Below are 57187 nucleotides of genomic sequence, written 5' to 3' on the forward strand. Positions count from 1 at the left end.
GAGCAATTAGGATATCAGGGAACTGTTAACCGATAATTTTGGTGACGGATGGCCGTCGAGTTAGCGGCCGGCGCAGCCGGCGTCAGCCCTCAGCCACGCACGCAACACCAACTATGCCGCGCGCCGCTTCTTCTGAGAGCGCTTCGCCTTGGGCTTGGGTGACTTGGCGGGCTCGCTACCCGCGACGCGACCGATTTCGCCAAGCGACGCGCTCAAAACCTCTCGCTGGGCAGCCAGCCAATGAGTGTCTGCGTTTCCATCCTCACAATCGCTTTCGATCCACAGGTGGTAGGCGCGCTCACGGATTGCTTGTTCTATGTTCTGCATCTCGGGTTTCTCCTGTTCGTTGTTTTGTCGGAGCCTACCTCGCATGTTTCCTCACGGGAGAAAGCCGGCGGGCGCTACGCCGCCGGCTGTCCCGAGCTGGCTGCCGGCTCTCGCGCCCGGTTCCGCCGCTTCGTGAGCGAAAGCATCAACTTAGATGTTTAACAAATGGTTAAACTAGATAGTCGCGCCGCGGTTGTTTCTTCGATCACACGGCGCACGAAACAAACCCCCGCCGGACGAAGTCATTCTGTGGATTTGAAGACATATTCTGGCAACGCACGCGCGCCACTATTGCTGCCAAGGGTTTAGCTGGTGGAGGCGATCGTGAAAAATGCACTTTTCTCGTATGAATTCCTAGCCATCGCCTATGTGGGCGTCTTGCTGTTCGGCTATGGCGTCGTCGGACACGTTCTCGGTTGAAACGCTTGCATCAGTTTCATCTTGACGACCGGAGGCATCGATCAGCTTGACGATCTTCACCTCGCCGTAGAATTCAACGTCATTACCCGCGACGTTGTATGCCGCCTTCTCGGACGCGCGCGCCAATCGCACTTTGATGATAGGTGGCAGCGCAACTCCGCTGCGCGGACCTTTCGACGATATCTCGTCCCAATGCAAATTGGGCCAGCCTCGGCAGATATCGTCAGCTTCCACGTGCCATCTTGCCTGAAACGCAATTGTCGGAGTCCCATTGATCTCGACCGTGAAGGTGGAAAGAGAAAAGCTCATCGTAAATTAGCGCCACCAAAGTCGGAACTTTCCAACCATCGGGCGCCCTCTCTGAGTTCATCCGGTAGACCCACTATTTGCTCCAGACCAACCTCAATTTTGGTTTGACTGTCTCGTCTAATTCAGCCCGCAGGCGATGCACGCGAGGGTCAGCGGACCTGTCCGCGCAAAGTCCGTACTGGCGAACCGACTGAGCAAGTGCCCTGCGCTCCGCCGCGGTCCGCGTCACCTTGGGGTCGGCAAGCCGAAGTACGATCGCACCCAGGCTGACCAACGCCTCGTCCAGCGCTCGATCGTGCTTTGCGACACCGTTCATAGTCCGCGCGCGCTCCTTCGAGCAGCTAATGAGCGGCGGGAGAAGTGGTTCCGGTCGCGGAGCTGGTTTGGCTAACAGACCGTGACGAGGACCGCGCGGACAACCATTTCGCCGGCTGTGATCGGGCTTCCTACCAAAAGGTCGATGCCATCATTTTTCCCTTCCGCGACTTCGACGGCCCCGGATCAAAAGTTTCGGATATAGACGCACCAAGCGCATCGGAAGGTTTTCAACACCTACGACGGGATGTAGCTCCTTGCGGCTCAGTTCCCAAGGGATTGATAATTTGCGCGATCACGCCGATGCCGGTTTGATGCGGCGCTATGAGCACCAAATCTCGGCAGAGCATCTACGGCGCCTCTATTCGAGCATCGGCCGAACGCGCGCGAGAAGCGCGCAAGGAGGCCGACCGGCTTGCCTGCGAGGCATGGAACCAACGGATGCTCGGTTACAAAGGGCCCGCCCAACCTTCGCCTGCGCTGGGTGACGCGCTCAACGCAGGCTATCGCTATCTGGAAGTTCGCTGTCTGGGTTGCGATACCCACCAAACTGTCGCGCTAGATATCGTGCGGCGGCCGAAGACGACACCGATCCACGAACTGGAACGCTACATGCGTTGCAAGGATTGTTCGCAGGTTCGTGGATACCCCTACAAACGCAGCCATCTGGTGGCGCTTCGCCAGACCAAGATATCGGCGAGCGATCCGCCGTCGACGTGGTGGCCGGGCGAACGATAAGCCGGGGGCTAGAGAGCAAAAAAGCCCCGGACGATGCCGGGGCTTTCACGCTCATTTTCAGATCAAATTAGTATCTGGCGACCACCGGTCCCCCGAACTTGTAGTTCAGGCGCACGGTGAAGAGATCGACATCCTCTTTGATATGGTCGGCGATAAGGAAGCCGGTGGCCGAATTTACGTCCCGGTTGCCCATGAAAAGGTGATCGTACTCGAAGCCGAGCGACCAACTCGGAGCGAAGGCGTATTCGATGCCGGCGCCAACTGCGGCACCCCACCGGGTTTCGCTCGCAGTATCGATCCCGACAAGCGGCGGGAGGGTTGAAATCGCCGTGTACTTGTTGTCTGTGACCGCGGCACCACCCTTCACATAAAACAGCGTACGGTCCCAAGCGTAGCCGATCTGGCCGGTGAACAGGCCGAAGGCATCAATCTTGGTTTGGTTGGTTTGGCCGGCAAATTGCTGGCTGAGATTGCTACCCTTGAAATCAGCCCAGTTGCCCTGCGCTTCGAGACCGAAGACCCACGACGCCGTCTGCCAGCGATAGCCGATCTGTCCACCGACCGTTCCGCCCGACGCATCGTGGCTGCCTTCGTTGCCAAAGCCGTCCGCGTTCCAATTGATGCGGCTAGTGGCGCCGCCGCCGTTGATACCGATGTAGAAGCCACTCCAGTCGTAAGCGGCCTGGACGAAGGCTGGTGCCTTTGTATAGGTCCGAGCTGGCAGATCCGCGGCGGAGGCGATGTTGGACAGGCCGATCGAGACGATGGCAGTTGTTAGAAGAAGCTTTGTGTAGCGCATTGGATTTCCCCAGCTGATAGTTGAGGACCGTACAACTAGCCGACTTAAAAAAAGGTCACCCACGCACTGCGAGCCCTGTACGTTTCTTGTTGAGAGTTGCAAGAAAGGCACAGTTTTCAGGGCGCACCGGTATTCAGCAACTGTTCCTTGAAAATACGGGGGCATGTGCATGTGCAATCTCTACAGCATCACCACGAACCAGGCCGCCATCGCTGCGCTGTTTCGAGTGCTGAATAGCTATGTCGGCAACCTCCCGCCGATGCACGGGGTGTTCCCGGATTATCCGGCCCCGGTGGTGCGCAACGACGATACCTTTCGCGAAATGGTAATGATGCGGTGGGGGATGCCACCGCCGCCGAAATTCGGCGGCCCCCCGGTGACCAACATTCGCAACACGTCGTCGCCGCATTGGCGTGGCTGGCTGAAGGCGGAGAGCCGGTGTCTAGTCCCGGCGAACAGTTTCTCCGAATATGCGCCGGAACCGAACCCGGAGACAGGCAAAAAGGACGTGGTTTGGTTCGCCCTTAACGAGAACAGGCCGCTATTCGCCTTTGCGGGCATCTGGACCGAATTCAAAGGTGACCGCGGCACGAAGTCTAAGCCGATCCCCGGACCGCACCTCGTTTACGGCTTCCTGACAACCGAACCGAACGGCGTTGTGGCTCCGATCCATCCAAAGGCGATGCCGGTGATCCTAACGACGGACGAAGAGCGCGACGTCTGGATGCGGGCGCCGTGGGACGAGGCTAAGGCGCTGCAACGACCGCTGCCGGATGACGCGCTCAAGATCGTTGCGCGGGGAGCGGACAAAGAGGACCGTGTTGCGGCATAGGCTGCTTATACGCAGTTGAAAATTTGGTGGCGTCTCAGTTTGACGTTTTCCTACTGGCTATCGCCTTCTCAACTTCATCGGCAAGTCCGTCCAAATGTTGCGCCAGCTTGGAGAACATTTCCCGCTTGGCCTTGTCTGTAGCGAGATCGGCGGTATGCCTAGAACGGGCTGGACGCCGAGGATCGTGCCCTACGGGGCGGATCAAACGGTTTACCTAGTGATCGACCGCTTTGGCGGCCGTGGCACCGTTTACCGAAAGACCGAAGTCGAGCGGACTGACCTCGAAACCATCATCGCCGACCTGATGTCAGGCCAATTCAACGACCCGATCCGCGTCGTCGCCAATAACCACTGAGCGGATCGTGCATCCATCAAAGGGACAGCAAGTTCGTCTCGCTGGCCCCTTTGTCTTTCAACCCTTATTTCTCCGAGGGCAGCGGCGGCGCGCTCTCCGGCGAGCGGCGGAAATGCGTCGCCTGCTCGAACGAATAGGCCAGCGACAGCAGTTTTGCCTCGCTCCACGGCTTGCCGAGGATGTCCATGCCGACGGGGACGCCAAGCGGGGCGGTCTTGGTCGGCGCGGAGAACCCGGCCGGGACCGTGATCGCCGGGAAGCCGGTCACCGATGCCAGGATGCCGTTCCGGTCCGCCTGGTTGAGTTCGGTGACAGGTACCACGAGCCGCTTCTGCAAGGGATAGACCACGGCATCAATGTGGTTGTCGTCCATCACCTTGTCGAGGAGGGCGCGGGTCTTGGCGTCGCGATCGAGCCGGACCTCGTAGTCGGCCTCGGACAGGCCGTCCTTGAAGGAGACGGCGGATTTAAGGAAGCCTTCGAGGGTCGGGTGGTTGTAGTGTCCGCCCGCATAGATGGCGTCAACGGTCTTGGCAGGCGCGTTCGGGATGGTGGCAAGATAGCGGTCCATCACCGCCTTGAACTCGTACTTCTGCACGTCGTTCTGGGCGATGAGCTGGTCCGCGCCCAGCTCCGGCGCGTCAATGTCGATGAGGACGGCGCCAGCCTGCCTCATGGCCGAGATGGCGCGCTCCATCACCTCGTTGACTTCACTGTGCTCAGGCTTCGATCCGAACAACACGCGCAGCACCCCGATCCGCTTGCCTTTGAGCGCGTCAGCATCCAGTGCGGCGAGGTAGTCCTGGTGCGGGTGTTCCGCGGTCTGCGGATCGGCGGGATCGGCCGCCGCCATCGCCTGCAACATGGCGGCGGCATCGACGACGTGGCGGGCAAGAGGCCCGATGGCGTCCTGCGTGCTGGAAACCGGCATGATGCCGTTGAGGCTGAGGAGCCCGTGGGTTGGCCGCACGCCGACCAGCGCACTGGCCGAGGCGGGCGAGCGGATGGAGTTGACCGTGTCGGAGCCGGTCCCGGCCATCGCCAGGTTGCTGGTCACAGCCACGGCGGTGCCGCCGCTCGAGCCGCCCGGGGTGCGCGTCAGGTCGTAGGCGTTCAGCGTCTGGCCGCCGAGCGAGCTCACCGTAGTGCCCGCCAGCGCGAACTCGTGCATGTTGGTTTTGGCCAGGATGATGGCGCCAGCCGAGCGCAGTAGCGCGACGACGAAGGCGTCCTTGCCAGGCTGCGCGAACTCCAGCGACAGGGAGCCGCCTGTGGTCGGCAGGTCGGTGGTATTGTAGTTGTCCTTGAGAACGACGGGCACGCAGTGCAGCGGGCCGAGCTTTCCGCCATGGGCGAAGCTGGTATCCAGGAGGTCGGCCGTGGCCAGCGCACTTCCGTTCAGGGTCAGGATGGCATTGAGCTTCGGTCCCTGTTTGTCATAGGCCGCGATGCGGTCGAAGTAAGTCTGGACGAGTTGGTGGCAGGTCAGGCGATGATCGCGGAACGCCTGCTCGATCTCCGGAATCGTCGCCTCCTCAACCTTGAAGTCGGTGGCGAGGACGGGCGTGGCCACGGCTGCAAGGCAAGCGGCCATGGCAAGGATGTACTTTTTCATCATGTGTCTTTCGTAGAAAGCGTAACGGCACGACTGGAAAGGAGGTCCGGTGCGCCTCCCGAAGGGGTCTGGACGACGTGTCGGCATATGCAATCGCCGCGTGAACTGCAACAGTTGAAGCGCAAGGCCCAACTCGAAGAGGATAGGCGTAACCGTCAATTGCATATCGGGCGCGAAGAGCAGGAACGTCAGCAACAGATCGAACAGGCCAGAATTGATCGACTGCTCGGTGACGCAGAATCGTTGCGACAGGCGACGAATATCCGTGCCTATGTTGCTGCCGTGCAGGCGATTGTCGCAAACGAGACTGCGTCAATTTCGGCGGAAAAAATGGCAGGTTGGTCGGAAAGGGCGCTCGCTCAGGCCGACCGCATCGATCCCGTGAGAAGTCCCGTTTTATCGATACTTTTGACGAAAAAGACGACGCAAATTAAATGTGGGGCAAAATGTGGGGTGCCAGCGATACGATTAAGATAGCATTGTAATATCAACAACTTATATCAATAAATGGCGGAAGGGGTGGGATTCGAACCCACGGTACCCTTGCAGGCACGCCGGTTTTCAAGACCGGTGCCTTAAACCACTCGGCCACCCTTCCGTGGTGCCCCTCATGAGCGAACGCGTGGCGGATTGCAAGGGAAGGCTGGAGGTGCCCCGCGCCCGGCGGGGGATCGACACCTCGCAAAAACGCAACGATTCGTTTACCACCCCGGCGCTGTCCCCATTTCCGCCGTGTTCAGGCTGCGGTATATTCATACATTGATGTGGAAGTGGGCTGCATCGGGGACGCGTGGCCGCCAAACGCATAAAATACCGCGTGGCCGGTGTGGAATGGTAATTGGGGCAGATGGGGATTCGGCGGTCAAATCCGGTTTTCGGCGCGGCGCGCGGGGTTGCTGCCATGGCAGCATGCCTGGTTCTCGCCAATTGCGCCTCGTCGGGTATCGCCAGCCGGGTCGATCCCAAATATGGCGTTTCCTCAAGCCCGCGCGTGGTTGCCTTCGGTGAACCCGTGCCGAAAGGCGGGGGCACCTACCGCGTCGGCAAGCCCTACACCGTCGCAGGGCGGGTCTATGTCCCCGAGGAGGATGTCAATTATCGCGAGGAGGGTTTGGCCTCCTGGTATGGTGACGATTTCCACGGCCGGCTGACCGCCAATGGCGAAGTGTTCGACATGGCCTCGCTGAGTGCCGCGCACCCCACGCTTCCCATGCCCTGCTATGCGCGCGTGACCAATCTCAGCAATGGCAAATCGCTGATCGTCCGCGTCAATGATCGCGGGCCCTATCACGGCAACCGGTTGATGGACGTCTCCAGCAGGGCCGCCGAACTGCTCGAATTCAAGGGCAATGGCGTCGCGCGGGTGCGGGTCGAATATGTGGGCCGCGCGCCGCTCGAAGGTTCCGACGACCGCCAGCTCGTTGCAACGTTGCGCACCGGCGCGCCCGCGCCGTCGCCGTCACTGGTCCGGGTAGCGTCCGCCCGTCCGTTCGTTCCGGAAATCTCCTCGTCGGGGCGTCCGATCCGCGGCGAGGTTCCGCTGCCCGAGGGGAGACCCTATAGCCTCGGCAATACCTCGGCAGATCAGGCGTCGATCTCGGCGACCTCCGAGATGTCCGCATCCGCGCGCCCGCGTTCGAGCGGGCGGGTCTTGGAAAATTCGCGCGCGGTATCGTATGAGCCTGATGACCGCTATTCCTCCGGTGTCGGAGCTGTCTCCGCCTATGCCCCGATCGAGCCCCAGGGGCCGCGCGAATTGCTGGCCGGCCGCGGGCTCTATTGAACCACTCCGGCTGCCCGTCGGTTTCGATCGCGGAACAAGCCGCGAGGATCGCATCGCTTTTCCGCCTCGTTTGCCCGATTTTGTCGGGGGGATCCGCATCAGAGCGCGATCGGACCGTCTGGCCGGCCCCGTGCTCTGATCGGGCGGCCGCGGCGTGAAAAACCCGTGTTGTTCGTGGTACTTCCAACTGTTAGAACGCCGGTTCAGGGCACCCGATGACAGTCAAGCTATCCCGCAAATCAAGGTCCGCGACCGGAACCCGCAGCCTGATCGCGGCCGTCATCGCTCTGGCTGTCGGGTGGGGCGGCATCGTTTACGCCGCCAACAACAGCGTGCAGGGCGCCAAGAAGGAGGAGGGCGGCTTCGACGGCGATGCACCGACCGCGATCCTGATCGAAGCCTCAAGCGGCAGCGTGCTGTTCGAGAAGAACGCCGATGAGCTGAGGGCGCCGTCCAGCATGATGAAGCTGATGACCGCCGAGGTGGTCTTCCACGCCATCAAGCAGGGCGACGTCAAATTGACCGATGAATATCGTGTCAGCGAAAACGCCTGGCGCAAGGGCGGCGCGCCGGCGGGCGGCTCGACCATGTTTGCCGCCATTAACAGCAAAATTCCCGTGGACGATCTGCTGCACGGCGCGATCATTCAGAGCGGCAACGACGCCTGCATGGTGCTGGCGGAGGGAATCGCCGGCAACGAGCGCGCTTTTGCCGAGATCATGACCAAGCGTGCGCGCGAGCTCGGGTTGACGCGGTCGACCTTCGCCAATTCCAACGGCCTGCCGGATCCCGGCAACAAGATGACCGTGCGCGAGCTTGCCAAACTCGCGCGTTACATCATTCAGACCTATCCCGATTTCTACAAACTGTTTGGCGAGAAGGAATTCACCTGGAACAAGATCCGGCAGCAGAACCGCAATCCATTGCTGAATTCGCTCGAGGGCGCTGACGGCCTCAAGACCGGATATACCAAGGAGAGCGGCTACGGCATGGTCGGCTCCGCCGTACAGAACGGTATCCGGCTGCTCGTCGTCATCAACGGCCTCGACGATCCCGATGACCGCGCCGCCGAGGCGAAGAAGATGCTGGAATGGGGATTCCGCAATTTCGAAGTGCGGACCTTGTTCGCGGCTGAGCAGCCGGTCGGCTACGCCAAGGTGTTCGGCGGCGAGACCCGCTCGGTGAAGCTCACCAGCCGTGAGCCGATCAAGGTGATGGTGCAGAAAAACGGCTCCGACAAATTGATTGCGCGTGTTGTTTACACGGGACCGATACGTGCGCCGATCGAGTCGGGCCAGCTGGTCGGCCTGGTCAAGGTCTGGCGCGGCAGCAACATCGCGGTGGAAGCGCCGGTCTATGCGGGGGAATCAGTCGACCGGGGATCGACCATGCGACGGGCCATCGACGGCGCGAGCGAATTGGTGATCGGGGTGTTTCGCGCGGGCGCCGAGAAGCTCTGACGATGGCCGAGGCAACGGTCAAACGAATTTCCGGGCGTGGACGATTCATCTCCTTTGAGGGCGGCGAGGGATCCGGCAAATCCACGCAGATCAAGACGCTGGCCGAGCGCCTGTCCGCCGCAAAGTTGCGCGCCATTGTCACGCGTGAGCCCGGAGGATCGCCGGGCGCCGAAATCATCAGACATCTGGTATTGTCCGGAATGGGCAAGCTTTTGGGTCCGGACGCGGAAACGCTGTTATTTGCGGCCGCGCGCGACGACCACGTGCACACCGTGATCGAGCCCGCTCTCAAGCAGGGAATATGGGTGCTCTGCGACCGCTTCTCGGATTCCACGCGGGTGTATCAGGGCAGTGTGGGGCAGGTTGCGCCCGCCGTTCTCAACGCCATGCAGCGGGTCACTATCGGCGATCTCAAGCCGGATTTGACCGTTATTCTCGATGTCCCCGTGGAGGTCGGAATGCAGCGCGCGGCCGCCCGTCGCGGCGCCGGCGCTCCCGACCGGTTCGAAGCCGAAGACATCAGGTTTCATCAGGAATTGCGCGACGCGTACCGGCAGATTGCCGCCGCCGAGCCGCAACGATGCGTGTTGATCGATGCAACCGCCGAGCCCGGTATGGTTGCCGCCAAGATATGGTCGGCCCTGCGCGACCGCTTCTTCGCAACCGGCGCCGGCAATCTGGCGAGTTCCGCATGAGTGCCCGGCAGGTCGAAACTCAGATATCGGTTGCGCATCCACGCGAAACCGCTGTCCTGTTCGGGCATCGCGAAGCCGAGGCGGCTTTGCTGAATGCCTATCGCAGCGGACGCATACCACACGCCTGGTTGATCGGGGGCGCCCAAGGCATCGGCAAGGCGACGCTGGCCTATCGAATGGCGCGGTTCGTACTTGCCCACCGCGATCCACTCGCGCCCGAGGTGCAGCGTGTCGAGACGCTGCAGGTTGATCCGTCCGATCCCGTCGCGCGCCATATCGCGGCGGGCGCGCATGGCGGACTGCTCACGCTCGAACGCAAGCCGAACGACAAGGGTGTGTTGCGGACGGTGATCACGGTCGACGAGACCCGGGAGACGATCTCGTTCTTCGGCTCGACCGCCGCGGTTGAAGGTTGGCGGGTCTGCATCGTCGATACCGTCGATGAACTCAACCCGAACGCCGCCAACGCGCTGCTCAAGATTCTCGAGGAACCGCCGCGCCAATCTCTGTTCCTTCTGGTCAGCCATGCGCCCGGAAGGGTGTTGCCGACGATCCTGTCGCGCTGCCGCCGGTTAAGTTTGCGCCCGCTCTCCACCCCCGACGTCATCCAGGCGGCGACGCACGCCGCAAACATCGCGATCGACGATCCCGCACTGTCGGAGGCGGCGGATGCGGCGGAGGGAAGCGTCGCGCGCGCGCTGACGCTGCTTGGCGGGGATGCCGTGAAACTTCACAAGCGGACTGCGGCGTTGCTCGCTACCCTGCCGCAGGTCGATCCGCGCGAACTGCATGCCCTCGGCGACGCGCTTGGCGGCAGTGACCGGGTCGCGCTGGCGGCCTTCGTCGACAGCGTCGATCGCTGGCTGAGCGAGCGCCTCCACGCCGACGGCGCCAGCGCCAACCTGCCGCGCCTTGCACGGCTGGCGGAGGTGTGGGAAAAGATCAACCGCGCCGCGCGCGACACCGCAGAATACAATCTTGAGCGAAAACCGCTGGTTTTCTCGGTGTTCGGGATGCTTGCGGAGGCGATCGGCTGACCGGCCGGGCTAAACCAGTCCGCATCAACGCGCGTTGATTGAAAAGTGATGAAAGGCCTTCGCAACGATGGCGAACGCGACCAATTTGCCCCGTGAGTCCTTCTACATCACGACCGCAATTGCCTACCCGAACGGCGTGCCGCATATCGGACATGCCTATGAGGCGATTGCGACCGATGCCCTGGCGCGCTTTCAGCGGCTCGACGGCAAGGATGTGTTCTTTCTGACCGGGACCGACGAGCACGGCCTGAAGATGATCCAGACCGCGGAAGCCGAAAAGCTGCCGACGATGGAGGTGGCGACGCGCAACGCGCAGCGCTTCAAGGAGATGGACCAGCGCCTGAACATCTCGTTCGACCGCTTCATCCGCACCACGGAAGAGCAGCATCACCGTTCCAGCCAGGAAATCTGGAAGCGGATGGCCGATAACGGCGACATCTATCTCGACAGCTATGCCGGCTGGTACTCGGTGCGCGACGAAGCCTATTACGCCGAAGACGAAACCATCGTCGGCGACGATAATGTGCGGCGGGGTCCGCAGGGCACCCCGGTCGAATGGGTCGAGGAGAAAAGCTATTTCTTTAAACTGTCCGCTTACCAGGACAGGTTATTGGCGCTTTACGATAATCAGCCGGATTTCATCGGCCCGGACTCGCGCAAGAACGAAGTCATCAGCTTTGTCAAAAGCGGATTGCGGGATCTGTCGATTTCGCGAACCACCTTCGACTGGGGCGTCAAGGTTCCCGGCGCCCCCGAGCACGTGATGTATGTCTGGGTCGACGCCTTGACCAACTACATCACCGGCGTCGGCTTTCCCGATGAGAGCGATCCAAACTGGCATTATTGGCCGGCCGACGTTCATATCATCGGCAAGGACATTATCCGCTTTCACGCGGTGTATTGGCCGGCCTTCCTGATGTCGGCGGGCATTCCCGTGCAGAAGCGGGTCTATGCCCACGGTTTCCTGTTCAACCGGGGCGAGAAGATGTCGAAATCGGTCGGCAACGTCGTCGACCCGTTCAATCTTGCCGATCAGTACGGCGTCGACCAGGTTCGCTATTTCTTCCTGCGCGAGGTGCCGTTCGGGCAGGATGGCAGCTACAATCATGAAGCCATCGTCGCGCGCATCAATGCCGATCTCGCCAATGATCTTGGCAATCTGGCGCAGCGTTCGCTGTCGATGATCGCGAAGCAATATCAGGGCGTGCTGCCCGAGCCCGGGGAATTCAGCGACGCCGACAAGGTGATCCTGACGCAGGCCGACGGCATGATCGCGCTGGCGCGGACGGCGATGGCGACCCAGCAGATTCATCAGGCGCTCAACGCGGTCTGGGCCGTGGTGGCGGAAGCCAATCGTTATTTCGCGGGCGAAGCGCCGTGGGCGCTGGCGAAGACCGATCCCGCGCGTCAAGGCACCGTGCTGTACGTAACCGCGGAAGTGGTGCGCCAGATCGCGATTTTGGCGCAGCCGGCGATGCCGGAAGCCGCGGCGAAACTGCTGGATAGTCTCGCTATCCCGCAAGCTGAGCGCGACTTTGCCAGCCTGGACGGAGCAACTCGCATTAAGCCGGGCAGCAAACTTCCCGCGCCCGTCGGCGTTTTTCCACGTTACGTCGAGCCGCCGGCGACTTGAAACGGATCAGGTTTGATGCTCGTCGACAGCCATTGCCATCTGGACTTCCCCGATTTCGCCGACGATCTCGACGGCATCGTGGCGCGGGCCGCCGCCGCGGGCGTTGGGCGCATCGTCACCATCTCGACGCGGGTGAGGCGTCTCGGCGCGCTGCTGGCGATCGCGGAGCGATTTCCAGATGTCTATTGCTCGGTCGGCACCCATCCGCATCAGGCCGATGAAGAGGACGGGATTCTTCCGAGCGAATTGGTCGAACTGGCACGGCATCCCAAAGTCGTGGCATTCGGCGAAGCGGGCCTGGATTATTTCTATCAGCATGGCTCGCGGCAAGCCCAGGAGCGCGGCTTCCGGGCGCATATTGCCGCTGCCCGCGCAACGGGCCTGCCGCTGGTCATTCACACCCGCGAGGCCGACGGCGACTGCGGCCGCATCCTCGAAGACGAGATGGCAAAGGGACCGTTTCGCGCGGTGCTGCATTGTTACACCGGCGGGCGGGAACTTGCGATGCAGGCGATCTCGTTGGGACTATCGATTTCATTCACGGGTATTCTGACTTTCAAGAAATCGCAGACGCTGCGCGACCTCGCCGCCGAACTGCCCGCCGATCGCATCATGGTCGAAACCGACGCGCCTTATCTGGCGCCCGGAAAGTTTCGCGGCAAGCGAAACGAGCCCTCCTATGTGGTTGAAATTGCCAAGGTGCTGGCAGAGACGCGCGGGGTATCGCTGGAAGAGATTTCGCGGCAGACCACGGACAATTTCTTCCGCCTGTTCAGTAAGGTGCCAGCCCCGAAAGAGCTGGCATGACGCTGAGCCTGACGATCCTCGGCTGTGGATCCTCCGCCGGTGTTCCGCGTCCCGCGCTCGGCTGGGGCGCGTGCGATCCCCAAAATCCGAAGAACCGCCGCCGCCGTTGTTCGCTGCTGGCCGAGCGGACTTCCGATCACGGCGTCACGCGGATCGTGATCGATACCTCACCCGACCTGCGCGACCAGCTGATCGACGCCAAGGTCGACCATATCGACGCGGTATTCCTGACCCATGAGCACGCCGACCAAACCCACGGCATCGATGACCTGCGCTCCGTGGTGCTGCACCAGCGCAGGCGGATTCCGGTCTATCTGAACCAATCGACCGCGAAAGACATCGTGCATCGGTTTTCGTACTGCTTCATGGCGCCGCCGGGCAGTGACTATCCGCCTATCCTCACCCAGCACTCAATCGAAGCGGGGGAGAGCAAGACGATCGAAGGCAAGGGCGGTCCGGTGACGCTCTCGGCCTTCATCCTGGAGCACGGTAATATTTCAGCGCTGGGCTATCGGATCGACGATGCCGCCTATACGCCCGACGTCAGCGATATTCCGCCCGCGAGCTGGCCTTTACTGGAAAATCTCGATCTGTGGATCATCGACGGGCTGCGCTACACTGGGCATCCCAGCCATTTCAGCGTCAACGACGCGCTGTCGTGGATCGATCGGTTCAAGCCGCGCCGCGCCGTCATCACCAACATGCACGCCGATCTGGATTACGAAGTACTGCGTCAGAGTCTGCCGTCTCACGTTGTTCCCGCCTACGATGGCATGCGGCTGACCTTGGAGCGGGCGGACTGACAGGTCCGGTGAGATTTTGCGGCCACGGCTGGCAAAAAGCACAGCCAGCGCCGGTCGGCGCTGGCTGGCCCATGGCATCAAGATCTAGTGGTGATCGTGGTCGCCGTCGCCACGATGGTCGTCAGCGTCGGCAAACCGGTCGCGATCGGTTCCAGGCGTAAACGACACGCCACGAAGCACTTCGCCAAACCCGGCGGTCCGGACGACCTTGAAGCTTTCACCCGCTGGAACGCTGGTGGCCGCCAGCTGATCGGTGATCATGACCAACTGGTTCGGATCGGCGCCCTGGTCACCGCCTCCACTGACGGTCGAGGTGATCGCCCAGATCGTGGCGGTGCCATCGCGATTGACGCGACCGGTGAGGTTACGAAGGCCATCCGCGGCGGGCGCCCAAGGCAGGCTGGTTTTGGGATTTTGCCCGGTGGGATAGTGCGCGACGGTATAGGGGATGCCGAGATTGAGGCCAGCCTCCAACACGTAAGCCAGCTTCCAGGCGCCAAGACCGGAGTCGAACACCCACTTCTGCAGGCCCGCGGTGGTCTGCGCGGCCGCCGCGGTGAACTTGCCCGACGCCGGATCGAACGTGGTGGTGCCGTTGCCTTCGTCGGCGACATAGAGCGTCGTAGCGTTGGCAAACCAGACCCCGAACGGGAACGAAGTCGTGGTGGTCTTGGCCAGTGTCGTCGTGAAGCCCTTCAGGATGCACATGTTGTAGGGCGTGACACCCAGCGTCTGCAGCTTGGTGGCGTCGTAGACGATCGGCGCGGTCGGAAGCGTTGCGTTTGCTCCCGGCAGGCCAACGCCGTTCGGGCAGGCCAGCGGCTTGCCAGTGGAATCGAAGCCGGTCGTATCGATGAAGTAGACGGTGTTGACGCCGTTACCGCCGCTACCCTTGGTCAGATAAACCACGTTGTTGGAAACGGTGAGACCGCGAAAGTTAGTGTCCTTGCCGATCTTGTCCGCCTTCAGCCCCAGTTGCGTAAGGTTGAAGCTACCTACCGGTGTGGGCTGGCCTGGATCCGGCTGCGCGTCGAGCGGTGCGTGCGCGGGGGTCAAAATCTGCGCGCCGGCGCCGATGATGATGCCGTTCGGCTGAGGATTAGCGCCGTTGCCGGCATTGCCGGACATGTACACAACGTTGGCGCCGTCCTTGTTATTCAGGATCGCGGCGCGGCCGTTGTTGCCACTGTAGGCGTTGGTCTTGGTGAAACGAAAGCGGCCATGCGCGTCAACTTCCGCGACCACGCGGTAAAAACTCGCGGGAACCGGATTGGTGGGGTCGAGCACGGCCGGCGTGTTGGAATTCGAGACGTCCAGCGCATTGAGCGGCGCGAGATAGCCCATGAACGTCACGACCCGGCCATCGGTTGAAAGATTGAGGGCGATCTCTGATTTGGACGGAAAGCTCGTAACTATCCGATTTCCGGTCGGTTGCTCCCGGCGGTCGGAAGTGTGGGGCAGTTCGACCTCGAGCGAATTGATGAATTTGCCTGACGGCTCGATCTGATCCAGCAGGATCTTCGAGGTGATGCCAAAACTGCCGTCGACGATGTCATTATTGAAGACAAACGGATAGGCGCCGCTGTCGGTCGCGGTCACGCAATTGGGAGCCACGCAATTGGGCGGCAGCAAGGTCGTGCCGGCAACCACATTCCCCGGATTGTTGTCATACACCGAGCGGCTGACCAGCAGATTCCCCGGTCGGAAGTTACTGTCATCGTCGTCGGCAAGGACTCCCGTGGCGCCCACGACCCCCGACAGGAAAAATGTGATGGCCATGCCCGTACGAAAAGCCGGTAGCCGAGCCGACAAGCGCGATCCCGCAACCTTCATTGCAACTGCCTCCCTGTGTTTCGCCCGCGGCAACATGCAATGCGCGGCGATCGCGGGAGATTTGCCCTCGTTCTGTTACAACTATAAGAACCAGATGCGACAGCGCGCCATCATCAACAGCAGGCATTCCGATATAGAGACGGCGAAATGTCCCAATCTCATACCTTGTGCAGTTCCAGCGACGCCGGATGGAACAGTTCTTCCGGAGCGAGCAGGCGGGCGGACAACCCCTCCGCGTGGTGGCGTTGCAGGAAACGGCTCAGCACGTGACGGTTCGGCTCCAATCCATAAGACCAGAAATCGTCGCCCATCAGGAGGCGGGCCGCCCGCAATTGCTCCTCGACAAAGGGCAGCGTTACCTTGGTGGCGGAAGTATCGGCGAGCTTCGCGACCGCGATCGTCTTGGAGCGCTCGAACGCCTTGAAGACCGCGACCGGCAACCACGGATGCTTTTCCGCGAGCGAGCGGCGGATTCCAAGCGTGTGCATGATCGGAAACAGATGGGTCCGCCGATACCAGTCGGTGGCGGTCTGCTGCGGATCGGCAAACAGATAACCAACATTGGGATGACCCCTGTCGAAACAGGAGGGGGCGCGCGGGCCAATCACCGCATCCAGCTCTCCGCTCGCCAATAGATCCGAAATGGTGATGTCGGGATCTGCATTCTCGACGACGACGTCGGCTGGCAATTTGAGATTGATCTTCTCGATGCGACCGGGATGCTCATAGCCGCCTCGAACCCAGGTGATGTCGGAGGGACGAATTCCGTAGTCCTCCTCAAGGAACAGGCGGACCCAGATGTTGGCGGTGAGCTGATATTCAGGCACCCCGACGCGGCATCCCCTGAGGTCGGCGGGCGACTTGATCCGGTCGGTGCGGACATAAACCGAAGTGTGCCGGAAGGCGCGGGACGGGAAAACCGGCACGGCGACGTAAGGGCTGGTTCCTGCCGCGGTCTTGACGCTGTAGCTGGAGAGCGACAGTTCGCAAATGTCGAAATCCGCGTGCCTGAAGGCACGAAAGAAGATTTCCTCCGGCTCGAGCAGCATGATTTGCGCATCGACGCCATCGATCTGCACCTGGCCGTCCACCAATGGGCGCATCCGGTCATAGTCGCCGATCGCGACCGAAAGCTGCAGTTTGCTCATACGGGTCTCCTCGGAAATCACGCCTGCACGGAAGTGGTGGTGGCCGCTCCTGGCGCACGCTCGGTACCGGCCCGCGGAAGCAAGCCCATCACCGTGCTTGCCGCGGCGCCGATCAATACCGATCCGCCCGCGACCGCGAAGATCATCGGCACATCCCACTGGGCACCGACCATCTGGCCGACGACCAGCGGTCCCGTGACCGAGCCAAGGCGGCCAATTCCCGTGGCCCAGCCGACGCCGGTGGAGCGGATCGTGACGGGATAGTAGATCGCGGCCAGCGCGATCAGACCTGAACTGGCACACCCCATCAGCAGCCCGAACAGGCCCTGCGCGATCATGACGGCGTCGAGCGAGGGTGCAGACCATCCGACCGTCGCATAAGCCAGGGCGCCCAGCGCCAAGGTCGGCGGCAGCACCCGCAAAACACCAAGGCGATGCAACAGCATTCCGGCGGCTCCGGAGCCAAACAACGACCCGAAATTAAAGAGCGCCAGCGCCAGCGCGGTCTGCTCGGGAGCGATGCCGACGCGACGCAGCAGAATCGGACTCCACGCCGAATTCGTGACCAGAATCATGAAGGCGAAGAAAAAGCTGACCCAGAGCAGAACAGTGCCGGTAGCGCGCCCGGACCGGAACAGCTCAAGCACTGTTGCCTTTGGTGCGACCTCCCTGGCGAATTCGAATTGGACGTCGACCGCAGTCGATAGGTCAGGGAAGATCCGGCGCAGCGTGGCAGCGATCCGCTCTCTCGACTTGCCTGCCGCGACCAGGAAACTCGCCGATTCCGGAAGCGCTATCGCCAGGATACCCGACAACAGGATCGGCAACACGCCGCCCACAAGGAAAATCGATTGCCATCCATGGGCCGGGATGATCCACGATCCGAGCAACCCGCCGATGACACCGCCGAGCGGAAAGCCCGCCCAAAGCAGGCTGACGATCGTGGCGCGGCGCGCTTTCGGCACATATTCCGATGCGAGACTGATGAAACTCGGCATCGCTCCGCCTAACCCGAAACCGGCGAGGAAGCGGACGGCAAGCAGTCCCGTGAGATCGCCGACATAGGCCGTCGTAAGCGTAAAAAGCCCGAAGCAGAAGGTGGCGCCGACAAGGACAGGTTTGCGGCCGACCCGATCGGCGAGGGGCCCGAGCAGAAAGGCGCCGAGCGCAAGGCCCGCCAGCGCCGCACTGAACACGAAGCCGAAGACATGCGGGACGATGTGAAGTTGGCCGATCATCGCGGGCGCCGCCAGGCCGATCGACTGCAGATCCAGGCCATCCAACATTGCCACCAATGCGCAGAGCCCGATCACGATCCATTGCATACGACCGATCGGCCGCGTTTCGATCAACGCACCCATATCCAGAACGCCTGCCGCCATGTTTTCCCCCTTCGCCGGCGGCTGACCGCCATGCTTTTGCTTATTTAATAGAGATCAGCGACCCTCGAGGTTGGCGATCACCTTTTCGAGCAGGAACCCGACCAGCGCCGCATCATCGGGATCGATGCCGGCAACCGCTTCCCGGTTGATGGCAACGCCGATCGGGAGCAATTTCTCCTTCAGCTCTCGTCCACCTTTCGTCAGGAAAAGGTGGTACTTCCTCAGGTCTTCGCCGCGCCGTGTCCGACGCATGAAACCCTTGCGCTCCAGGCTTGCCAGAACCGCGGTCAGCGATGCTTTCCGGACCCGCATGCGGTCGGCGAGGTCAACTTGGGTGAACCCCTCCTGCTGCCAGAGCCTGCGGAGCACGGCCCATTCCGCGACACTGACGCCGTGCGGCACCAGTCTGTCGGCAAGCCTGGCCACGAAAGCTCGGTGGGCTTGCCGCACCAGAAAGCTGAGGCTGCGGTCCGTCAGCGCGTGCGGGTGATGGACGACCCGCGAACGTTGACGAGGGGAGGCCGCTCGCGTGGCAGTGGACGGCATGCGCAGACCCAAGGCTCGACGGAAATTCTTGCGCAGCATCGTATGGGTCCATACTATCTCCCGCAAGAGCGACCTCACCAAAGGCAACGGCCGTCCACCATGTCCGATACTGCATCCGAGACGGTTTCCTCGGCGATCCGCGAATTGGTGGACGCCAACCATGTCCTGTTCGATCAGGGCGTGGTGGATGGGTTCGGCCACGTCAGCCAGCGTCACCCCGTTCGGCCAGATCAATTTCTGCTCGCCAGAAGCATGGCGCCGGCGCTGGTCACCGCGCAGGACGTGCTTGCGTTCGATCTCGACGCGGCCCCGATCGAGGCAGGAGGGCCGGCGGTGTATCTGGAGCGGTTCATCCACAGCGAGATTTACCGCCGTCGGCCGGATGTGGTCGCGGTTGTGCATAGCCACTCGCCCGCGGTCGTCCCGTTCAGCGTGGTGAGCGGCACGAGGCTGCGGCCGGTTTGCCATATGTGCGGCTTTCTTGGCGCGGAGACACCCGTGTTCGAAATCCGCGATGTGGCCGGGCCGGGGAGTGATCTGCTGATCCGCGATGCCCGCCTTGGCGCTGCGCTGGCGCAAAGCCTCGGTCATGGCGCAGCCGTGTTGATGCGTGGTCACGGCTCAACGGTGGTCGGAAGCACCTTGCGCCAGGCGGTGTTCCGGGCGGTGTACACCGAAGTCGGCGCGCGCCTGCAGTCGGAAGCGATGAGGCTGGGACCGGTCACCTATTTGACGGAGGAGGAGGCCGAGGCAACCGCGAAGACCAACGACGGGCAGATCGATCGCGCATGGCTGCTTTGGCTGAAGGCGGCGCGCAGCCGATCGATGGCGGGCTAAACTGCATCTTTTTCGGGTGTGGCTTCCCGGGTACACCAAGCGAGAATTCATGATTGCCGGTTTCACCACGTTGACGATCGCAAAAGTTTGACCGGTAATCAGCCCCAGTTGGGGGCTGCCGTGAACACGCACGCATTTCGTGCGCTCGTTGCCTCACCGAACTTATTGGCTTCGAGCGCTATTTCATTGATTTTCATGAACCTGATCGTCGTCGGGCCGGGCAATTTCGCCTATGCGCAGGACAAGGGCCCGCCGAAAGGCAGCGACACCAACGCCCAGCAGCCCGCGACGAAGTCGCCCGATACCACGCAGACGCCCGCTCCCAAAGACAGTCAGGGGGCCCAGACGCCCGGCCCCGCTCAGCCGTCAAGCGCCGGCGCGACTGCAACGCCAAAGGAACCACCTCTCAGCGAGGCACTCATCAAATCCAAATACGACGAAATGAAGCAGCTCGAAAAGGACGCGATCGAAAAAAAGATCAACCTCGAACTTGTCAGAAACGGCAACAAGCCCGACCCCAAGGAAATCAAGGACGCGCAGATCAGCTCTGACGCGGCGGCAACAGCATACAGCGACGCGAAGAACTCGCTAATCGCAAAAGTGAGCAATTGGGTCAGGTATCACACCCCTGACGGTCTCAAGCGGTTTCAACAATACGACCGCGGCATAAGTGCGGTGCTCCGCCGCAAGGCCGAAACTCCGGAGGAGCGGGCCCTCAACCATGAGGACGAAAAGAAAATCGCCATCGATTACATGAACGCCGAGGCAGCGGCGGTCAATGCTTACATGGATAAGCTCGGCTCCCCCGACAAACCCGCGGAGTCCCCAAAGCCCGGCGATGCATCGCCGGACAAGGACAGCAAGAAGACGTCGATGAGCACGGACGGCGGCGTTCCCGGCCAGCAACTCGCAAACCAGATCCCCAGTGCCGCAAATCCAACTTTTACCGCAACCGGGCAGACCGCCGACCCGGGCGCCGCGATGTCATTTCCGACTCTCGCGGGTACGCCGGCGTTTGGACAACCGGGCGGGACGAACGCAAGTCCATTCGTGCCGAGTTGGCCGGTGTCTTTCGACGGCACGATCCTGTGCAGCTATTTTCACGCCACGCCTTATCCGATGAGTTTTAGCCCCGCCGATAGCACCGGCAATCCGCTCGTGCCGTCGTCCAGTTATGGTGGCGCATCGACCGACTATGGCGGCACGACGACAGGACCATATAATTGGTACGTGAATCGAAACATGCCCGGTTTTTCCTACCCGGAGGTTCCCCCGACACAGTCCAGCTCCACCGTGCCAACGGCGCCGATCAAGGATTACCTGAAACCTGACTACAGCTTTAAGCCTGACTACGGCATCAACAACAACTATCCGCGTCTTTTCCAGGACTCGTCCCGCAACTGGGGGATCAAGTACGACCCGCTGATTGACAATCCAAATTACTTCCAGGACATGGCGGGCGACTACGTCCCCCGGTCGAAGGCCGGCGATGGCGCCAACAATCCGGGCGGCGGCACCGGCGGCGGAAGCGTGCCCATCACCATCGATAATTCGACTATTCCGGACAATTGGGTGCCGAACGCGAAGGGCGATACAAAAACTCCGCCAGCGAATTCGACCACGACGACCGACAATCCAACGCCGCAGACCGGTGGCCTGACGACATATTTCTTCAAGGGCCCCGAGATCAAGAAGGAAACCGGCATCGCCGAGCAGGGGCAATCTGTTTCGTTGAACACGCAGCCGACCCAGCCATTCCGGGTCAAACTGACCGGGCCGAGCTACGAGCTACCTTTTGGTACCTCGTATCAGAACAATCCACAGGCCTGGGAAACGCAGCGCGTAAACTTCTGGAACGGCGGGGTGCCGCTGATGACGATCGTTAGGCTGGGCGAGACGAGCACGATCCAGACTGCGACCAACGACCCAATACTGGGCTTGCCTTCCGCAACCGGAAATTTGAATCTCAATTTTTCCGTCAACGTCGATAATCCGCAAATCAACAGCTACATCGTCACGCCTCAACCCGGTACGGTTCCGGATTTCACCAGTCAGATCGGCGGCAATGTCGTCGGCCTCGGCTATTTCCACCCGGATGGAGGTCCCAGCGTCCTTTGGCGGGGCCCGACCGGCAACCTGAATTCTTGGTCATACCTAACTGCCATGAATTCTTGGGGCTTTACACCCAACTTTACCGGCGGCGCGACGGGCGCAGGTGATTACAAATTCGACGGACGGACCGACGTCATACCCAATAGTGCGCTTGGTTTGAGATACCTCGAACTTGAAGAGCCGCTGACATTCAGCAATCGTTCCTTCCTTCCGCTCTATGGCGCAAATTACGATCCGGGGCCCCCGCTGAAGGAGCAATTCGGCGGCAACGTCACGACGAATTTCTGTTGGGGCACGCTGCCGGGCCCCTGGGAGCCCGCCAACGCCAGCTACGCGCCCGGCAGCGATCTGCCCAGCGCCAGCGTCTCGCTGCGCCGGCTCGCGCGCGCGGGGAGGGCGATCCGATGATGCGCGCGGCAACACATCTCGGCACGGTCTGTGCGCTCGCATTTCTGGTGAGTTCGGCCTCGGCACAGCAGGCCATGCTGTCGCCGCCCGACAATCATTACTTCGTCAGCAAGGGCTCATGGGGCCAGGACCATCCCGACCAATGGGCGCTGCAGCGCATCGGCTTCGACGCCTCACCGCAATCGGCCTGGCGGCTGGTCAAGGCCAACGCCCAGCCCGTCATCGTTGCCGTAATCGATACCGGCCTGGATTGGGCGCATCGCAATATCAGCGTGGATAATCTCTGGCACAACACCGGCGAAATCGACGGCAACCGCAGCGATGACGACAAGAATGGCTTTGTCGACGATATCATTGGTTGGAACTTCCCCGAGCGAACCAACAAACCGTGGGACTTCGACGGCCACGGCACGATGACGGCGGGCATCATCGCCAGCAGCTGGAAGGACAAGGACGGCATCGCCGGCGTCAATCCGTTCACCAAGCTGATGATCCTCAAGGCGGTCAACAATTTCGGTCACACTCGCCTGTTCACAATCGCGCAGGCAATCAAATACGCCGCCGACAACGGCGCCCGCGTCATCAATCTCAGCGTGGGCGGCGAGGGCAAGAATGCGATCATCCAGGCTGCGATCGACTACGCCTACGCCAGGAACGCGGTGATCGTCGCCGCCGCCGGCAATGAAGACAAGGATGTCAGCAAATCGGGTCTCGCCGGATCAGACAAAATTCTCACCGTCGGGGCGACCGGGCTGGATGATCAGAAGGCCGTGTTCTCCAACTGGGGCAACATTTCGGTCGTCGCCCCCGGCGTTGACGTGCTCAGCCTGCGCGCGATGCGCACCGACCTCATTCTCAGCGTCGAGGGCGCGAAATACACCGCCAGCGCGGCCTTCGTTGGTGACGACAAGCGCTACTATCGGGCCAGCGGCACCTCGTTTGCCGCGCCGCTGGTGAGCGGACTCGCCTCGCTGATGATCGCCAACGATCCAAGCCTCACCAATGAGCAGGTGATCGCCATCATCAAGAGCACCGCGCGCGACGTCGGGACACCCGGCGTCGATCAATTTACCGGCTACGGCATCGTCGACGCGCGCGCCGCACTCAGCGCACCCAAGGACTATTTTCTCTATGCGGGGATCAAGCGGGTCGAGGTCGTCCAAAAAGGTGGTGCACAGGCGGTGCGCGTGTTTGGCAGCGCGGACGCGAACGCACTGAAGGCGGCGCGGGTGGAAATCGGAGCTGGCGAAAATCCCACGAGCTGGAAGGCCGTCGGCACGCCAAAAAAGACCGCCGGGCCCGAAGGGGTGCTGGCGGAAATTCCCGCTACAAATTTTGCAGGTTCGCCGGTTTGGCAGATCCGGGTCGTCGCTACGCATAACAGCGGCGCGACCCGCGAGGCGAGGTTTCGATTGAAGTTGGGCTGACGAATTCGTTGGGGGGTAACATGAATAGACTGGGCCTTTTCTTATCTGCAGCTTTTGTCGCCGTCATCGCGTCCACCGCCGCATGGGCCGTTACCGACGGCTCATTCACCGCCAACGACGAGCAGGGAAAGCCGATCGACGGGGCTACGGTTACGGTGAAGATTGAAAAGAAGCCGGATCCGCAGAAGCCCAGGGCAGAAAAGCCGGTGGTGCAGAAAATAGAAACTCGCACCGGCACGACCGGAAAGGTCGATCTGCAATATGACGAGAAGATTACTTCCAAAGATGATTACATCGCCATTATCGAAGCAAAGAGAGGCGGAAAAACCTGGACGACGACAGAGCCATTGTCGTCGCTGGTAGGCGGCGCACCGATCACGCTTAAGCGCGTCGTCCCGACCTCGGTCTCGACCAGAACCCCGACCACTTATACGCCCGTTTCACCGGGGACCGGCCCGGTCCCGTTCTCGGGCTTCGGTTTCAGTGGCTTCATGAGCGTCAATGCCGGTGAGCAAACCAACAAGGAATACTCCATATTTAGCGATATGCTCACGAATACTCTGCAGGATTCCAACATCCGGGTTGGCGGCGGATTTGGCGGTGTTTGGAATATCCCGGTCAGTCCGGGTCTTTTGGTGGGTCCCTACGCCAGCGTCAACTTCCCCCACCAGTCGCTCATTCGAAGATTCCCCGGCGGCGGTTCGATTGGCACGTTCGACTGCGCCGTCGTGGATTTCGGCGCGCAGTTCGGCATTCCCTGGAGGATGACGGACAAGGACGCTCTGCTTTACTTCCAGGTTGGAGCGGCAGAGACCGAACAGCACCTGAAAATCGACTTCATGACGTCCTCAGTCGATAGGCAAAGCATTTGGGGCTGGACCGTGGGAGCCGGGGTCGCGATGCAGCCCCAGGGCTGGCAGATTGCCGACAAGCGCGTATCGGTATTCGCGCAGGCGAACTGGACCAACTGGCAGGACGGCCGGTACGTAAGCCCGCTTGCATCACAGGGCTTCCTCTATAACGTGCAGCGCGATGACCTCACGTTCAGGGGGGGAGCCACGATCTGGTTCAATTCGGGAAACTGAGAGGCAGCGCTTCGGCCACATATTGAATCGGTATCCGCGTTCCGGATGAGGTGACACGCACGGCCTGGCGCCGTGCTATCCCCACCTCAGCCGTTCGAGGATCGACTTGCCCATCACCCAGTCCTTGTCCTGTTCGGACAGGAACGACAACTCCTCGGAGAAGTGGGTGATGCGCTGCTTGTAGGTAGCCTTGTCGAAACCGTTGGTCATGTCACTGCCCCAATAGCAGCGCTTCGGGCCATAGGCATCGAACAGCCGTTTGATATGCGGCGTGAAATCGCGGAACGGATAGGCTTCCGACGAGTAGTTTGGTGCCGCCGACAGCTTGACCGAGACGTTTGGATATTTGGCAAGCGAAACGGTCTGGCTGACCGCGTCAGCGATCCGGCCTTCCCTGGGGGTATTGCCGCCGATGCCCATGTGGTCGGCAATCAGTTGCAGGCGCGGATGGCGCTCCGCAACGTCGGCAAGCCGTACATTTTGGCCGTCCGTCAGGAACATGACCGGAAGGTCGGCTTTCTCAGCCGCCGGCCAGAACCAGTCCGGCGTGCCGTCGGTCAGCCACGCCTGGGCCGGACCTAGAAACGTCAGCCGCACGCCGAGCATGCCCGGCTGCTCCCGCCACTTCGGCAGCAGCGCCGCGGCCTGCGGGTTCTTCAACGGGATGCGCCCCATGACCGCGAAGCGATCCGGATGACGCCTGGCCGCCTCGAGGGCGTAATCGTTGCGATCGCCCGGCCATGATGGCGGCACGACCACGACGCGATCGACGCCGGCCTGATCCATCAGCGGTACGAGCTTCTCGATCGTGAACGGCTCCGGCATCTGCGGCTTCATGCCGGGGACCCATTTCCAATCCTCGGATTCCGCCTTCCACAGATGCACCTGGGCATCAACGATGGTGCGCCTGGCCGACTGGGCCGTTACCGCTTGCGATGCCAGCGCCACGCCAGCGGCGAGCGGGGAGGCGACAAATTGCCGACGCGACAACATGCAAACCCTTCTTTCAAATTAGACCGTTCAGACCGGGGCGCCCTACGCCGAAATCGCCTTTGCCGAATTGACCTGATTGCGCAGCATGAATTTCTGGATCTTGCCGGTTGAGGTCTTCGGAATCGGACCGAACACCACGGATTTCGGCGTCTTGAAGCCGGGCATCTGTGCGCGGCAAAAGGCGATGATCTCGGCTTCGGTGGCCTGTGCGTTCTCTTTCAGTTCGACGAAAGCGCAGGGGACTTCGCCCCATTTGCCGTCCGGTTTCGCGACCACGGCCGCGAACAGCACCGCGGGATGTTTGAAAAGCACGTCCTCGACCTCGACCGAGGAGATGTTTTCGCCGCCGGAAATGATGATGTCCTTCGAGCGATCCTTGATGATGACGTAGCCGTGTTCGTCGAGCACGCCGAGATCGCCGGTGTGAAACCAGCCGCCGGCAAAGGCCTCACTGGTGGCCTTTTCGTTCTTGAGATAGCCCTTCATCACGATGTTGCCGCGGAACATGACCTCGCCAATGGTCTCGCCGTCGCGCGGCACTTCCCGCATGGTCTCGGGATCGATCACGGTGACGGCTTCCTGCAGCGGGTAGGGCACGCCCTGGCGGCGCTTGAGCTGTGCGCGCTGATCGGCGGGCAGCTCGTCCCAGCCCGGCTGCTCCGCGCAGACCGAGGCGGGACCATAAACTTCGGTCAGGCCGTAGACATGCGTCAGCTTGATGCCGATGCTTTCGGCGCCCTCGAGCACGGCAACTGGAGGTGCTGCACCCGCGATCAAACCGACCACGGGGCGCGCGCCCGATTTCTTCGGCGCGTCGGGCGCATTGATCAGGGTGTTGTAAACGATCGGCGCCCCGCACATGTGGGTGACACCGTGCTTTGCAATCAATTCAAAAATCCTGGTGGGATCGACCTTGCGCAGGCAGACATTGACGCCAGCCGCCGCCGCGATGGTCCAGGGGAAACACCAGCCGTTGCAATGGAACATCGGCAGCGTCCAGAGATAGACCGGATGCTGGCCGAGATTGGCGGCGAGGATGTTGCTGACCGCGTTGAGGTAGGCGCCGCGGTGATGGGTGACGACGCCCTTGGGGTTGCCGGTTGTCCCCGAAGTGTAGCTCAGCGCGATGGCGTCCCATTCATCCTGGGGCAGGCGGGTGGCGAAACCTTCGTCGCCCTGCGACAGCGCGTCCTCATATTCGATCTCGCCGATCCGCTTTCCGCCCGCGAAGGCCTTATCGTCAACATCGATGACAAATGGCTTCTCGCCCTTCATCAGCGCCAGCGCCTCGGCGATCACGCTCACAAATTCCGGATCCACCAGGATGATCCTGGCGCCGCCATGATCGAGCTGGAACGCAATCGAGGAGGCGTCAAGCCGGATGTTGAGCGCGTTCAATACCGCGCCGGCCATCGGAACCGCGAAATGGACCTCGTTCATCGCCGGGATATTCGGCAGCATCGCCGCGACCGTGTCGCCGGGACCGATGTTCCGGCGCGCGAGATATGACGCAAAGCGCCGGCAGCGCGCATAGGTCTGCGACCAGGTGAAGACGCGGCCCTCGTAGACGGCGCTGGTGTGATCAGGATAAATCGCCGCCGTGCGCGCCAAAAAGCTCAGCGGCGTCAAGGCCACGAAATTGGCGGGCGTTTTCTCCAAGCCGATACTGTACTGGCTTTGCTGTCCACCCATCGGTCACCTTCCATTCCGCCTTACCTAGAGGAATCCGATCGAGATCCACGGAAAAATCGCCACGATGATCAAGCCGGCCATCAGCGCCAGCAGATAGCCCCAGATCGGACGAATACCCTCGGCGGGGTCGACGCGCCCGATGGCGCAGGCGGCATAATATCCCACTCCGAACGGCGGGGCGAACAGTCCAATGCCCATGGCGAGGATGATAATCATCGCATAATGGACCTCGTGAACGCCAACCGCGCGGGCGATCGGAAACAACAGCGGGCCGAACAGCACGATCGCCGGAATACCTTCGAGCACGCTGCCCAGAATTGTGAACGCCACGATCGATACTGCGATAAACGTGGCGGAACCGCCGGGCAGGCCGGTCATCGCGGTGGCAAGCGCGCGCGAAAATCCGGATTGGGTCAAACCCCAGGCCATGCCGGTGGCGGTGCCGATGATCAACAGGATCGCGCCCGACAGGCAGGCGGTCTCGATCAACATCGGCATCAATCGCCGCCAGTCGAAGCGGCGATAGATCAGCAGGCCGACGATAAAGCCATAAACGATCCCGATCGTGGAAACCTCGGTCGCGGTCGCGATGCCCTCGACGACCGCGGCGCGGATCACGAAGGGCAGCGCGAGCGCGGGAAGGGCGATGACGAAGGACCGGATGATCTCCGCGCCGCTGGCGCGCTTGACATGACTGAGGTCCTCGCCGCGATAGCGCCACCACACCAGCGCCGACAACGTGATGGCCAGCACGACGCCCGGCAGCAGGCCGCCGGTAAACAGTGCCGAAATCGAAACGCCGGTCACCGAGCCGATTGTGATCAGCACAAGGCTAGGCGGGATGGTTTCGGTCTGCGCGCCGGTGGCCGCGAGCAGGGCAACGAGATCGCCCGGCTTGGCGCCGCGCTGCTTCATTTCCGGAAACAGCACCGGCGCCACCGCCGCCATGTCGGCGGCTTTTGAGCCGGAGATGCCCGACACCAGATACATCGCGCCCACCAGCACGTAATTCAGGCCGCCGCGCACATGGCCGAGCAGGCTGGCCAGAAACGCCACCATCGCGCGCGCCATGCCGGCCATCTCGATCAGCAGTCCGAGGAAGATGAACAGCGGCACCGCCAGCAGGATCAGATGGCTCATGCCCTCGTCCATGCGTCCGACCAGCACCATCAGCGGCGTGCGCGTAGTCAGCGCTAGGTAGCCAAAAATCGCAAGTCCGAACGCGAAGGCGATCGGCACGCCGGCGAAGACGCAGAAGCCGACCACGCCAACGAAGAAAATGATCAGATTGAGGTTGCCGAGCGGACGCAGCCACGGCGTCGCCAGCCAGAAAACCGCGATCAGCAAGGCGACCGACAGCACCGCGCGCAGCACGAGCCTGATATCGCCGACCCGCACCAGCCGCAGCAACGCAAACAGCGCCATCAGGCAGACGCCGACCGGCAGCGCCGCCGCCCGCCAGATATTGGGTATCTGTAGCGCCGGCGTGGTGATGAAGCTTTCCTCGTAAGCGTATTGATAGGCCGGCCCGACGATCAAGAGCAGAAAAGCCAGCGCGGCGCTGGTCGCCACGACGTCGAGATAGGCCCGCATGGCGGGCTTCGCATTGGCGACAACTGCCGTCATCCGCATGTGTTCGGAGCGGCGAAAAGCCACCGCGGCCCCGAGCATCGCCAGCCACAGGAACAGGATCGACGCCAGCTCATCCGACCAGATCAAGGGCCGCTGCAGGCCGTACCGCGCAACGACGCCTGCGAACAGCGTGAACACCTCGGCGACAACGAGCAACGCGGCCGGAATCTCGACCAGCATTCCGAGCCAGCTTTCGAGTGTCACCGCCAGCGCACGGCGGCGAGGGGACACCACCCCGCCGGTCGCCGCCTGCGCTGTCTCGGCGTGAGCCATCATCGTCCCTTGATCATCGTCTGGATCGGCCCGCTACGACAGTTTGCCGACGGACTTCTCCAGTATGGCCCACGCCTCGTCGCCGTATTTTCCCTTCCATTCGGAATAGAACCCGGCCGAGCGCAGTTTCTCGCGGAAAGGCGCTACATCCGGCTGATTGAAGATCAACCCCTTGCCCGCCAGGTCCTCGCGCACCGTAGCGTTGAGTTTCTCGGTATCGGTGCGGGCTTTCAGCGCCGCAGCATTGACATTCTTTTCCACGATCGTCCGCACGTCGGCGGGCAGCGCTTCCAAGGCCCGGCGGTTGGCCAGGAACCAGTAGCCGTCCCACATGTGGTTGGTCAGCGAGCAGTACTTCTGGACCTCGTACAGTTTGGCGGTGGAAATCAGCGCCAGCGGATTTTCCTGGCCTTCAACGATCTTGGTCTGCAACGCCGAATAGACTTCGTTGAAGTTGATCGAGGCGGGGGCCGCGTCAAACGCCTTGAACATCGAGGTCCACAACGGCGACACCGGCACCCGGATCTTGAAGCCCTTATAGTCGCCGGGTCCGTTGATGGGCCTGGTCGAAGAGGTGGTCTGGCGAAAGCCGTTGTCCCAGATCTTCTCAAACGCCACGATGTTGGCCTTGGCAACCTCTCGGCGTACAAACGCCCCAAGATCGCCATCCATGGCCTTCCAGACTGTAGGATAATCCGGGAAGGCAAAACCCATCCCGTTGATCGAGGCGGCCGGCACCAGCGTCGCCAGGATCAGGCCGGACATTGTGAAGAATTCGACGCCCCCGGAACGGAGCTGGCTCAACACGTCGGTGTCGGCGCCGAGCTGGTTGTTCGGGAAAATCTGCAGGTCGAAGCGGCCATTGGTCTCGGTCTTGATCGCCGCTGCCATTTCCTTGGAGCGAATGTTCAGGGGGTGCGAATCCGGCAGGTTATTGGCAAATTTGTAGGTAAATTCGGCCTGCTCGGCCCGCGCGACAAACGGCGCGCCCACGCTGCCCATCACAGCCGATGCCGCCGATGCCTTCAATAGCGTCCGCCGCGAAAAGCCCATCTGTTATCTCCCTGAATTATTCTTATGGATGGCATCATACGGGCCCGGCACCGCCGGGTCATCAGCCGTTTCGGTCCGCTTGTTGCCCGCTTTCAACGGAAATACCAAGCCTTTGCAATCATCTCTCTTGGGGCAATTTCTCTGCCGGACCGCGCTCTCGGAACCCACGGCGACGATCCGCTGGAGCGCTCGTCCATGGGGACCTCGCGCCAGGCATCGTTGCCGCCGCCGTCGCGTTCGCTGCGCCGCGCGCCCATCGCCACCAGCTCGCGATCATCTTCGATTGGTCTGGGTCTGTGGCTCATCAAAGGGCGGCGGCAGAACGCGCTGGGGACGCGGCGGTGCTGATCAAGCGCCATGATGCGATCCACGAGGTCACGCAGTGGCGCTCCATTGGAAGCGCGAACATCCGGCTGTAGGAAGGCGGGCGGTTGATGTTGTCCGCCAAGCGCCTGAAAATATCGTGGAAGATCAAAATCCGGCTATAAGCATTTGAAATGACGTGGAATAAAATATTCCATAATATACCTTATGCGAATCCGACGTATTGGGTTCTGTCGCCGGACTTGATCTTCCGCGTTCCACCGAACGCCCTCTCGCCTCGACGCCCCGGGCCAAGACCGGGATTCGGCCATGCGCTTCGCGGGCTACTGCATCACGCAAAGGAGCATTTCTCCAAGAGCGAAGCTAGGATATTGCCCAGTGAAATCCGAAACGATCCGGCATCGCAAATCCGGATTCGATCCAGTTCAAAAGGGGCGCCAGAACGCCTCGGTCTTGGGAAGGAAAGCTCGATGCGCGCAATTTTGATTGTCGCCAGCCTTTGTTCGATCGCCGTTTCCGCCAGCGCGCAAACCCCTCGCCCCGATCCCGGCCCCCTCACCATCGCCCGGCAAGGCAGCTTCTTCATCGGCGGACGCGACGTTAAATCCGAGACGCTGTCGACCCTTCCTGCCTACGCCGCGTCCGGCACCATCACCGTCGACCAGATGTATGTGCGCTACCAGGTTCCCAGCGGTGCGCCGGGCGTCCCGATCATTTTGATCCACGGCTGCTGCCTGACCGGCAAGACCTGGGAAACGACGCCGGACGGTCGCATGGGCTGGGATGAATACTTTCTCCGCCGCGGCCATCCCACCTACGTTATCGATCAGGCTTGGCGCGGCCGTTCCGCCGCCGACCCGTCCGCGATCAACGCGGTTCGCAGCGGCAAGGCCGCAGTGGACCAGCTGCCGACGGTGTTCTCGGCCGGCCGCGAGGGCGCCTGGGCCATCTTTCGGTTCGGCAAGGAATATCCGCAGCTGATGCCGGGCATGCGCTTTCCCGTCGCGGCCCAGGCGGAATTCTGGAAACAGCTGGTCCCGGATAGCCTGAACAGCCTCCCTACCCCCAACCCGACCGTCCCTGCGCTTTCGGAACTGGCGCAGAAGATCGGCGGCACGGTGCTGATGAGCCATTCGCAGTCGGGCATCTACCCGTTTCAAACCGCGGTTCTGAGCCGGAAAGGCATCGCTGGTATTGTTTCCATCGAGCCCGGCGCATGTCCCGCTCCGACCGACGACATGCCCCCCTATGCGGGCCTGCCTATGCTGGTGTTATTCGGCGACTATGTGGACGAATTCCCGCGCTGGGCGCCGCGGTTGAAGAACTGCCGCGCCTTTGTTGCCGCCGCGAACGCGGCCGGCGGCAAGGCAGAGCTGCTGGTGCTGCCCGACATCGGGATCAAGGGCAACACGCACATGCTGATGCAGGACGACAACAATCTCGATATCGCCGATATCCTGCTGGACTGGATCGGCAAGCATGTAACCGCTTCGGCACAGTAGACCGCAAAACAAGCGACAAGAGCCCGGTCTGCATCGGATCAGAACCGGGACTTTAGGGCCAGATCGCGTTCAGGATTTCGGCCAGCCTTGCTCCGCCTTTGGCCAGCTGCTTGCGCTTGATCGCATCTTGCGCGCGCAGATAGGCGACGTGATCGTCAAACGCGACCGACCAGGTGTTGGCTGGCTCGGTCTGGATCAGCTTGAACGTCAAGCCTCTGAAAGCATCGTGCGAAACGAGGATGCTGTCGGAAGCCCACGCGGCCGGCCAGTCTTCGATGCGGCCCTGGCTGGCCGAGACCTCGCGCGCATCCGACAACAATTCCCTGGTTGCGGCATCCCCGATATCGGTCGGAATGTCATCCCACTCGTGATGCAGGTTGACGTTTTGATCCTGGATCGCGTTACCCCCGGAGGTCGCCGTCGCTGGATCGACCGCGTGGGCGATATCCGAATCGACGCGCCTGCCGTTGGCATCGAGATAAACCGAACCGACATGCAGGGGCTGATGCAGGTCGCCCAGGAAATGGGCGAGCATGAACAGCGCCTCCTTCTTGTCCTTGATCGAGAACGGGAACGGTGGCGCCATGGGCTTGTCGGTCAGCACGGCGATCGCTGCGCCGATAACCGCGACCAGGTCATGGGGATTTTGGCCCTGGAAATTTCGATCGAAGCGGGTTCGCTGGACGGCGATGTCGTCGAAATGGAACGTGTTGTGGCAGCCGCGTTCGAAACCGTCCGGTGTATAGGAGCAGGTGTCCCAGTTTCGACGGACATAGTCGACGATCCGGGCCCTCTCCTCCTTCGCGCTAAAGGGGGTGCAGGGAACTTCGAACTCCAGATGGTTGGGGTCCACTTCGTAGCGAAACGTGCCATCGTCATGGCGGACGACGCTCTTCACGCAATCGGCCCAGGGACCTGCGGTTCGCAAATCGAAGCCAAGGATCTGGCGAACCTGCTGTTTGGCGTTCGGTTTCAGTAACTGATCGGCGATCGAGCCGACCACCTTGTGGCCCTGGTAGCCCCAGGCCGACACGGTGGTTGGGTAAACGAGACAGAGTGCACAGGAGAGCGCGAGGACCGCTTTCGACATCGCCTGTCCGATCGGTCATGAAAAACGCCGCTATGAAACTGCTCCTACAGGTTGCATTTGTCAACGAGGCAGCCTGTGCTTCCTTTGGAGGTCCTAGCGCCCCCTGAAGCGCGGCTTGCGCCGCTCCAGAAACGCCGCGACGCCTTCCTTGTGATCGTCGGTCAGGCTCGCCAGCGCGAACTGGTCGACATCCATATGGCTGGCGAGATCGTCGAGCGCGTAGGCCAGGCGGTTGACGGTCAACTTGGTCATGGCGACTGACAACGGCGGCTGCGCGGCCACTTTGGCCGCAAGCGTCATCGCGGCGTCGAATGCCTTGCCGGGATCGGCGACCTCCTCCACCAACCCCCATTCAAGCGCCTCGGTGGCGCTGATGCGCTGGTCCGCCAGGATCACCGCCTGTTTGGTCCGGGCCGGTCCCATCAAATGCAGCATCCTCGGGATGCTCTGCCAACTCATGTTCATGCCGAGCCCGATTTCAGGCACCCGCAGATGGGCATCGCGGCCGATGACACGGAAATCAAGCGCCACGGCGAGCGCTACGCCGCCGCCGATGCAAAATCCCTCGATGGCGCCGATGGTGATCTGCTCCATCTCCTGCCAGGCGCGGCTCAGCCGGGGTCCAAGTTTCAGATGCCGGCGCAGCGAACCGATATCCATGGATTTGCGCAAGCGGCCCTCTGAATCCTTCAGGTCAAAGCCCGCGCTGAACGCCCTGGCGGCCCCGGTGAGCACAACGACCGAGGTGTCGCCGTCATCCTCGAAACTGCGCGCCGCCTGGGTCAGTTGGCGCAGCGCTTCCGGCGACAGCGCATTGATGCCGTCGCCGCGGTCAAAACGCACCACCGCGACGCGGCCTTCCGGACCAAGGCCCTTCTCGATCGTCACAAAATCGGTCACCGATGTGCCTCCCTGCCCGCCATTTTCCGCAACGATAGCGCAAAACAGCGGAAAAAGGGCGGAGAGCCTGCGGCCGCATGCATCGTGTTCGCATTCGATCGGCGACTACGGACGGCGATCCATCACCGCATCGCGCACGGCGCGGGCGACTTCAACGGCATTGGGCGTATCCGAATGGACACAGATTGAATCAGCGCGTACCGGAACATCCCGGCCATGGATGCTCCTGGTCTTGCCTTCGGCGATGGCACGCAGGCAGCGCGACGCGGCCTCGGATGGATCCACGGCTTTATGCTCGCGCGTGATGATCAGACTGCCGTCATCATCATATTCGAGATCGGCGTAATATTCCGCGATGAACCTGTGGCCGCGAGCGCTGTACACGATCTCGTGCTGGGTACCGATCAAACCCATCAGCGGGGTTTTGAAGATATCGGCAGCATCACAGATGCCTTGGGCGACGGCTTCGCTCCGCGCCGCCATGCCGTAGAGCGCGCCATGGGGTTTGATGTGGTTGAGCACCATATCCTCGGCCTCAAGGAAGCCCTTGAGCGCGCCCACCTGATAGATGATGCAGTTGGCCAGTTCGTCGCGCGACATTTTCATTTCGCGGCGGCCGAAGCCCTGAAGGTCGGGGAGCGACGGATGCGCGCCGACCTTGACATGGTGCTGTCTGGCCAGGCGCACCGTGTTGCGCATGTGGTTGAAGTCGGAGGCGTGGAAACCGCACGCGACATTGGCGACCGAAACGAGCGGCATCAGCGCTTCATCGTCACCCATCCGGTAGAGGCCGAACGCCTCGCCCATATCGCAATTGATCGTCGTCACGGTGCTGCTCCCGGCGCGGCTTTCCCGACGCCTATTGGGACTGCGACTTTCGCCGCCACCTCGCATCCAGCGAATATGTGCCGGCGCCAAACACCGCGATCATGGCGAAGGCGCCGATCAGGCCGAGGTTCTTGAGGAAGTTGACGGTCTGCCCCTGGACTTGCGGTGCGGGCGACGCCCAGAAATTATGAAACATCAGCGTTGCTGCGACCGTGAAACCGATCAGTATAACCGCCGCCCACCGTGTCCAGATCCCGAGGACAAGGGCCGATGCACAGCCCAATTCGACCACGATGGATCCTGCCGCCAGCAAACTGCCAAGCCCGCCCTCGCCGCCCGGCAGACGCGACGCCGTCAGGCCGAAGGCGAGGATCTTTCCGATCCCGCTGTAGACGAACAGCGGCGCGAGCAGCAGGCGCGCAAACAGTAGCACCTGCCCCTGCAGCCCCTCGGCTTCCAAACCGGTGTTCAATTCGCTGGCCGTCTTCATCCTGTCGCCCCCTGCTTGTTGAATCGCCCGTAATCCTCGCCGCCCGCTAACCGATGGCCATTGCCGTTCACGGCTACTCTGCGGGCGCCACGCCGACTTCAGTGGTATTTGCCTGCAGCATGAACGATCCGATCGCAAGAGCGGCGACGATCGCCGCGCCGCCGATCGCCCAAAACACCGCTTCCGGCCCTCCGGTCGCCTGCTGCAGCAGGCCGATGACATAGGGTCCGAGAATCGCGCCAACGCGCCCCACTCCCAGCTCCATGCCGACGCCACTGGCGCGAAAGCCTGTCTCGTATGAATTGGCGGTGAAGTTGTTGAGGACGTGCTGGGCGCCAATAATGCAGAAACCGGCGATCGCCACAATCGCCAGATTGAACCCGTGTCCGTTGACGAACACCAGCGCGCCCACGGCAAGGCCACCGACGGCCCACCACCCGCCCAGCAAACGCGGCGTGCTGGCAAATCCCCGGTCCGCCAGCATGGCAAGCGCAAGCCCGCCGAAAAATGAGGTAGCCTGCATCAGGGCGCCGAAGCCAAACGACGCCGCAAAGGTTTCGCCGCGCTTGAGCATGACGGTGGGAATCCACCCCGTGAGCCCGAAGATCGCAAACAGGCTGAGAAACGCGGTAACCCAGATCGTCAGCGAGACACGGCGGTAGCGCGGGGCCAGCAGCGCCGCGATCGTATTCTGCCGCGCGGATTTCCCGGCTACCCGGAATGCGCCGCTCTGGTAGACCGCCCGCCGCTCCGGCCGCAGCCGCGACAGCAGGGATCGCAACTCGTCGATGCGCCCGTGCGCGGCCAGAAATTTGGGGCTTTCCGGCAGCACGGCATGCACGACCAGCGTCAGCGGTATCGACAGTGCACCGACAAAATACAGGATTTGCCAGCCATATTGCGGCGTCAGGAATACCCCGACCAGGCCCGCGGCAACACCACCCAACGACCAGCCCAGCGTCACCCCCCACAGCGAGAAGCGGTTGCTGAGGCGCTGGGGCGCGAGTTCATTGATATAAGTCGTGCCAAGCGGCAGCAGCACGCCGAGGCCGAGGCCGGTGAGAAATCTCAGCGCGCAGAAGCTCAGGAAATCGGTGGCCAACAAGGCGGTCAGCAGCGTCAAGACGTTGACGATCCAAAGCCCGGCCAGCAGCGTGCTTCGCCGCCCAAAACGGTCCGCCACCATTCCGTGACCCATCGCGCCGAACAGAAAGCCGACCAGACCCGAGCTGACCAGGAGTCCCGCCTGACTGGGAGCCAATCCCCAGGGCTGCATCACGTAGTGGATGACATAGGCCGGATTGAACGTGTCGTAGCCGTCGAACAAGGTGATGAGCGTGATCAAGACGCCCAGCGCCTTGTGCAAGGGTGTGACCGCCGCGCCCGCCAGTTCTTCGTGGACGTCGATTTCGGGTTGCGAACTCATGGCATCCTCCCCTGACTGGTTGACGGGCCCGCTCTCCGGCGGATCTATTTGACGGTTTGGTCGAGCTTGAATAGCGCCCTGGCGTTGTCCCGACCGATTTTATGACGATCGCCCTCCGCGATCGGCGCCGCGTCGAACCAGTCTGACGCATGGTCGATGTTCTCGAAAGGCCAATCGGTCGAAAAAAGGATTCGATCGGCGCCTATTTCCAGCATGGCATCGATGAGCGTCTGGGTCCGGAAATTCCCTGAGGTCGTGATGTAGAAATTCTCGCGGAAATAGTCGGCGATCATCCGTTTGGCCGGATAGCGATTTTGTTCGCGCATCCACTTGTTGTGGTTGTCGATCCGCCACATCGAATAGGGCAGCCCCTCGCCCATGTGCCCGATGATGATGTTCAACCGCGGATACGCGTCGAACAATCCCGATCCCATCAGCCTGAGCGCGTGAACCGCCGTTTCCTGCCCAAACGCCCAGGTCGGTCCCATCAGCCAGCGGTGGCCCTCGTAAATGGCAGCGTCTTTTGGCAGTGGATTTCGCGGGTGGAGATAGAACGGCACATCAAGCCGTTCGACCTCGGCCCAAAACGGCCAATAGGCGTTGAGGTCGTAGTAAATGCCGGATTCGTTGCCGCCGATCTGGCTGAAGCCGTTCACGAGGGCGCCGCAGAACCCAAGTTCGCCCACACATCGCTCCAGTTCGCGGGCAGCCAGGTCGGGGCTTTGCATCGGCAGCGCCGCCAGACCCCCAAATCGCTTCGGCTGACGTTGAATTTGCTCGGCGAGAAAGTCGTTCGCCCGACGCGATATCTCGCTGGCCTTGTTTTGATCGGGTATCGCCTGCACGGCCGGAGCATTCAGGGAAAGCAGCATCACCTCGATGCCGTGGGAATCCATCTCCCGCAAGCGACGGTCCTGGATGTCGAGCAGCCGGGCCTTCAGTTCAGGCCAGTCCGCCTCGGGGGAAAACCCGGCGCTGTCCTGGAGCGTCTCGTCGATCGCGAAATGCTCTTCGAGAGCGACTTTTCCATGCATCGCAGAGGCCTCCATCTTGTTCTTTGCCTGACGGGATCAGACAAGACGGCGCCATAACTTGTCAATGGTAATGTTGCAAATGCAAATGATGTCACTACAACTGCCGTCTCGACAAGATTGCGTGACACCTGCGCAGCGATTGGCCGCTGACCCGGATAAACCTCATGTACCGGCTATCAAATTCCCTGCCCTATCTTCTCGCCCGTCTCGGCGTTCGCATGGGGGAGCTCTTTGTCAGGATCGTGCGGAAGCAAGGGCTGACGCTACCGATGTATCGGGTCCTTGCGGCGCTTGCCGAACAGGGCCGTCCGCTTCGACTGAGCGAGCTGGCGGCGCTGACATCGGTGGAAATGTCGACGCTGTCGCGCCTTGTCGCCGACATGCATCGCGACGGCGTTGTCTCCCGCGAGCGACCGCAAAACGATCAGCGCAGTCTGCAGGTCGCATTGACGCCACACGGCTCGGCGCTGGCCGCCCGCTTCATGCCGGTCGCCGCTCATTATGAGAGGGTCGCTACCGGCAATATGTCGGCGAAGGACGCAGCGACACTGAAAGCGACACTTGTTCAACTCTACGAGAATCTTGACCGGTTGGAGCAGGAAGTTGAAGATGGAGAGATCGAGAAGCTGATCGGATCCGGACCGCAGCGGCGCCCGAAGCGATCAGCAAAGCGGCGCACTAAAGCCGCGCGATAGAAGGCGATTTCGAGCCAGCGCCGCAAGGCCGGCGTTGCCGGATTGAATGGGTGCCCGGTACGCACAGGCTATCACCCTCGACACCAACCGAACATTGCGTTTATTCTTGCAGCCATGACCGAACACGATCATCATCACCACGACCACTCGGAACTGTCCGAGACGGAATTGCGCGTGCGGGCGCTCGAAACCATCCTGACCGAAAAAGGCTATGTCGACCCCGCCGCGCTCGATGCCATTATCCAGGCCTACGAAACCAAGATAGGCCCGCACAACGGCGCGCGGGTGGTCGCCAAGGCCTGGTCCGATCCTGCCTTCAGGCAGTTCCTGCTCGAGGACGCCAGCAAGGCCGTGGGCACACTCGGTCACGTGAGCCGCGTCGGCGATCATCTCGTTGCGGTCGAGAACACACCAACGCGCCATAACATGGTCGTGTGCACGCTTTGCTCCTGCTACCCCTGGGAAATGCTGGGGCTGCCGCCGGTCTGGTACAAGGCCGCCCCCTACCGCTCGCGCGCGGTCAAGGACCCGCGCGGCGTCCTCGCCGATTTTGGCGTCAGCCTGCCCAGGGAGACCGAGATAAGGGTCTGGGACTCGACCGCCGAGACGCGCTTTTTGGTGCTGCCGATGCGCCCCGAAGGCACCGATGGCTGGAACGAGCCGCAGCTCGCCGAGCTGGTGACGCGGGACTCGATGATCGGCACCGGGTTTCCCAAAAGGCCGGGAGCGTCGTCGTGAACGGCGTGCATGACATGGGCGGCATGGATGGCTTCGGCAAGGTCGAAGTCGAACCGAACGAGCCGATGTTTCACAGCGAATGGGAAGCTCGTGTGCTGGCGATGGTGCGCGCGATGGGCGCGGCCGGCGCCTTCAATATCGATGCCTCGCGGTTCTATCGGGAGACATTGCCGCCGGATATCTATCTCGCGAGCTCGTACTACCAGAAATGGCTGCTTGGCCTTGAAGACCTGTTGATCGACAAGGGTTACATCGCGGCCTCGGAGATCGCGGCCGGCCACGCGATAGAACCGGCCAAGCCGCTCAAGCGCGGCAAGTTCACGGTCGGCGACGTCGAGCGCGTGATGGTGCGCGGCAAGTTCGGGCGCAACGCTCCCGCCCCGGCCAGGTTCAAGCCGGGCGACCGCGTGCGAGCCAAGAACATGCATCCGGCAACGCACACGCGGCTGCCGCGCTACACCCGCGGCCATGTCGGGGTGGTCGAGCGCAACCTCGGCTGCAACGTTTTTCCGGACTCCGCCGCGATGGAAGCCGGCGAGAACCCGCAATGGCTCTACACCGTTGTGTTCGACGGGGCCGAATTATGGGGCCCGGATGCCGACCCCACCGTCAAGATATCCATCGACGCGTTCGAACCGTATCTGGAGGGGGCATGACGGACGCCGCTGCGGCGCGCGCCACCAGCGCCCTCCCCGATCTCCCCCGCGACGACGTCGGGCCGGTGTTTCGCGAGCCCTGGGAGGCGCAGGCCTTTGCGATAGCGCTCTCACTGCATGAGCGCGGCCTGTTCACCTGGACCGAGTGGGCCGCGGCGCTTGCCGATGAAATCAAGCGCGCGCAGGCGTGCGGCGATCCCGACGATGGCACGACCTATTACCGGCATTGGCTCGCGACACTGGAGAAGCTGGTCGCGGCGAAGGGCGTCGTGACTTTGGAAGACCAGCATCGCTACCGCGACGCCTGGGACCACGCCGCCGACCGAACGCCCCATGGCTCGCCGATCGAATTGAGGCCGGAGGATTTTCGGCCATCATGACGAACATGCGCGGGCAAATCACCCGCGCACGCCAGCTATTTTAAATTAACCCCGCACTGTCTTTAAGTTGTGTTGGCAAAGCATTACGCTGGCTTGGTACACAACCATCCTTACAGGCAGGAATGAGATCATGAACATCGTGCCTCGCCACGTTGTGCAACTGGCAGCAATTTGCGCCCTTGCAATAACCTCCCCACAACTTGTCTCTGCTTCTGGTTCCGAGAATGGCGCTACGTTCTGGCTAGCGATGGGGCCGATGAGCGCCGCGCAAAAGAACCAGGGTACGCCGGGCAAATCCGATGAGGTGGCAGTGGAGCCACGCCATCACGCCAAGCACCATCGCGCCAAGCACTGGCACGCCCACCACGGCATGTGATCGCGGTCATCGCGGATTCACGGATGCGGCATCGGTGATCTCAGCCGGTTTTCTGCCTATCGGTGGAAATCACGGGCTGCTCGATTCGTATTACCGGGATGAGCCGCTCGTGTTGCGGCATTACACGGCCGATGACCTCGTCTGGCCCGGTGCATCATGACCCCTTCCCGCGATATTTCGCGCCTGCTCGACATCATGGCGGCGAGCCGGGCCATGTCGCTTTACGTACCTTTCAGCAAAGGAAGCCTATGCTGCGGAAATAGGCCGTTTGCCAGTTCTGGCCATATTCAGGCCTGACGGGCGCGGCAGGAAATTGCGGAGACGATAGCATGCACTCTGGGCGCCCCTCATCCGCCGGTTTGCCCCGCATAGGCATATTCGTCTCCGCCCGATGGGAAAACGTCGGCATTGCTGCGGCGGCGATGCTCGCCATCGGCATCCCCTTCGTGGCATTCGCAAACCTCGTGCTGTTCCACTTTTATGCACGGGGCAGCTTCGTGCTGGACACTGGCCTGCTTGCATCCCTGATGTGGCACAGCGATGCGGCCCTTACGCAACCGGCGAGCCTTGGCGGAAGCAGCTACTTCGGCACGCACGTGTCGCTGCTATTCCTGCCTGCCTCGGCGCTTAGCCGGTGTCTGCCATTGTCAATGCCGCAGTTTTTCGCCGGCATTGTTGGGTTCAGCCACGCGCTGCTGGCGCTTGCGGTATTTTGGCTGCTGGTGGAGGGCTTCGGCCTGCGGCGCGGCGTGGGACCGTGGATCGCGGCTCTCGCCGCGCTAGGCTTCGCCTTCAGCGGGCTGGCGATCGCAATTGCACGCTACCCGCATTTCGAGACGCTGATCGCGGCCTTCTTCCTGCTGTTCGCCGTGGCACAGGTGCTTGGCCATCCACGCCTCGCCGTCGTCTTTTTCGTCCTGGGGCTGGCGACCCGCGAGGATGCCGGGTTCCACTATGTGGCGATCCTCGGCCTACTGGTCATGCTGAATGCAGCCTGTGGCGTACCGTTGCGGCAGCAACGGACGGAATGCACCTTCGCGCTGGCGGCGTTGTTCTACGCCATCGCCGCGATGGCCGTGCAGCGCCTCATATTCCCGGAGACATCAGCATTCGCGCGGGTATATGTCGGTGACCCGCCCCTCGCGCATCTAGGTGCTGGCCTGATTGCACACCGTATCGGCTTCTTCCTGGTCGGCCGTCCATACATCCTGTATCCTGCTCTTGGTGCCTGCATATGGGCGCTGCGAGCACGGAACCCCTGCGTCGTGCTGGGGTTTGTTGCCGGTATTCCATGGGCGCTACTGCACCTGCTGGCGAAAAGTCCGCTCGCCGGCGCACTCGTGAGTTACTACGCTTTTCCGTTTCTTATCGCTCTGGCCTGGCCGCTGATCGGCGTGATGCGACAGCAGCAACGGACAGGGAACGCGGGCGACCCGACCTCGGTCCTCGCGGGTTTCGCCACGCTGCTGGCGTTGAGCTTCTTCCCTGGTGTCGGGATACACGATCCCGGACAACTGCCGCTTCCTCAGGCGTTCTGGGACCCGCCCTCCCGCGCACAGCAGGCTGCGACCGATCGCGCCGCGGCGGCGTTGAGCGCAGCACGACCGATGCTCGGCCGCTTGCTTGTTGACAACAGCATCGCCGCGCTCGCTCCAAATGGCTTTGCGCAAAAAGAAGTACCGTTTCTGCAAGGCAACGGATCGACGCCAAGCGAGACGACGACCTCCCCGGACACGGTGGCCTTCTTCGCCGAGGGTTACGACGCGCAGCGGTTGCGCGCGATAGCCGACGCTGCGGGCCTCGCTAGGCGTTACGCCATGCCCGGCACGCAAATCCATCTCGCAGCACGGCAGAGGCTTGAAGACGTTCCATTGCTCGCCGGCCTCATGGCCGCCGAGCAAGGCGACGCCCAGAAGTAGGCGAATCCGCTGCGACGACTTTCGGCTCACCAAGCAGCCCGAAGTAGCACCCAACGGGGCGCGCCTATTTCTGAGCCTCGCCTTGGATCTTATGGGTGGAAATCACCGGCGGCTCGATTCGTTTTACTGGGATGAGCGCTCGTGTTGCGGCATACAAGGCCGATGACCTCGTCCAGCCCCGGTGCGCTATGACCTCTTCCCGCGATATTTCACGCCTGCTCGATATCATGGCGGCGTTGCGAACGCCCGGCAGCGGCTGTCCCTGGGATCTCGAACAGAACTTCGCGACCATCGCTCCCTACACCATCGAGGAAGCCTATGAAGTCGTCGACGCCATCGCGCGCGGCGATCTCGATGACCTGCGCGACGAACTCGGCGATCTCCTGCTGCAGGTGGTGTTTCATGCCCGCATGGCGGAAGAACAGAATGCATTCAATTTCGGCGACGTGGTCGACGCGATCTCCCGCAAGATGATTCGAAGGCATCCGCATGTTTTCGCCGACAAGGACGGACGATTGACGCCATCGGACGTCAAGGGCGCCTGGGAGCGCATCAAGGCCGAGGAAAAGGCCGAACGCGCGGCACGGCGGCCATCGGACGAAACCTCTCACAAATCGCTGTTGTCGGATGTCAAAGCGGGTCAGCCGGCGCTGGCGCTCGCCATGGAATTGCAGCGTAAGGCCTCGAGCGTCGGCTTTGACTGGAACGATCCGCGCGCGGTGTTGCGCAAAATTCGCGAAGAGGCCGACGAGATCGAGGTGGCCCTCGACCGCGGCGTGGCCAGCGAGCTGGCGGAAGAAACCGGCGACCTGCTGTTCGCGCTGGTCAATCTGGCGCGACATACCGACGTCGATCCTGAACTCGCGCTACGCGGCACCAACGCCAAATTCGAGCGCCGCTTCGGCTATATCGAGCGGGCGCTGTCGGCACAGGGACGGTCCCTCGAGAGTGCATCGCTTTCGGAAATGGATGCGCTGTGGGACGAGGCGAAGGGCGAAGAGTGACCAACGCCTGAGGCGATGGATCGTGGCCTTGATCGGGATAAAGATGAGTTTATTGAACTGCGTGCGGCACGGCGTCGAAGCGGTTGACCACGATGTCGCGTTTGGTTTGATCCACTCGCACGGTCATGTCGAACCGCCCATCGTGGAATTCCTTGTTGAGGATTTCCGAATTGCGGTGCAGCCAGCTGATGCCGGCGCCATCGGCGGCGTCGATTGACAGATCCAGCGTCATGCGTGTTGCCGCCAGCCTGTCTTCGATCGCGGCGAGCAGCGCGTCGATCCCCTCCCCGGTCTCGGCCGAAACCAGGAAACACGGCCGCTCCGGCGGCCGACGGGCGGCGATATTACGCAGGTTTTCGCGGCTCTCCGGATCAAAGCGATCGATCTTGTTCCAGACCTCGAGAATGCGTATGCCCGCATCGGGGTCGATGCCCAACTGGCGCAGCACGGTTTCGACATCGCGCTGCTGCGCATCGGTATCTTCATGCGAGATGTCGCGGACATGGAGAATGACGTCGGCTTCCAGCACTTCCTCCAGCGTCGCGCGAAACGCGGCAACCAGTTGGGTCGGCAGGTTGGAAATGAAGCCGACCGTGTCCGACAGCATCGCCTTGCCGCCATGCGGCAAACTGAGCGCCCGCAATGTCGGATCGAGCGTTGCAAACAGCATGTCGGCCGCCTGAACGTCGGCGCGGGTCAGACGGTTGAACAGCGTCGACTTTCCGGCATTGGTGTAACCGACCAGCGCCACCACGCGGTATGGCACCCGCTGCCGCCCGGCGCGATGCAGCCGCCGCGTCGCCTGAACCTTCTTGATTTCGTTCTCAAGCCGCGTGATGCGCTCGCCGATCAGGCGGCGGTCGGCCTCGATCTGGGTTTCACCGGGACCACCCATGAACCCGAAACCTCCGCGCTGCCGCTCCAGGTGGGTCCACGACCGCACGAGACGGCTGCGCTGATAATTCAAATGCGCCAGTTCGACCTGAAGCGCCCCCTCCTTGGTCTTGGCGCGGCGGCCGAAGATTTCAAGGATCAGCCCGGTCCGGTCGAGGACCTTGGTATTCCAGGCTTTCTCGAGATTGCGCTGCTGGATCGGCGACAATGCGCAGTCCATGACAACAAGTTCAATCTCGTGACCGGTCACGAGCCCGACGATCTCCTCGACCTTGCCCTTGCCAAGATAGGTCGCGGGCCGGATCTGGCTCACCGATGCGATCAGGGCATCGGCGATGGTCAGGTCGATGGCGCGCGCCAGGCCGACGGCTTCCTCCAGCCTCGCCTCGGAGCCGCGCAGGGCATGCGATTCCGTTTGCGCGTCGGGATCGCCGCGGCGCATGCGCAGATAGGGGCCGATGACGATCACCCGCCCGCTTGGTTTGCCCGCTACCGACCGCGGACGGTCGGCATCCCCGTCAGGATTTCGGGGTTCCAATCAGTTCACTCTCAAGCCGGAGCATCCTCGCCGCCTTCGAACAGCTGGATCGGAGCGCCCGGCATGATGGTCGAAATCGCGTGCTTGTAGACGAGCTGCGAGTGACCGTCGCGCCGCAGCAGCAGGCAAAAATTGTCAAACCAGGTGACAATCCCCTGCAGCTTTACTCCATTGACCAGAAAGATCGTCAGTGGCGTTTTGGTTTTACGAACGTGATTAAGGAAGGTGTCCTGTAGATTTTGTGCGCGGTCTGCCGCCATTGTTTTTATCTCGCAGTCTTGTTTGCTTCTTTTTATTGAACCGATTGCTGCTCTCTATCGGAGCGTCCCCCGGTTGCCTGCACCCCTGAGATCCCCCTCCGGGGAGCGCGGCAGCGTGATTAGAAGGCAGGCTTGGTTTTTAGGCAAGCAAGTTCGCGCGTCAACTGCGCCGAACTGGGGCCCGATTCTCCGTAAAAACCCGGAAAGAGATGAAATTTCTCGTGGCCGATGAACAAACCGGCCAGTCCGGCGCTCAACCTACCCCGAGGGCCTTCAGCTTGCGATGCAGGGCCGACCGCTCCATGCCGACGAATTCCGCTGTGCGAGAGATGTTGCCGGAGAAGCGGCTGATCTGCGCCATCAGGTAATCGCGCTCGAATACTTCCCGCGCCTCGCGGAGCGGCAGGCCCATGATATGTTCGCCGTTATTACTGGTGGGCATGGCCGGCACCATCGAGCCCACGTCCTGCGGCAGCATGTCGGCCGTGATGATGACTTCCGGGCCGCCGCCAGCCAGAATCATCACCCGTTCGACATTGTTGCGAAGCTGCCGGACGTTTCCAGGCCAGACGTGGGACTGCAAGACCGCCATCGCATCCTGGCCGATCTGGCGTTTCGGCAGGCCGGTCGCGACCGAGATCTGATCCATGAAATAGTCGATGAGTTCCGGGATATCCTCTCGGCGCTCCGACAGCGGCGGGACGCGGATCGGGACCACCGACAAGCGGTGATAGAGGTCTTCCCGGAACCGGCCCTCTGCGATCTCCTCTTCCAGATTGCGGGCGGTCGAGGAAATGATGCGGACGTCGACGTTGACCTTGGTGGTGCCCCCCGCCCGCTGGAAAGTCTGGTCCACCAGCACGCGCAAGATCTTGTTCTGGGTTTCGCGCGGCATGTCGCCGACTTCATCGATAAACAGGGTGCCGCCATGGGCTTCCTCCAGCGCACCGGCCTTGCGCGGATGCTCGCCGTTGGATTGCTCGACACCGAACAGTTCGATTTCCATGCGTTCCGGCGTGATCGCCGCCGCGTTGATGACAACGAAGGGTCCGTCGGCACGGCTCGACGCATAGTGCAGCGTGCGCGCCGCCAATTCCTTGCCGGACCCCGAGGGTCCCACGATCAGAATGCGGCTATTGGCCTTGGCGGCCCGGTCGATGGTCTGGCGCAGCTGATTCATGCAGGCCGAGCGGCCGGTCAGGACGCTCGCGGCCGGGGCCAGTTGCTTGAGTTCCTTCACCTCGCGTTTCAGGCGCGAGGTCTCCAGCGCTCGCGTAGCGACCAGGATCAGCCGGTCGGATTTGAACGGTTTCTCGATGAAGTCGTAGGCGCCACGCTTGATGGCGGCGACCGCGGTTTCGATATTGCCGTGACCGGAGATCATCACGACCGGAAGATCGGCATGGTCGCGCTTGATCTGCTCCAGCAATTGCAAGCCGTCGAGTTTGCTGCCCTGCAACCAGATGTCAAGAAACACCAGATTCGGACGGCGATTTGCAATTTCCGCCAGGGCGGAATCGCTGTCGCGCGCGGTCCGGGTGGTGAAACCCTCGTCGTCAAGAATCCCTGCGACCAGGTCACGAATGTCGGCTTCATCATCGACAATCAAAATGTCATTTGCCATGGGGTCGCGCCTGTCTTGTCAGTTGCCTGTTGCGGCTTCGATTTTGGTCTGATGATTGGTCGTGTCAGCGGGCTCGGCGGTTTCAGATGCCGCGGATTTTGCTGCATGGGCCGGCGCCTCGACTGTCGGTGCGTGCCCCGATACCGCAAATCGCAACCTCACCCAGGCTCCTCGAGCACCCGGACGAACGTCCGAGGCATCATTGAGTTCGATCCGGCCGCCGTGATCTTCCAGAACCCGGCCAACGATCGCCAGCCCAAGACCGGTGCCCTTCTCGCGGGTCGTCACATAGGGTTCCAGCAGGCGCGCGCGGCTCACCTTCGGCAGGCCGATTCCGTTGTCGATGACGTCGATCACAATGTCATCGTTTTCGCGCGCGGCGATGACATCAATACGACCCTTGTCCAGCTCGCCCGCAGGCACCGCCTCAATGGCCTCCGTCGCGTTCTTGATGATGTTGGTCAGCGCCTGTGAAATCAGTCGGCGGTCAAACTGCGCCCGCATTGGCTCCCCCCTGATCTGGGCTTCGATTTCGACGTCGGGATGTCCGACCCGCATCAGAAATACGGCCTGACGCACGGTGTCGGCGACGTCCTCGCCTTCGATCACAGGCTTCGGCATTCGCGCAAAGCGCGAGAATTCATCGACCATGCGCCTGATGTCATCCACCTGCCGAACGATCGTATCCGTGCATTGCTCGAATACGGCCCTGTCCTCGGTGATCACCTTGCCGAACTTGCGGCGAATGCGTTCGGCCGAGAGCTGAATCGGGGTCAGCGGATTCTTGATTTCGTGCGCGATCCGGCGCGCGACGTCGGCCCAAGCCGAGGTTCGCTGTGCGGAAACCAGCTCCGTAATGTCGTCAAGCGTGATGATGTAGCTGTCGCGCGTCTGGCTGGTCTGCTCGGCGGTAACGCGAACCGAAAGAATCCGTTCATGGCCCTCGCGATTTATCGTGATCTGGCCCTGCACCAGCCGCTGCGTGCTCTCCCGCGCGGTTTTCATCATTTCATCGAGCTCGGGCAGCACGTCCGACAGTGGATGATCCAGCGTCTCCGATTCCGCGTGACCGATGAGCTTTTCGGCGGAGCGATTGAGAATGCCGACGCTGCCCGAAGCATCGACGCCGATAATGCCGGCGCTCGCCGACGACAATACCGCCTCGATGAACCGGCGCCGGCTGTCGATAAGGTCGCTTGCGCTCACCAATTCGTCGCGCTGGGTGCGCAGCTCCTGCGTCATCTTGTTGAAGGTTTCGCCGAGCCGCGCCAGATCGCCCTCCGAGCGGAGCACCGGTACCTGAACGTGGAGGTCGCCGGTCGAGACCATATTGGCAGCTCCCATCAGCCGGCGTATCGGGGCGACCAGCCAATTGGCGAAATTCAACCCGATGAGAATGGATGCCATCAGGATGGTCAGGGCGATGACCGCAAATATCAGCGCGAAATTCACCTGAATGCCGAGCCGGCGCGATTCGATCTCGGCATATTCGGCGACGCTTGCCTCGGTTTGTTTGAGTTGGGCGACGACGTGGGGATCAAGCAGGCGGGCGACGTAGAGGAAGGTGTCGTTGAAGGCCCGCAGCCGGATCACCGCCGCGACGTAATTCTCTTCGGGTAGCACCGCGATCTCAGGCTCGGTTTCGTTGACGTTCCTGAGGAATTCAGGCGGCGGCGCCGCGAAGGCCAGCTGGATGCCGGTTTGCGCGGTCTCCAGCACATTGCGATCCTTGTCGATCAGCATCGCCCCCGGCAAGTTGCGAGAGGCGGCGCTCGCGGTCAGCAGTTCGCGAAAGGATTTTCGATCCTGGTCATATAATGGCCGCGCGTGAGCAATATCGTTGGCCATTCCCATGATATCGCCGCGAATGAGCTGCGCGTGTCCCTGCATGTAGGCACGCGCAATAATCAGCGAGTTCTGAATCACGTCACGCGCCGGGCCTGAAAACAGGCGGTCGAGACCACGATCGATCGTCACATTGGCGACAACCGCCACCAGCACCGCCGGCAACACCGCGATGACGGAGAAAAGACTGACGATCTGGACGTGCAGCCTGGCCGCCGCCCGGCCCCGGCGCCGGGCCTGCATCACCTGCCAGACTTCGCGGAGGATGATGCCAACCAGCACCAGGATGGTGGCGCCATTCATCAGCATGAAGGAAACGGCGACTTCGCGCGTCGGCTCTATCCGGGTCAGGCCCGTGAGCACCACGAAGGTGAGGAATGCCGATAACAACGCCAGGCCGATCGCAAACGGCGCCAGCAGCCGCCGCAGGGTTAACCCCTTGGGTTCAGCGAGCGACGGGTCGAACTGGGCGGCCGAGGTGTCTACGCTGGTCATTCCGGCAAAAGATGAATTGAAGGCAAAACCGTCCGCAGCGGCGGACTGATGCATTCATATCACAATGTTGCCAAATTGCGACAATTCCGCGGCGCGCGATCCAGCTTGGGGAAGGAAACAGGCCACAAGCTGGCACCCTCCAAGGGGCGAAAGCGCCGTTCCGGTTCTTCAGACCCTCAATTACCGCTGCGGTAGACTTGGATGTCCAGATCGCGAATCTTCTTGCGCAGCGTATTGCGGTTGAGGCCCAGCAGGTCGGCCGCCCGGATTTGATTGCCCCGGGTGGCCGCCAGCGCCGCGGTGAGCAGCGGCACCTCGATTTCCTTGAGGATCCGGTGATAGAGGCCCGGGGGCGGCACGCCGTTGGGGAAACCCGAAAAATGCGACGACAGGTAGGCTTCGACGGCGCCGCCGAGATTGTCAATGCCGTGGTGGGCGTTGCCACCCGATGCCACGGCCGGGGGAGCCAATTCGCCGTCGATCACCGAACCGGTGATCACGTCCTGCGGATACAATGCCGCCAGCCGGCGCGCCAGGTTTTCGAGTTCGCGTACGTTGCCGGGCCAGCGGTGCTGCTTCATCCGTTCCAGCGCCAGCGCATCGAGCTTCTTCGGCGGCAAGCCGTCTTTCTCGGCCAGCGCGAAAAAATGCCGGATCAAATCGGGTAAATCCTCGATGCGCTCGCGCAACGGTGGAAGCCGCAACGGCACGACGTTCAAACGGAAGAACAAGTCCTCGCGGAACAGGCCCTGCTGAATCAGGATGCGCAGATCCTTGTTGCTCGCCGCCACAATCCGCACGTCGGTCTTGATCGGCGTGCGGCCGCCAACGGTCGTGTACTCTCCCTGCTGCAGCACCCGCAACAGCCTGGTCTGCGCTTCCATCGGCATGTCGCCGATTTCGTCAAGAAACAGCGTGCCGCCTTCGGCCTGTTCGAACCGGCCGGAGGCGCGGGTGTTGGCGCCGGTGAATGCGCCGCGTTCGTGACCGAACAGTTCCGACTCGATGAGATCGCGCGGAATGGCCGCCATGTTGACGGCGACGAACGGCCCATTGCGCCGCTTGCCGTAATCGTGCAGCGCGCGCGCCACCAGTTCCTTGCCGGTCCCGGACTCGCCGGAGATCATCACCGTGAGGTCGGTTTGCATCAGCCGCGCCAGTACCCGGTAGATCTCCTGCATCGCGGGTGAACGACCGACTAGCGGTATGGAGTCGAATTCGGAGTCATCGGCATGGTTCGCCACCCGCTCCTTCGGCTCCGCCAGCGCGCGGCCGACAATCGCGATCAATTCCTTGAGGTCGAACGGCTTCGGCAGATATTCGTAAGCACCGCGCTCGGAAGCGCGGATCGCAGTCATGAAAGTGTTCTGCGCGCTCATCACGATGACCGGAAGATTCGGCCGCATCTTCTTGATCCGCGGCAACAGATCGAATGCGTTCTCGTCGGGCATCACCACATCGGTGATGACCAGATCGCCCTCGCCCTGGCTCACCCAGCGCCACAACGTCGCCGCGTTTCCTGTCAGTCGCACCTCGTATCCGGCGCGCGAAAGCGCCTGATTGAGAACGGTACGGATGGCTGTGTCATCGTCAGCGACAAGTATGCTACCTGCGGGCATTTTTATTCCTCATCTTGAGTTCTGTGAGGCATGCAACGACGTACCGGAAACGTCATCGCGGTCGCCGTGATCGAAGTGTTTTGCGGTATTGAACATCGGCAGCAGCACTCGGAAGATGGTTTTTCGTGGCTGCGACTCGCATTCAATGATGCCGCCGTGATCGCCGACGATCTTGGCCACCAGCGCCAGGCCGAGCCCGCTGCCCGTCGGCTTGGTCGTGACAAACGGGTCGAACAGATTTGGCAACAGGTCCTCCGGCACGCCGGGACCGTTATCCTTGACGCAGAATTCCAGCGGCAAGGACACCCGTGATTTCTTGCCCGGCACCGACAGGCGTACGCCCGGACGGAATGCGGTGGTGAGCTGGATCTCCGCGTCGCTGCCGAGATCGGCGACGGCTTCGGCGGCGTTCTTCACCAGATTCAGAAATACCTGGATCAACTGGTCCTGATTGGCGAGCACCGGTGGCAGCGAAGGATCGTACTCCTCGACGAAGCGGATGTTGCGCGCGAATCCTGATTGCGCGAGCCGCTTGACGTGATCGAGCACCGAATGAATGTTGACCGGGCCGCGCGCCACCGGCCGGTCATCCCCGAACACTTCCATGCGATCGACCAGCGTGACGATGCGGTCAGCCTCATCGCATATCAACCGCGTCAGCATGCGGTCTTCGGACGAGGCCGCCTGCTCGAGCAACTGCGCGGCCCCGCGGATGCCGGACAACGGGTTCTTGATTTCGTGCGCCAGCATCGCGGCCAGCGCGATCACCGAACGGGCTGCACTGCGGTGGGTCAATTGCCGGTCCATCTTGTCGGCGATGGTGCGCTCCTGCAGCATCACGACGATATGACCGGGCCTCTCGGTGAGTGGGGCGACGTGAAGATCGACCTGACGATCGCCCCCCATTCGCGGCGTACCGAGATCGACCTTGTACTCGTTGACCGGCGAACCGCTTGAGCGCACCTGGTCGATCAGCGCCAGCAAAGGGCTACCGAACGGCACCAATTCCTTCAACGACTGACGTTGCAGGAATTGAGTGGAGATATCGAAAAACGATTCGGCCGCCATGTTCGCATCGACAATCCTGCCGTCGGGCGCAACCAGCAGCACGGGATTGGGCAGCGCGTTGAGGATGGCCTCGGCTTGGGAGGGCACGGGTCGGCGGTGTTCTGCGGCAGAAGTCATGCAGCAGCGCTCCATGCAAAGTCGTCAAAGGCATCTTGCAGGGATCGATGCACGAGGTGCGGACTGTCGGACGTCAGAATCCGCTCGCGCCAGCCCTTGAGGGTCGTCGCCGGCGTCCGGCTGTATTGGGCTGCGATCTGCAGCGCCCAGCCAAGATGCTTGCGCGCATGACGAAGACCGATTCGCAGCCCGTAATGACTGCAAACCTCGTCATAGAGCGCGCGGATATATTTGAGCTGCTCCGTCAGCGACGGCGCGAACTCGACGACTCCCGTTTCGATGCGACGCCCGATCTGGCCCGGCAACCACGGCTGGCCCTGCGCGCCACGACCAACCATGACCGCATCGGCGCCCGACATTTCGAGCGCGACCACGGCCTGCTCGAACGAAGTGATGTCGCCGTTGACCACGAGCGGAATGCGAACGGCGTCCCTGACCGGGCGCACCGCGCCCCAATCGGCTTTGCCGTTGTAGAACTGGCAGCGGGTGCGGCCATGCACCGAAATCATCTGCACGCCTGCGGCCTCGGCGCGGCGCGCCAATTCCGGTGCGTTGAGGGAACGATCGTCCCAGCCGAGCCGCATCTTCAGCGTCACCGGCACCTTCACCGCCGAGATTGTCGCCTCGATCAGCCTCAGGGCGTGATCCAGATCGCGCATCAACGCCGAACCGGATTGGCCGCCCGTCACATGGCGCGCGGGACAGCCCATATTGATATCGATAATTGCGGCTCCCGCGGCTTCGGCGATGCGGGCGCCTTCCGCCATCCACCTGACCTCGCAGCCCGCGAGCTGAACGACATGCGGACCAATTCCGGTCGCCTCGCACCGTAGCCGCGACATCGGGCGTCCATTGACGAGATCGTCGCTGGCGGTCATTTCGGAAACCACGAGTCCGGCCCCAAGGGCCGCGGTCAAGCGCCGAAAGGGGGCGTCCGTGATGCCCGACATGGGCGCCAGAAGAACCCGGTTGGCGAGCTCAATATCGCCTATTTTCAACGGCTTAAGATAGAAGGGCTCCGAACGGGTCACGGATTTCTCGTTGTTTCGGCCAACGCCTCATCGCGTCTGCCGGGATCCATTTTGCGCACAAATCTTGTGCAGTCAAGTTTCATGCCTACAGTTTAGACAGTTCCTGCAATCTTGCAAGTGCACTGCAGCAAAATATGCTTTTAACCACAGCCGATGGGAATCATTCTTTTTTCGCAGCGTGAGCATGATAAGGGCAGTGCGCCAGCCAACCCCCCGTGTCCCTCGCAATCCCGTTTTGCCCGTAATCGAGCCCCATGCCGAAACCTGAGCGGACTGCAGCCATCCTCGTCGCGGCCGGACGCGGCCTTCGGGCTGGCGTGGGAGGACCGAAACAGTACCGTTCCATCGGCGGGCAGACCGTCATTTTCCGGGCGATGGAGCCATTTTGCCGCCATCCCCAAGTGTTGGCCGTGCAGCCGGTTTTGAATCCCGACGACATCGCGATGTTCAATGATGCCGTGCGAGAGCTGCGCCACGAACCGCCCGCGAAGGGCGGGGCGACCCGCCAGGCTTCGGTGCATGCCGGACTGGAGGCGCTCGCTTCCCAGAATCCCGACGTGGTTCTCATCCACGACGCGGCGCGACCTTTCGTCTCAGCCGCGCTGATTTCGCGGGCGATCAATGCAGCTTCCGCCACCGGCGCGGCGATTCCCGCGATACAGGTCGCTGACACCATCAAGCTGGTCGACGGAAGCGGCAATGTCGAGGCGACGCCGGAGCGCGCCCGTTTGCGAATCGCGCAGACGCCGCAGGCGTTCCGCTTCGATATCATTCTGGATGCCCATCGCCGCGCGGCGCGCGAAGGCCGCAATGATTTCACCGACGACGCGGCGCTTGCGGAATGGGCGGGATTGACGGTGGCGACCTTTGAAGGCGATCCTGCGAACATGAAACTGACGACACCGGAAGATTTCGTCCGCGAGGAAGCCCGCCTCGCCAGCCAGCTCGGCGATGTCAGAACCGGAACGGGTTACGATGTTCACGCCTTCGGCGAGGGCAATCATCTGATGATTTGCGGCATTCGTGTGCCGCACACCCGCGGCTTCCTCGCCCATTCCGATGGCGACGTCGGCCTTCATGCGCTGGTCGATGCCATTCTCGGCGCCCTGGCGGACGGCGACATCGGTTCGCATTTTCCGCCCAGCGACGCGAAATGGAAGGGCGCGGCATCGGATAAATTCCTCAAATACGCGGTCGATCGGGTCACCGCGCGCGGCGGCCGCATCGCCAATCTGGAAGTGACGCTGATCTGCGAGCGGCCGAAGATCGGGCCCTTGCGCGACACCATGCGCGCGCGGATCGCCGAGATCGCCGGGCTGAACATCTCGCGCGTCGCCGTCAAGGCGACCACCAGCGAACGGCTCGGTTTCACCGGCCGCGAGGAAGGCATCGCCGCGACCGCGAGCGCCACCATTCGCCTGCCATGGGATGATAAAGGTTGGGACGATCAAGGCCGGGACGGCAAGGGTTGGAGCGACTGAAATGAGCGGCAGCGACGCCCGCGCCCTCTCCCGCTCGCTGCTTGATCTTTGCCGGATGCGCAAGCTGACCATTGCGACCGCGGAATCCTGCACCGGGGGCCTCGTCGCCGGCGTGCTGACCGATATCCCGGGCTCCTCCGATGTGATCGACCGCGGTTTTGTGACCTATTCCAATGAGGCCAAGCGCGCGATGCTCGGCGTCAAGGTCACGACGCTCGCCACCTTCGGCGCGGTCAGCAAGGAAACCGCGACGGCCATGGCGGTCGGCGCGCTGGAGCGCGCCGGCGTCGATCTTGCCGTCTCCATCACCGGCATCGCCGGCCCCGGAGGCGCCACGCCGGGCAAGCCGGTGGGACTGGTGCATTTTGCCGTGGCCGCCCGCGACGGCCGAATTTTGCATCGCGAATGCCGCTTCGGCGCGATCGGCCGCAGCGCGGTGCGGCAGCGTTCCGTGGTCGAGGCGCTGCGAATGCTGACGGAACTGGCCCGCGGACCACAGGCGGCGACCCAACCGCGCCGCGCGGCGACCAGCCGGGTTCATCCCCGCCTGGCGCGAACGCCGCGCCGTGGCGCGGTCAAACGACGGCGACCGCCGCGAACCTAGTTCGACAAGCCGCGCGATGCGCGCTCACGTCGATGCCTTGCCTGCGATGCCCGGCCTGCCGTAAATCATGTCGGCGCGCTTTTCGAACGCCGCGGCGAAGCGCTGGAATGCGGTGTCGAACATCGTACCCATCAGCATCGCCAGCATCCGGCTTTTGAATTCGTAGGCAAGATAGAATCCGACATCGCAGGCATCTTCCGACTTCGGCTCGAACGTCCAGCGATTCTCGAGGTTGCTGAACGGCCCCTGCAGGTACTCGACCAGAATCTTCAAATTGGCGCGGTCCAGCGTGACCCGGCTGGTGAAGGCCTCGCGCACCAGCTTGAAGGAAACCGTCATGTCGGCGATGACGATTTCGGTGCCGTCGGGCTTCGGCGTGCGTTGACGTATTTTCATCGCGCGGCACAGCGGCACGAATTCAGGGTAACGCTCGACGTCGGCAACCAGGTCGAACATCTGCGGCGCGCTGTGGTTGACCCGGCGCCTAGAGTTGAATTTCGGCATCGACTAATGTCCCGGCTCTGACATTCGCATCCCGTTGCAGCGGTTAGAGCCGAAGCGCAGCTCGCGCCGCCTGCAGTTTTGCGAAATCATCGCCTGCGTGATGCGATGAACGGGTCAGCGGGCTCGCCGACACCATCAGGAACCCCTTGGTATAGGCGACCTTCTCGTAGCCTGCGAATTCATCCGGGGTCACATAACGCATCACGGCGTGGTGCTTCCGGGTCGGCTGCAGATACTGGCCGATGGTCAGAAAGTCCACATCCGCCGAGCGGAGGTCGTCCATCACCTGCAGGACCTCGTGGCGCTCTTCGCCAAGTCCGACCATGATGCCCGATTTGGTGAAGATGGTCGGATCGATTTCCTTGACCCGCTGCAACAGCCGGACGGAGTGGAAATAGCGCGCGCCCGGGCGCACGTTGAGATAGCGCGACGGCACGGTTTCCAGGTTGTGATTGAAAACGTCGGGCTTCGCCGCCGCCACCACTTCGAGCGCGCCGTCCTTGCGCAGGAAATCCGGCGTCAGGATCTCGATGGTCGTGGTCGGGCAGCGGGCGCGGATGGCGCGGATGGTTTGCGCGAAATGTTCGGCGCCGCCGTCGGCGAGGTCATCGCGATCCACCGAGGTGATGACGATATGGGCGAGCCCGAGCTTGAAGGTCGCTTCCGCGACGTGGTCCGGCTCGTTGGCGTCGAGCGCGCCGGGCATGCCGGTCTTGACGTTGCAGAAGGCGCAGGCCCGGGTGCAGGTGTCGCCCATGATCATGAAGGTTGCGTGCTTCTTGTCCCAGCACTCGCCGATATTCGGACAGCCCGCCTCCTCGCACACCGTGACCAGGCCGTTTTCCTTGACGATGTTGCGGGTATCGGCATAGCCGCGCGTGGTCGGCGCCCGCACCCTGATCCAGTCCGGCTTCGGTGGCGACAACGCGTCCGGCCGGTTCACCTTTTCGGGGTGACGCGGGCGCAGCGGCGTGGCTGAAACGGTATCGACGACGACGACCATGGACTGTCCATTCTCTGGGCTTTAGCTAGTCCGCTGCACCGGGAATCGCAACCGCCCTCGCCTTGCAACCCACCAACTTCCTAGCATATCGGTCGGAATGGCTCAAAATCGCACATTGAACGGGCACGGCGCTGGCAAAGCGCTGAAGCGCGCCTTCTTTGCCCGCAGCGTGCACGAGGTCGCGCCCGACCTGATCGGCGCGACGCTGCTGGTGGACGGCGTCGGCGGCATCATCGTCGAGGTCGAGGCCTATCACCACACGGAGCCTGCCGCGCACTCCTTCCGGGGGCCGACGCCGCGAAATGCGGTCATGTTCGGTCCGCCCGGCTTCGTCTATGTCTATCGCTCCTACGGCATCCACTGGTGCGTCAATTTCGTCTGCGAAAAGCCGGG

At 62.1% G+C, this 57187-nt stretch carries 54 protein-coding genes and 1 tRNA gene (1 of these 55 cut by a window edge); 26 read left to right on the forward strand and 29 right to left on the reverse strand.

The genetic code is table 11. The features are described from left to right. Window positions 1–111: 111 nt before the first annotated feature. Together E8A46_RS17720 and E8A46_RS17725 are read right to left on the reverse strand one after the other, a co-directional pair. Window positions 112–327 carry a DUF2934 domain-containing protein gene (locus tag E8A46_RS17720; protein WP_291563423.1) on the reverse strand — a complete coding sequence of 72 codons (216 nt, stop codon included), beginning with the start codon at window positions 325–327 and terminating at the stop codon, window positions 112–114. Between the two features lie 354 nt (window positions 328–681). Next, on the reverse strand, window positions 682–1056 hold the full coding sequence (locus E8A46_RS17725; protein ID WP_291563426.1) for a hypothetical protein: 375 nt from the start codon (window positions 1054–1056) through the stop codon (window positions 682–684). A gap of 639 nt (window positions 1057–1695) precedes the next feature. Between E8A46_RS17725 and E8A46_RS17735 the strand changes: the two genes are divergently transcribed. Continuing rightward, on the forward strand, window positions 1696–2109 hold the full coding sequence (locus E8A46_RS17735) for a hypothetical protein (protein ID WP_291563432.1): 414 nt from the start codon (window positions 1696–1698) through the stop codon (window positions 2107–2109). A 67-nt stretch (window positions 2110–2176) separates the two neighbouring features. Here the strand turns inward: E8A46_RS17735 and E8A46_RS17740 are convergent, their stop codons facing one another. Beyond that, the gene (locus E8A46_RS17740) at window positions 2177–2908 is read right to left on the reverse strand and encodes an outer membrane beta-barrel protein (RefSeq protein ID WP_291563435.1); all 732 of its coding nucleotides are present in this window, start codon (window positions 2906–2908) and stop codon (window positions 2177–2179) included. Between the two features lie 169 nt (window positions 2909–3077). Between E8A46_RS17740 and E8A46_RS17745 the strand changes: the two genes are divergently transcribed. Together E8A46_RS17745 and E8A46_RS17750 are read left to right on the forward strand one after the other, a co-directional pair. Continuing rightward, on the forward strand, window positions 3078–3740 hold the full coding sequence (locus E8A46_RS17745; RefSeq protein WP_291563439.1) for an SOS response-associated peptidase: 663 nt from the start codon (window positions 3078–3080) through the stop codon (window positions 3738–3740). A 94-nt stretch (window positions 3741–3834) separates the two neighbouring features. Further along, window positions 3835–4095: a hypothetical protein gene (locus tag E8A46_RS17750; protein ID WP_291563585.1), complete on the forward strand. Its 261-nt coding sequence runs from the start codon at window positions 3835–3837 to the stop codon at window positions 4093–4095. Between the two features lie 64 nt (window positions 4096–4159). Here the strand turns inward: E8A46_RS17750 and E8A46_RS17755 are convergent, their stop codons facing one another. After that, complete coding sequence (locus E8A46_RS17755) at window positions 4160–5713, reverse strand: amidase family protein (protein WP_291563443.1); 1554 nt, start codon at window positions 5711–5713, stop codon at window positions 4160–4162. An 84-nt stretch (window positions 5714–5797) separates the two neighbouring features. On the opposite strand from E8A46_RS17755, the gene E8A46_RS17760 reads away from it, so the two are divergent. Next, a complete protein-coding gene (locus E8A46_RS17760; RefSeq protein ID WP_291563446.1) occupies window positions 5798–6187 on the forward strand; it encodes a hypothetical protein in 390 nt (129 codons plus the stop codon). Between the two features lie 31 nt (window positions 6188–6218). Here the strand turns inward: E8A46_RS17760 and E8A46_RS17765 are convergent. Then, window positions 6219–6308 (reverse strand) — tRNA-Ser (locus E8A46_RS17765). 249 nt (window positions 6309–6557) lie between these two features. Here E8A46_RS17765 and E8A46_RS17770 point away from each other — a divergent pair. From E8A46_RS17770 to E8A46_RS17800, 7 genes are all read left to right on the forward strand, one after another. Continuing rightward, window positions 6558–7493 (forward strand): septal ring lytic transglycosylase RlpA family protein, encoded by a 936-nt coding sequence (locus tag E8A46_RS17770; protein ID WP_291563448.1) that lies wholly within the window; start codon window positions 6558–6560, stop codon window positions 7491–7493. A 215-nt stretch (window positions 7494–7708) separates the two neighbouring features. Further along, entirely contained in the window at window positions 7709–8953 is a 1245-nt protein-coding gene (locus E8A46_RS17775; RefSeq protein ID WP_291563451.1) for a D-alanyl-D-alanine carboxypeptidase family protein, read from the forward strand. 2 nt (window positions 8954–8955) lie between these two features. Then, complete coding sequence (tmk, locus tag E8A46_RS17780) at window positions 8956–9648, forward strand: dTMP kinase (protein ID WP_291563455.1); 693 nt, start codon at window positions 8956–8958, stop codon at window positions 9646–9648. Further along, entirely contained in the window at window positions 9645–10685 is a 1041-nt protein-coding gene (locus E8A46_RS17785) for a DNA polymerase III subunit delta' (protein WP_291563458.1), read from the forward strand. The genes tmk and E8A46_RS17785 overlap by 4 nt, the downstream gene beginning before the upstream one ends. Before the next feature lie 67 nt (window positions 10686–10752). Further along, a complete protein-coding gene (metG, locus tag E8A46_RS17790) occupies window positions 10753–12318 on the forward strand; it encodes a methionine--tRNA ligase (protein ID WP_291563461.1) in 1566 nt (521 codons plus the stop codon). Between the two features lie 15 nt (window positions 12319–12333). Continuing rightward, entirely contained in the window at window positions 12334–13125 is a 792-nt protein-coding gene (locus E8A46_RS17795; RefSeq protein WP_291563464.1) for a TatD family hydrolase, read from the forward strand. Next, complete coding sequence (locus E8A46_RS17800) at window positions 13122–13928, forward strand: MBL fold metallo-hydrolase (RefSeq protein ID WP_291563467.1); 807 nt, start codon at window positions 13122–13124, stop codon at window positions 13926–13928. Before E8A46_RS17795 ends, E8A46_RS17800 begins: the two co-directional genes overlap by 4 nt. A gap of 84 nt (window positions 13929–14012) precedes the next feature. On the opposite strand, the gene E8A46_RS17805 is transcribed toward E8A46_RS17800, so the two are convergent. The 4 genes from E8A46_RS17805 to E8A46_RS17820 all read right to left on the reverse strand — a co-directional run bounded on the left by E8A46_RS17805 (window position 14013) and on the right by E8A46_RS17820 (window position 18876). After that, a complete protein-coding gene (locus E8A46_RS17805) occupies window positions 14013–15707 on the reverse strand; it encodes a hypothetical protein (RefSeq protein ID WP_291563470.1) in 1695 nt (564 codons plus the stop codon). A 212-nt stretch (window positions 15708–15919) separates the two neighbouring features. After that, window positions 15920–16909: an ABC transporter substrate-binding protein gene (locus tag E8A46_RS17810; protein ID WP_291563473.1), complete on the reverse strand. Its 990-nt coding sequence runs from the start codon at window positions 16907–16909 to the stop codon at window positions 15920–15922. A gap of 17 nt (window positions 16910–16926) precedes the next feature. Continuing rightward, the gene (locus E8A46_RS17815; RefSeq protein WP_291563476.1) at window positions 16927–18291 is read right to left on the reverse strand and encodes an MFS transporter; all 1365 of its coding nucleotides are present in this window, start codon (window positions 18289–18291) and stop codon (window positions 16927–16929) included. Between the two features lie 54 nt (window positions 18292–18345). Continuing rightward, on the reverse strand, window positions 18346–18876 hold the full coding sequence (locus tag E8A46_RS17820) for a MarR family transcriptional regulator (protein WP_291563479.1): 531 nt from the start codon (window positions 18874–18876) through the stop codon (window positions 18346–18348). 60 nt (window positions 18877–18936) lie between these two features. On the opposite strand from E8A46_RS17820, the gene E8A46_RS17825 reads away from it, so the two are divergent. The 4 genes from E8A46_RS17825 to E8A46_RS17840 all read left to right on the forward strand — a co-directional run bounded on the left by E8A46_RS17825 (window position 18937) and on the right by E8A46_RS17840 (window position 24706). Then, window positions 18937–19674, forward strand: a complete 738-nt coding sequence (locus E8A46_RS17825) for a class II aldolase/adducin family protein (RefSeq protein WP_291563482.1) — start codon at window positions 18937–18939, stop codon at window positions 19672–19674. A 120-nt stretch (window positions 19675–19794) separates the two neighbouring features. Further along, complete coding sequence (locus E8A46_RS17830; protein ID WP_291563485.1) at window positions 19795–22194, forward strand: hypothetical protein; 2400 nt, start codon at window positions 19795–19797, stop codon at window positions 22192–22194. Further along, a complete protein-coding gene (locus E8A46_RS17835) occupies window positions 22191–23621 on the forward strand; it encodes a S8 family serine peptidase (RefSeq protein WP_291563487.1) in 1431 nt (476 codons plus the stop codon). The genes E8A46_RS17830 and E8A46_RS17835 overlap by 4 nt, the downstream gene beginning before the upstream one ends. Window positions 23622–23641: 20 nt before the next feature. Beyond that, a complete protein-coding gene (locus E8A46_RS17840; protein WP_291563490.1) occupies window positions 23642–24706 on the forward strand; it encodes a hypothetical protein in 1065 nt (354 codons plus the stop codon). 75 nt (window positions 24707–24781) lie between these two features. Here E8A46_RS17840 and E8A46_RS17845 read toward each other — a convergent pair whose 3' ends face one another. From E8A46_RS17845 to E8A46_RS17865, 5 genes are all read right to left on the reverse strand, one after another. Next, window positions 24782–25699, reverse strand: a complete 918-nt coding sequence (locus E8A46_RS17845; RefSeq protein WP_291563493.1) for an amidohydrolase family protein — start codon at window positions 25697–25699, stop codon at window positions 24782–24784. Between the two features lie 42 nt (window positions 25700–25741). Then, window positions 25742–27391, reverse strand: coding sequence for an acyl-CoA synthetase (locus E8A46_RS17850; RefSeq protein WP_291563496.1), 1650 nt, complete (start codon window positions 27389–27391; stop codon window positions 25742–25744). A gap of 24 nt (window positions 27392–27415) precedes the next feature. After that, complete coding sequence (locus tag E8A46_RS17855) at window positions 27416–29296, reverse strand: TRAP transporter large permease subunit (RefSeq protein WP_291563499.1); 1881 nt, start codon at window positions 29294–29296, stop codon at window positions 27416–27418. A gap of 33 nt (window positions 29297–29329) precedes the next feature. Continuing rightward, window positions 29330–30349, reverse strand: a complete 1020-nt coding sequence (locus tag E8A46_RS17860) for a TRAP transporter substrate-binding protein (protein ID WP_291563501.1) — start codon at window positions 30347–30349, stop codon at window positions 29330–29332. A 92-nt stretch (window positions 30350–30441) separates the two neighbouring features. Further along, window positions 30442–30708: a hypothetical protein gene (locus E8A46_RS17865; protein WP_291563504.1), complete on the reverse strand. Its 267-nt coding sequence runs from the start codon at window positions 30706–30708 to the stop codon at window positions 30442–30444. A 435-nt stretch (window positions 30709–31143) separates the two neighbouring features. Here E8A46_RS17865 and E8A46_RS17870 point away from each other — a divergent pair, with 435 nt between their 5' ends. Then, on the forward strand, window positions 31144–32175 hold the full coding sequence (locus E8A46_RS17870) for an esterase (protein WP_291563507.1): 1032 nt from the start codon (window positions 31144–31146) through the stop codon (window positions 32173–32175). A 52-nt stretch (window positions 32176–32227) separates the two neighbouring features. Here E8A46_RS17870 and E8A46_RS17875 read toward each other — a convergent pair whose 3' ends face one another. The 6 genes from E8A46_RS17875 to E8A46_RS17900 all read right to left on the reverse strand — a co-directional run bounded on the left by E8A46_RS17875 (window position 32228) and on the right by E8A46_RS17900 (window position 37943). Further along, window positions 32228–33265, reverse strand: coding sequence for a S1/P1 nuclease (locus tag E8A46_RS17875; protein ID WP_291563510.1), 1038 nt, complete (start codon window positions 33263–33265; stop codon window positions 32228–32230). Between the two features lie 93 nt (window positions 33266–33358). Further along, the gene (locus tag E8A46_RS17880) at window positions 33359–34165 is read right to left on the reverse strand and encodes an enoyl-CoA hydratase/isomerase family protein (RefSeq protein WP_291563512.1); all 807 of its coding nucleotides are present in this window, start codon (window positions 34163–34165) and stop codon (window positions 33359–33361) included. A gap of 105 nt (window positions 34166–34270) precedes the next feature. Next, a complete protein-coding gene (locus E8A46_RS17885) occupies window positions 34271–34993 on the reverse strand; it encodes a LamB/YcsF family protein (protein WP_291563515.1) in 723 nt (240 codons plus the stop codon). Between the two features lie 31 nt (window positions 34994–35024). Further along, entirely contained in the window at window positions 35025–35483 is a 459-nt protein-coding gene (locus E8A46_RS17890) for a DoxX family protein (protein WP_291563518.1), read from the reverse strand. A 73-nt stretch (window positions 35484–35556) separates the two neighbouring features. Continuing rightward, window positions 35557–36909, reverse strand: coding sequence for an MFS transporter (locus tag E8A46_RS17895; protein ID WP_291563522.1), 1353 nt, complete (start codon window positions 36907–36909; stop codon window positions 35557–35559). Window positions 36910–36953: 44 nt separating this feature from the next. Then, window positions 36954–37943, reverse strand: coding sequence for an amidohydrolase family protein (locus E8A46_RS17900; protein ID WP_291563525.1), 990 nt, complete (start codon window positions 37941–37943; stop codon window positions 36954–36956). A 164-nt stretch (window positions 37944–38107) separates the two neighbouring features. Here E8A46_RS17900 and E8A46_RS17905 point away from each other — a divergent pair, with 164 nt between their 5' ends. The 7 genes from E8A46_RS17905 to mazG all read left to right on the forward strand — a co-directional run bounded on the left by E8A46_RS17905 (window position 38108) and on the right by mazG (window position 43711). After that, window positions 38108–38638: a MarR family transcriptional regulator gene (locus tag E8A46_RS17905; protein WP_291563528.1), complete on the forward strand. Its 531-nt coding sequence runs from the start codon at window positions 38108–38110 to the stop codon at window positions 38636–38638. A gap of 114 nt (window positions 38639–38752) precedes the next feature. Next, window positions 38753–39376, forward strand: a complete 624-nt coding sequence (nthA, locus tag E8A46_RS17910) for a nitrile hydratase subunit alpha (protein WP_291563531.1) — start codon at window positions 38753–38755, stop codon at window positions 39374–39376. After that, window positions 39373–40032: a nitrile hydratase subunit beta gene (gene nthB / locus E8A46_RS17915; RefSeq protein WP_291563535.1), complete on the forward strand. Its 660-nt coding sequence runs from the start codon at window positions 39373–39375 to the stop codon at window positions 40030–40032. Before nthA ends, nthB begins: the two co-directional genes overlap by 4 nt. Continuing rightward, window positions 40029–40412, forward strand: coding sequence for a nitrile hydratase accessory protein (locus E8A46_RS17920; protein WP_291563538.1), 384 nt, complete (start codon window positions 40029–40031; stop codon window positions 40410–40412). The genes nthB and E8A46_RS17920 overlap by 4 nt, the downstream gene beginning before the upstream one ends. A 130-nt stretch (window positions 40413–40542) precedes the next feature. After that, complete coding sequence (locus E8A46_RS17925) at window positions 40543–40788, forward strand: hypothetical protein (RefSeq protein ID WP_291563541.1); 246 nt, start codon at window positions 40543–40545, stop codon at window positions 40786–40788. Between the two features lie 329 nt (window positions 40789–41117). Further along, window positions 41118–42707 carry a hypothetical protein gene (locus E8A46_RS17930; protein WP_291563544.1) on the forward strand — a complete coding sequence of 530 codons (1590 nt, stop codon included), beginning with the start codon at window positions 41118–41120 and terminating at the stop codon, window positions 42705–42707. 188 nt (window positions 42708–42895) lie between these two features. Next, on the forward strand, window positions 42896–43711 hold the full coding sequence (mazG, locus tag E8A46_RS17935; RefSeq protein WP_291563547.1) for a nucleoside triphosphate pyrophosphohydrolase: 816 nt from the start codon (window positions 42896–42898) through the stop codon (window positions 43709–43711). A 49-nt stretch (window positions 43712–43760) separates the two neighbouring features. On the opposite strand, the gene hflX is transcribed toward mazG, so the two are convergent. From hflX to dusB, 7 genes are all read right to left on the reverse strand, one after another. Continuing rightward, window positions 43761–45143, reverse strand: a complete 1383-nt coding sequence (hflX, locus tag E8A46_RS17940) for a GTPase HflX (protein WP_291563550.1) — start codon at window positions 45141–45143, stop codon at window positions 43761–43763. Between the two features lie 11 nt (window positions 45144–45154). Next, complete coding sequence (gene hfq / locus E8A46_RS17945) at window positions 45155–45403, reverse strand: RNA chaperone Hfq (RefSeq protein ID WP_006020546.1); 249 nt, start codon at window positions 45401–45403, stop codon at window positions 45155–45157. Window positions 45404–45656: 253 nt separating this feature from the next. After that, entirely contained in the window at window positions 45657–47027 is a 1371-nt protein-coding gene (locus E8A46_RS17950) for a sigma-54 dependent transcriptional regulator (RefSeq protein ID WP_291563553.1), read from the reverse strand. Window positions 47028–47045: 18 nt separating this feature from the next. Beyond that, window positions 47046–49367 (reverse strand): PAS domain-containing sensor histidine kinase, encoded by a 2322-nt coding sequence (locus E8A46_RS17955; protein ID WP_291563556.1) that lies wholly within the window; start codon window positions 49365–49367, stop codon window positions 47046–47048. 176 nt (window positions 49368–49543) lie between these two features. Further along, window positions 49544–50986, reverse strand: a complete 1443-nt coding sequence (gene ntrC, locus E8A46_RS17960; protein ID WP_291563559.1) for a nitrogen regulation protein NR(I) — start codon at window positions 50984–50986, stop codon at window positions 49544–49546. A 9-nt stretch (window positions 50987–50995) separates the two neighbouring features. Next, complete coding sequence (locus tag E8A46_RS17965; RefSeq protein ID WP_291563562.1) at window positions 50996–52171, reverse strand: nitrogen regulation protein NR(II); 1176 nt, start codon at window positions 52169–52171, stop codon at window positions 50996–50998. Further along, the gene (dusB, locus tag E8A46_RS17970) at window positions 52168–53169 is read right to left on the reverse strand and encodes a tRNA dihydrouridine synthase DusB (protein WP_291563582.1); all 1002 of its coding nucleotides are present in this window, start codon (window positions 53167–53169) and stop codon (window positions 52168–52170) included. The genes E8A46_RS17965 and dusB overlap by 4 nt, the downstream gene beginning before the upstream one ends. A 287-nt stretch (window positions 53170–53456) precedes the next feature. On the opposite strand from dusB, the gene E8A46_RS17975 reads away from it, so the two are divergent. After that, window positions 53457–54683, forward strand: coding sequence for a bifunctional 2-C-methyl-D-erythritol 4-phosphate cytidylyltransferase/2-C-methyl-D-erythritol 2,4-cyclodiphosphate synthase (locus E8A46_RS17975; protein ID WP_291563565.1), 1227 nt, complete (start codon window positions 53457–53459; stop codon window positions 54681–54683). A gap of 1 nt (window position 54684) precedes the next feature. Beyond that, a complete protein-coding gene (locus tag E8A46_RS17980) occupies window positions 54685–55287 on the forward strand; it encodes a CinA family protein (protein WP_291563570.1) in 603 nt (200 codons plus the stop codon). Window positions 55288–55311: 24 nt separating this feature from the next. On the opposite strand, the gene E8A46_RS17985 is transcribed toward E8A46_RS17980, so the two are convergent. Next, the gene (locus E8A46_RS17985; protein ID WP_291563573.1) at window positions 55312–55791 is read right to left on the reverse strand and encodes a type II toxin-antitoxin system RatA family toxin; all 480 of its coding nucleotides are present in this window, start codon (window positions 55789–55791) and stop codon (window positions 55312–55314) included. A gap of 43 nt (window positions 55792–55834) precedes the next feature. Continuing rightward, complete coding sequence (lipA, locus tag E8A46_RS17990; RefSeq protein WP_291563576.1) at window positions 55835–56794, reverse strand: lipoyl synthase; 960 nt, start codon at window positions 56792–56794, stop codon at window positions 55835–55837. A 97-nt stretch (window positions 56795–56891) separates the two neighbouring features. On the opposite strand from lipA, the gene E8A46_RS17995 reads away from it, so the two are divergent. Beyond that, a protein-coding gene (locus E8A46_RS17995; RefSeq protein ID WP_291563579.1) for a DNA-3-methyladenine glycosylase crosses the window boundary here: on the forward strand, window positions 56892–57187 show its start. 301 nt of this gene lie beyond the right edge of the window; the window shows 296 of its 597 coding nt (coding positions 1–296); its start codon is at window positions 56892–56894; its stop codon lies off the right edge, out of view.

It is taken from the genome of Bradyrhizobium sp., assembly GCF_004799445.1.
Lineage (GTDB): Bacteria > Pseudomonadota > Alphaproteobacteria > Rhizobiales > Xanthobacteraceae > Bradyrhizobium.

Coding starts and splice junctions, on each gene's coding strand:
- E8A46_RS17720 (WP_291563423.1), bottom strand. CDS start 327: ATGCAGAACATAGAACAAGCAATCCGTGAGCGCGCCTACCACCTGTGG.
- E8A46_RS17725 (WP_291563426.1), bottom strand. CDS start 1,056: ATGAGCTTTTCTCTTTCCACCTTCACGGTCGAGATCAATGGGACTCCG.
- E8A46_RS17735 (WP_291563432.1), top strand. CDS start 1,696: ATGAGCACCAAATCTCGGCAGAGCATCTACGGCGCCTCTATTCGAGCA.
- E8A46_RS17740 (WP_291563435.1), bottom strand. CDS start 2,908: ATGCGCTACACAAAGCTTCTTCTAACAACTGCCATCGTCTCGATCGGC.
- E8A46_RS17745 (WP_291563439.1), top strand. CDS start 3,078: ATGTGCAATCTCTACAGCATCACCACGAACCAGGCCGCCATCGCTGCG.
- E8A46_RS17750 (WP_291563585.1), top strand. CDS start 3,835: ATGTTGCGCCAGCTTGGAGAACATTTCCCGCTTGGCCTTGTCTGTAGC.
- E8A46_RS17755 (WP_291563443.1), bottom strand. CDS start 5,713: ATGATGAAAAAGTACATCCTTGCCATGGCCGCTTGCCTTGCAGCCGTG.
- E8A46_RS17760 (WP_291563446.1), top strand. CDS start 5,798: ATGCAATCGCCGCGTGAACTGCAACAGTTGAAGCGCAAGGCCCAACTC.
- E8A46_RS17770 (WP_291563448.1), top strand. CDS start 6,558: ATGGGGATTCGGCGGTCAAATCCGGTTTTCGGCGCGGCGCGCGGGGTT.
- E8A46_RS17775 (WP_291563451.1), top strand. CDS start 7,709: ATGACAGTCAAGCTATCCCGCAAATCAAGGTCCGCGACCGGAACCCGC.
- tmk (WP_291563455.1), top strand. CDS start 8,956: ATGGCCGAGGCAACGGTCAAACGAATTTCCGGGCGTGGACGATTCATC.
- E8A46_RS17785 (WP_291563458.1), top strand. CDS start 9,645: ATGAGTGCCCGGCAGGTCGAAACTCAGATATCGGTTGCGCATCCACGC.
- metG (WP_291563461.1), top strand. CDS start 10,753: ATGGCGAACGCGACCAATTTGCCCCGTGAGTCCTTCTACATCACGACC.
- E8A46_RS17795 (WP_291563464.1), top strand. CDS start 12,334: ATGCTCGTCGACAGCCATTGCCATCTGGACTTCCCCGATTTCGCCGAC.
- E8A46_RS17800 (WP_291563467.1), top strand. CDS start 13,122: ATGACGCTGAGCCTGACGATCCTCGGCTGTGGATCCTCCGCCGGTGTT.
- E8A46_RS17805 (WP_291563470.1), bottom strand. CDS start 15,707: ATGGCCATCACATTTTTCCTGTCGGGGGTCGTGGGCGCCACGGGAGTC.
- E8A46_RS17810 (WP_291563473.1), bottom strand. CDS start 16,909: ATGAGCAAACTGCAGCTTTCGGTCGCGATCGGCGACTATGACCGGATG.
- E8A46_RS17815 (WP_291563476.1), bottom strand. CDS start 18,291: ATGGCGGCAGGCGTTCTGGATATGGGTGCGTTGATCGAAACGCGGCCG.
- E8A46_RS17820 (WP_291563479.1), bottom strand. CDS start 18,876: ATGCTGCGCAAGAATTTCCGTCGAGCCTTGGGTCTGCGCATGCCGTCC.
- E8A46_RS17825 (WP_291563482.1), top strand. CDS start 18,937: ATGTCCGATACTGCATCCGAGACGGTTTCCTCGGCGATCCGCGAATTG.
- E8A46_RS17835 (WP_291563487.1), top strand. CDS start 22,191: ATGATGCGCGCGGCAACACATCTCGGCACGGTCTGTGCGCTCGCATTT.
- E8A46_RS17840 (WP_291563490.1), top strand. CDS start 23,642: ATGAATAGACTGGGCCTTTTCTTATCTGCAGCTTTTGTCGCCGTCATC.
- E8A46_RS17845 (WP_291563493.1), bottom strand. CDS start 25,699: ATGTTGTCGCGTCGGCAATTTGTCGCCTCCCCGCTCGCCGCTGGCGTG.
- E8A46_RS17850 (WP_291563496.1), bottom strand. CDS start 27,391: ATGGGTGGACAGCAAAGCCAGTACAGTATCGGCTTGGAGAAAACGCCC.
- E8A46_RS17855 (WP_291563499.1), bottom strand. CDS start 29,296: ATGGCTCACGCCGAGACAGCGCAGGCGGCGACCGGCGGGGTGGTGTCC.
- E8A46_RS17860 (WP_291563501.1), bottom strand. CDS start 30,349: ATGGGCTTTTCGCGGCGGACGCTATTGAAGGCATCGGCGGCATCGGCT.
- E8A46_RS17865 (WP_291563504.1), bottom strand. CDS start 30,708: ATGGCGCTTGATCAGCACCGCCGCGTCCCCAGCGCGTTCTGCCGCCGC.
- E8A46_RS17870 (WP_291563507.1), top strand. CDS start 31,144: ATGCGCGCAATTTTGATTGTCGCCAGCCTTTGTTCGATCGCCGTTTCC.
- E8A46_RS17875 (WP_291563510.1), bottom strand. CDS start 33,265: ATGTCGAAAGCGGTCCTCGCGCTCTCCTGTGCACTCTGTCTCGTTTAC.
- E8A46_RS17890 (WP_291563518.1), bottom strand. CDS start 35,483: ATGAAGACGGCCAGCGAATTGAACACCGGTTTGGAAGCCGAGGGGCTG.
- E8A46_RS17895 (WP_291563522.1), bottom strand. CDS start 36,909: ATGAGTTCGCAACCCGAAATCGACGTCCACGAAGAACTGGCGGGCGCG.
- E8A46_RS17900 (WP_291563525.1), bottom strand. CDS start 37,943: ATGCATGGAAAAGTCGCTCTCGAAGAGCATTTCGCGATCGACGAGACG.
- E8A46_RS17905 (WP_291563528.1), top strand. CDS start 38,108: ATGTACCGGCTATCAAATTCCCTGCCCTATCTTCTCGCCCGTCTCGGC.
- nthA (WP_291563531.1), top strand. CDS start 38,753: ATGACCGAACACGATCATCATCACCACGACCACTCGGAACTGTCCGAG.
- E8A46_RS17920 (WP_291563538.1), top strand. CDS start 40,029: ATGACGGACGCCGCTGCGGCGCGCGCCACCAGCGCCCTCCCCGATCTC.
- E8A46_RS17925 (WP_291563541.1), top strand. CDS start 40,543: ATGAACATCGTGCCTCGCCACGTTGTGCAACTGGCAGCAATTTGCGCC.
- E8A46_RS17930 (WP_291563544.1), top strand. CDS start 41,118: ATGCACTCTGGGCGCCCCTCATCCGCCGGTTTGCCCCGCATAGGCATA.
- mazG (WP_291563547.1), top strand. CDS start 42,896: ATGACCTCTTCCCGCGATATTTCACGCCTGCTCGATATCATGGCGGCG.
- hfq (WP_006020546.1), bottom strand. CDS start 45,403: ATGGCGGCAGACCGCGCACAAAATCTACAGGACACCTTCCTTAATCAC.
- E8A46_RS17950 (WP_291563553.1), bottom strand. CDS start 47,027: ATGGCAAATGACATTTTGATTGTCGATGATGAAGCCGACATTCGTGAC.
- E8A46_RS17955 (WP_291563556.1), bottom strand. CDS start 49,367: ATGACCAGCGTAGACACCTCGGCCGCCCAGTTCGACCCGTCGCTCGCT.
- ntrC (WP_291563559.1), bottom strand. CDS start 50,986: ATGCCCGCAGGTAGCATACTTGTCGCTGACGATGACACAGCCATCCGT.
- E8A46_RS17965 (WP_291563562.1), bottom strand. CDS start 52,171: ATGACTTCTGCCGCAGAACACCGCCGACCCGTGCCCTCCCAAGCCGAG.
- E8A46_RS17975 (WP_291563565.1), top strand. CDS start 53,457: ATGCCGAAACCTGAGCGGACTGCAGCCATCCTCGTCGCGGCCGGACGC.
- E8A46_RS17980 (WP_291563570.1), top strand. CDS start 54,685: ATGAGCGGCAGCGACGCCCGCGCCCTCTCCCGCTCGCTGCTTGATCTT.
- E8A46_RS17985 (WP_291563573.1), bottom strand. CDS start 55,791: ATGCCGAAATTCAACTCTAGGCGCCGGGTCAACCACAGCGCGCCGCAG.
- lipA (WP_291563576.1), bottom strand. CDS start 56,794: ATGGTCGTCGTCGTCGATACCGTTTCAGCCACGCCGCTGCGCCCGCGT.